The following is a 56767-nucleotide window of genomic DNA, read 5'->3' on the forward strand; positions in this document are numbered from 1 at the left end:
CCCGACCGGCCACACCATACGAATCAACGACCCGCGAAGTACGGGTCTAGGGTGACTCTTCCGTGGCCATGTGCTCCATGGATGCCAGGGCGGTCGCCGGGTCCTGAGCCGCCCGCCCGGCGGGCACCCAACGACCGCTCTGCTTCTGGAACGGCCACCAGCGGCCGTCACGCCCCAGGCGCAGCTGGCTGTCGGCGCCGACCACCGTCCACCGATTGCGCGCCGCCCGCAGTGCCGGACGCTCCTCCTCGTCCCAGGACGAGTCGAGCGCGGCACGCGCGCGTGCGAGCTGCTCGCCCCCGACCGTCCACTCCTCCTCCAGGACCGCCAACGCCGCCGTCCCACCGAACCGCCACGCGCGGACGGCCGACGCCAACTGCTCCCGGCTGCGGCCCGATCCCTCCGCGAGCCGGTCCGAAGCGGCCCCCGAGGGGCTGCTCACGGCCAGTCGGACCGCGTCCTGGGCGACCGTCGGCTCCGCCTCGACCGGACGCTGTTCATGACCGGACCCGAGCGCCTCGGCAAGCAGCCGATGCGTCTCCACGGCCGTACGCGCCGCCAGGAACTCCAGCGCGCCCGGGTCCACCCCGGGCGAGGGCGGGGTCTCGGTGTCCAGGGCCGGCGGTATTCCGGGCACTTCGGGCAGCGGGGGCAGGGCAGGCAGCGCCGGGAGGATGTCCCCGGCCGCGTACGCCTCGGCAGCGTCCACACCCTCCGGCTCGGCCGACTCGTCGGCGGGAACGGCGCCGCGGCTCTGTACGTCGTCCAGCAGGGCGCGTTCGCCGCGTCCCCGCATCAGCAGCAGGACGAACGGGTCCTGGTCCAGCAGCCGCGCCACCTGGTAGCAGAGGGCCGCCGTGTGACCGCAGTGGTCCCAGGCGCCGCAGTCGCACTCCGGCTCCAGATCGCCCATGCCGGGCAGCAGTTCGACTCCTGCGGCAGCGGAGTCCTCGACCAGGTGAGGGGGCATGTCCCGGTCGAGCAGGGCCGCGATGTGACCGGCCCGCTCGACGGCCATGTCCAGGAAGCGGTCCCACTGTTCGTCGGACAGCTCCTGCAGCAGGACGTCGGAGCGGTGCGTGGTGCGGTCGCGGTCCTGGACGACTGCGGTGATGCGTCCCGGGCGCACCGACACGGCTCCCACGGCTCCCGCGCGCGCGAGCCGGCGGCCCGACCGCACCTGCTCCGAGTCCAGCGCCGTGTCCTCCAGCGACTTGAGCCAGGCACGCCCCCACCACGTCTCCGCGAAACCCCGCCCCCGCGGAGGGGGCAGTGCGGCGAACGTGCGCTCCAGGTCCGCGCCGGACGCGTCACTCTCGTACGTGTCGCCGCCGTAATCGTCACCGTTGTACTCGTCAGCGTCGTGCTCGTCAGCGTTGTGCTGATTCATCGCGCGCCCCCTCGAAGCCGCACCAGGTCGGCCAGTTCGGCGTCCGTCAGTTCCGTGAGCGCGGCCTCGCCGGCGCCGAGCACGGCGTCGGCCAGTGCCCGCTTGCGGTTCAGCATCTCGGCGATGCGGTCCTCGATCGTTCCCTCGGCGATCAGCCGGTGCACCTGCACGGGCCGGTTCTGGCCGATGCGGTACGCGCGGTCCGTGGCCTGCGCCTCGACCGCGGGGTTCCACCAGCGGTCGTAGTGCACGACGTGTTCGGCCCTGGTCAGGTTCAGGCCTGTGCCGGCGGCCTTCAACGACAGCAGGAAGACGGGGGCCTCGCCTTCCTGGAAACGTTCCACCATCGCCTCGCGTTCCGCGACGGGCGTGCCGCCGTGGAGGAACTGCGAGGGCACTCCGCGTGCCGCCAGGTGCCGTTCCAGGAGCCTTGCCATCTGTACGTACTGGGTGAAGATGAGGACGCTCGCTCCCTCGGAAAGGATGGTGTCGAGCAGTTCGTCCAGCAGTTCCAGCTTCCCGGACCGTCCCGCGATCTTCGGTCTGTCTTCCTTGAGGAACTGCGCCGGATGGTTGCAGATCTGCTTGAGGCCGGTCAGCAGCTTCACGATCAGCCCGCGCCGAGCAATGCTGTCGGCGCCGGAGATCTCCGCCAGCGTCTCCCGCACCACGGCCTCGTACAGCCCTGTCTGCTCCTTGGTGAGCGAGACGGCACGGTCGGTCTCTGTCTTCGGCGGCAGCTCGGGAGCGATTCCCGGGTCCGACTTGCGCCGCCGCAGCAGGAACGGGCCTACGAGCCTGGACAGACGCTCGGCGGCGGCCGGGTCCTGGCCGCCCTCGACGGACTGGGCGTACCGTGAGCGGAAGGTGCCGAGCCGGCCCAGCAGCCCCGGGGTCGTCCAGTCGAGGATCGCCCAGAGCTCCGACAGGTTGTTCTCCACCGGAGTGCCGGTGAGCGCCACCCGCGCGCGTGCCCCGATGGACCTCAGCTCCCGGGCCGTCTCCGAGTACGGGTTCTTGACGTGCTGTGCCTCGTCCGCCACGACCATGCCCCACGGCACCCCGGCCAGCCGCCGCGCGTCCAGCCGCATCGTCCCGTACGTGGTGAGCACGAACTCGCCGTCGGCCAGGGCCTCCAGGCTGCGCCGCGACCCGTGGAAGCGGCGTACGGGTGTACCTGGCGCGAATCGCTCGATCTCACGCTGCCAGTTACCCATAAGGGACGTCGGACAGACGACGAGGGTGGGCCCCGCCGCCGACGCGTCGGTCTGCCGGTGCAGATGCAGCGAGATGAGGGTGATCGTCTTGCCGAGGCCCATGTCGTCGGCGAGACAGCAGCCGAGACCCAGGGACGTCATCCGGGCGAGCCAGTTCAGGCCCCGCAGCTGGTAGTCGCGCAGCGTGGCGGCGAGCGCCGCCGGCTGACCGACCGGGTCCTGGGCCTCCGGGTCCGAGATGCGGTCCCGCAGGGCCGCCAGCCACCCGGTGGGCCGCACCTCGACCGGGCTGCCGTCGACCTCCGTGGAACCCGTCAGAGCGGCGCTGAGTGCGTCCACCGGCGTGATCTTCCGGTCCTGCTGAGCGTGGGCGCGACGAACCTCCTGGGGATCGACGAGGACCCACTGGTCGCGCAGCCGCACCACGGGGCGGTTTGCCTCGGCGAGACGGTCCAGCTCCTCGTGCGTGAGCTGCTGGTCGCCCAGTCCGAACCACCAGTTGAAGGCGAGCAGCGTGTCGGCCGACATAAACGACGGCGTGTCCGACGGGACCTTCCCGGGACTGGTGTCCTCGTCGGGCGGGCCCACGATCGCGCGGGCCGTCAGCTTGCGGGCCAGCTCCTTGGGCCAGTGCACCTCGACCCCGGCGGCGGACAGGGCGCACATGCCTTCCCCGAGCAGCTCGGTGACCTCTTCGTCGGCCAGTTCGACGGCGTCCGGCACGGCCGCCGAGAGCAGGGGCGTGAGCGGCGGCCATGTCCGGGCCGCACGGCGCAGTGCGAGCAGGGCGTCCATCCGGGCGCGCGGGCCGAAGGCGCGGCCGGAGGCGCCGGACGCCGCCCACACCTCGGCCGCGTCCGCGACAAGCCCGGGCTCGCGCACGCTGTGCACCTGGAGCACGGCCCTGAACCGCACAGCCGTCTCGTCCGGTTCGGCCGACGCCAGCTCCGGAACCTCGATCCGCAGCGAGATCCGTACGCCCGCGTCGTGCCCGGCGGCGACCTCGGCGGCCCACGCGCGCTGCTCCGGCACGTGCTGCGGTTCGCGTACCGCGTAGGCGGCCCCGCCTGCGGCGAGAGAGGCGGCGGGGGAGCGGGGCAATGTGTCGGCCACCGCGTCCAGGAAGCCGCGCAGCAGCCGCTCCGGGTCGGGCAGCCGTGGCGGTTCCGTGCCCTCCAACGGTACGGCGTGCGCGTCCGGCGGCATCGCGGCGGCGAGTTCACGGACGCGCTCCACGTCCGGCTCGCCCAGCGGACCGGCCCGCCAGGCGTCGTGATCCCCTGTGGAGAGACCGGGCAGCAGCAGCCCGCGTGCGGCCAGTTGCAGGGCGAGAACGGCGGCCGTACCCCAGAACGCCGTCGCCCGATGGGCCTGCGCGGCGGCACGCGCCCGCGTGAGGACCGGCAATGCCGCACGCACCGGAAGCAGGACGGCTCTCACGCGTGTCCGCTCTACGCCGAGGTCACCTGCCAGGATCACGGTCAGGTCGTCGACGGTTCCGGCGGCGACGTCGGGCGGTGCGTCGCCGTCGGGCCGCCAGAACGCCACGCTGCCGGTGCGGGCCGGATCGCCGGGCACGAACACGGCACAGCAACGCGCCAGTTCGGAGATCTCGGAGGGCGTTGCCGCAGGAATCCTCTGAACAGCGATGGTCGCATTCCTCAAATTTGACTACTGGGGTCCGGGCGCCGAGGATACAGCAGGGCGACGGCATACCAAGCATGACTCGGGTATGGTTCAGGTCACTCTGTCGGAGATGCCCGCCCCTCACGGCAGGCGCTGGGGTCATCTGCCCCGCGGGTCTCCTCCCGAGCATGTCCCGCCCCCCGTTTGCGCCTCGCCCGGCCGACGACGAGCGCCTACCGCCCGTGAAGACGAGCGCCTACTGCCCGTGAAATGGGTATCCCCTCTACGGAGACGGGGCTTGTCGACTCGTACCGGCAGGCGCTGATGCACATGTACGAGGCAAGCGAGCCCCCTCAGGGGCGAGTAGGGGTCGCATCTCAGGGACGTATCAGGGTCGCGGTCCGGAACCGTGGGAAGCGCGAACCCGTTTTCACACCAGAGAGCGGCAGTGGCCGCGAAGGAGGCGAACTCATGTCGAGGAACGCGAAGATCGCCGCAGGGGGCGTGGCAGCCGGACTCATCCTGTTGATCTGGTTGCCGTGGTGGGCCGCGCTGCTGATAGTGCTGGGAGTGCCAGCGGCCGCCTATCTCACACTGGACCCCGCGCAGCGGCGCAGGTTGCGCCGCGTCACACGCAAGGAGATCGGCCGCTGAGGCGGCGCCGTCCGGTGCCGAGGCCTTGCCGCGGCTGACGCCGGTTGGCGCAGGGTGATCGGCGTGCCGAACGCCGCCCGGAAGCACAGGCGTCCGGGCGGCGCTCAGCTGGGGCGTACCGCCATCTTGTCGAGCGCTTCGAGGAGGCCGGGCAGCTCCGGGCCCCGGCCCACCGGCAGTACCTCTCCCGGCTCCTCGTCGAGCAGAACGAAGGCGATGTCGTCGGTCCTGGCCACCATCGACCAGCCCGGACCGTCGGCGCGCAGCGTCCGCGCGTCGCCCGGAGCGAAGGAGGAGCGGACGCGGCCGAGGGGCGGAGGCGTCTCCACGTACGCGCGTGCCTCCGCGAGGACCCGCCGGATGCCGGCAAGGGGCTGGCTCACGCTGTCTTCAGTGTGGTCCGGGGCGTCCTCGGCCCGGTTCGCGGTGCCTTCGGCAGGGTCGGTTGCGTCCGCGGCGGCCCGATCCCTGTCCGTCCCGGCCCGGTCCGGCTCGCTCGTCGGTGCCCCGGGCGCCGCGGACCGGCTGCTCGCAGGGGTGAAGTCCTCGTCGCTGAGCTGCTCCCGCCAGATCGCCCACTGGAGCGCGATCTCGTCGGCTCCGAGACGCCGCTGTGCCGGGCCCCACACAGCGGTGTCCGGCGGAGCGAGTGGCGGCCGGTCCGTGAATTCGGGACCCGGGTCGTGCGGGGCGGGTACATCGGGAGCCGCGACGGCGACCGCGAGAGGCCAGCCGGGCAGAGCGGCTACTACCGTGTGCTCCTCCGGTGACAGGTCGTACTCCATTCCGCAGTCCCACGACGCGATCGCGACGGCGACCAGGGAGACGTCGTCGATGACCACCGTCCACCGCGCGCCGTCGCCGTCCTGGCCGAGCACCAGCCCGTAGCCGTCGGCGAGAGGTGCGAGGCCGAGCGCCGCACAGGCTTCCGGATAGTCGTCGCCCAGCACGCTCGGGAACTGCGCGGGCGTCAGCAGGACCGCCGTGAGCACATAGAGCGCGTCGTCCGCGGCGGCGACGGCGTCCTCATCCGTCTCTGCCATCCCAGCCTCCCCATCGGTTCTTCCATCGGCGCGCACCCTAATCCGAGCGGAACGCCCTTGTCACGACTCCCACCCCACCCGGAGCTGCTGCTTTTCTGCCGGACAGGGGGGAATCGGCCAGATGTACCCGCTTCGGTCAGGCTGCCGGGAGCCCGAGGAGTTGCCGGGCCACCGTCCGCGGCGACTCGTCGCGCTCCCTGGCCAGCGCAATGACGGCCCGGCACGCCAGCTCGTTCACCCCGAACGACAGGGCCTCCGGGGACACCCAGGCCACGGCCTCGTCCATCTGGTCCTGGTCGTCCTCCGCGCACGCCGACACATACACCGCGGCGGCCTCGAAGAGATTGTGCGTGCGCTTCTGCTGTCCCGCGCGCGCTTCCGAACGCCAGGAATCGAGGAGTCTGTTGAACGATTTATGGATTCCGCCGAACATGCGGACCACCTTCCCCCCTGTGTGGTTGCCATGGCTGATCGTTCATCTGCTCCTACCAACGTAGAGTTGGAGTTCCGGCGGCAGAAGAGCGCATGTGCGGTAAGGCGCCCCGCACGCCGATGACCGCCCGGTTCAGGCCGACCGGACAGCCAGGGCCAGAAAGCGGGCGTCCTCGTCCATGTACGACGTCATGTGCCACCCGGAACCGGCCAGCAGCGGACCCAGGTTGCCCTCCGCGCGCAGGTCCGCCGGAGTGGTCTGTCTGCCCTGCCTGGCGGCCAGCGCGGCCCTGCCGATCGGGTGGAACAGCGCCAGGGTGCCGCCGGGGCGCACCACACGAGCGAGTTCCCGCAGATTCTCCGCAGGATGCGGCAGGTGCGCGATCAGGCCCGCCGCGAACACCGCGTCGAGAGACTCCGACCGCAGCGGAAGGGCGGCCACGTCGGCGAGCAGCAACCGCCCGTGGAGGCCCCGTCCGGCTCGCACCGCGGCCTCCACCATGGCCGGGGTCAGATCCACCCCCAGAACCACTCCCGAGGCCCCCACGGCGGCGCGCAGCGGCGTCAGGGCCCGCCCGGTGCCACAGCCCGCGTCCAGCACGCGGGCTCCCTCTCGCAGCCCGAGTCCGGCGACCGCGGCCGCGTAGGCGGGCCCGTCGTCGGGGAACCTGCTGTCCCAGTCGGCCGCGCGGGCGGTGAAGAACTCCTGGACATGTGTGTGGTCGTCGCTCATGTTCCGCATGATCCCGCACGGGCGCGAAGTACCCCACGGCGCACACGTTCGAGCTGGACGCGATCGTTCAGACGCCTTTCCCTGTCATATTTCACTACCTTTCGAAATGCGCTCCCTTTGTGCTCCCGTGCCCCCACTAGCGTCCCGTGGTCATGGGACACCTGGACCACGCAGCCTTCGGCTGGCTGACCCCCGTACTGTCGTACGTGATGGCCTGCATAGGCGCCGCCCTCGGGTTGCGCTGCACCGTCCGTGCGCTCGCCGCGACCGGGCGCTCGCGCCGCAACTGGCTCGTCACCGCGGCCTCCGCGATCGGCACCGGTATCTGGACCATGCACTTCGTGGCCATGCTCGGCTTCAGTGTCGGCGGCACCGACATCCGCTACAACGTGCCACTGACCATCCTCAGCCTCCTCGTCGCCATGGCCGTCGTCTCCACCGGGGTCTTCGCCGTCGGTTACGGGCACGACCGCGCCCGCGCGCTCGTCGTCGGCGGACTCACCACCGGGCTGGGCGTGGCGAGCATGCACTATCTCGGAATGGCCGCCGTACGGCTGCACGGTGACGTGAACTACGACCCGGCGCTCGTCGCGCTCTCGGTGGTGATCGCCGTCGCCGCGGCCACCGCGGCCCTGTGGGCGGCACTGAACATCAAGTCGCCGATCGCGGTCACCGTCGCCTCGCTCGTCATGGGGGCAGCGGTCAGCAGCATGCACTACACCGCGATGTTCGCGGTGCACGTGGACGTCACGCCTTCGGGCAAGGCGCTGCCCGGGGCCACGGCGATGCAGTTCATCTTCCCCCTCGCCGTCGGCCTCGGGTCCTATCTCTTCCTGACCTCGGCGTTCGTCGCGCTGTCGCCCACGGCCGGGGAACGCGAGGCATCCGCGTCCGCCCAGCGACCGGCCGAGAGTGTCACTGCCCGTTAGAGGCGCGCTCCGGACCGGCGACGGCCCGCGCGGCACGCCCCCGAACCACCATGAGCGAGGAGGCCATGCGCACACCCCGTAGGACCCTTACAGCCGGCGCCGTCCCGGCGCCCCCGCCCCCGGTGCGCGGACGCCGCGCGCATGCCGGTCCGCCGGCCGACGAAGGCTCCGAAGAGGCCGTCGGTGCCCCGCCCGACGAGATACCCACGCGCGCGGGGCGCCGGCGCCTGCGGCCGGGAACGGTCCGCGCCAAGATCGTCTGCCTGCTGATGGTGCCTGTCGTCTCCCTGCTCGCGCTCTGGGCGTACGCCACCGTCACCACGGCTCAGGACGTCGCCCGGCTGCGGCAGTTGCAACGAGTCGACTCCCAGATGCGCGCCCCGGTCGCCGCCGCTGTCGCCGCGCTCCAGGCCGAACGCGTGGCCGCCGTACGCCAGGCCACCGATCCGTCCGCCGTCCCGGACACCGACCTCAGGACGCTCGGCGAGCGCACCGACCGGGCCGTGGCGAAGCTGCGCCTCGGCGACCGCAACACCGTCGCCGACGGCGAGGAACTGCCCGCCGGGGTCGCCGAGCGCCTGGAGACCTTCGTCGCCGGTGTGGAACAACTGCGCACGCTGCGGGCCTCGCTAGGCGACCGCCGGACAGGATGGGCCGAGACGTACGCGCAGTACACGAGGACCATTTCGGCGGCCTTCGCCGTGGGCGGCTCGCTCACCGGCATCCAGGACGCCGAACTCGGCTCCGACGCGCGCGTACTGCTCGAGTTCTCCCGCGCGGGAGAGGCGCTGGCCCAGGAGGACGCCGTCCTCGCCGGGGCGCGGCTCGGCGGACGTCTCGACGGGCTGCGGCTGCGGCTGTTCACCGGAGCCGTCGACACCCGCCGCACTCTTGTCGAGGCGACCGCCTCCGACCTGCGCGGCCCGGAACGGGCCACCTGGCAGGAACTTGAGGACGGCAGCGAGTACGCCGCTCTGACCGTGGTCGAGGACAAGGTGCTCGGCGCCCGCCCGGGCGTCAGGGCGATCGCCGCCGCACCCGAAGCGACCTGGGCCAAGGCACACGCACGTGTGCAGGGCGGCATGCGGGCCATCGAGGCGGACGCGGGCCATGACGTCGCGGACCGGGCCGACCCCCTCACCCGGGGTCTGCTCACCCCGGCCGGCGCCGCGGTGCTCCTCGGCCTCGCCGCCGTCGCCGCGTCCCTGGTGATCTCCGTACGCATCGGACGCGGCCTCGTCGTCGAGCTGGTGAGCCTGCGCAACGGCGCCCTGGAGATCGCCCGCCACAAACTCCCGCAGGCCATGGAGAAGCTGCGTGCGGGAGAGGAGATCGACATCCGGGCCGAGGCACCCCCCGGTCCACCCGCCGAGGACGAGACCGAACAGGTCGCGGAGGCCCTCGCCACCGTGCACCGCGCCGCCCTGCGCGCCGCCGTGGAACGCGCGGAACTGGCCAGCGGCATCTCCGGGGTCTTCGTCAACCTCGCGCGCCGCAGTCAGGTCCTCGTACACCGCCAACTGAATCTCCTCGACAGCATGGAGCGCAGGTCCGACGACCCGAACGAACTCAGCGACCTGTTCCGGCTCGACCACCTCACCACCCGTATGCGACGCCACGCGGAGAGTCTGATCATCCTCTCCGGAGCGGCACCCGGCCGGGCCTGGCGCATGCCTGTCTCCCTCACGAACGTGGTCCGCGCCGCCGTATCCGAAGTCGAGGACTACGCGCGCGTGGAGGTACGCCAGTTCCCCGAGGCGTCCGTCGCAGGCGCCGCCGTCGCCGACCTCACGCACCTCCTGGCGGAGATCGTCGAGAACGCCGCACAGTTCTCGCCCCCGCACACCAGGGTGCGGATCACAGGCGAACCGGTCGGCAACGGTTACGCCGTGGAGGTCGAGGACCGGGGACTCGGGATGGGCAAGGAGACTCTCGCCGAGGCGAACCGCCGCATCGAACAGTCCGAGGCACTCGACCTGTTCGACAGCGACCGGCTCGGCCTCTTCGTGGTCAGCAGGCTCGCCGCGCGGCACGGCATCAAGGTGCACCTGCGGACATCGCCCTACGGCGGTACCACCGCGGTCGTGCTGCTGCCCACCGCACTGCTGCACGGCGGCGCCGCGGAACCTTCTCCCCGCGCCGCGGTGGACCGGGAGCGAGCCGTCGAGCGCGAATACGCGCGCGTGCCCGCTGTCTCCGTCCCGCCCCAGGAACCGGTACGGGCATCGGCGGACCGCCCCGCACTGGTGGCTCCCGCACAGGCCAAGACCGTGCCCGAAACCCCACCGTCAGGAGTCACCGCCTTGCGGCTGCACCGTCCGCCCGAGGACCCCGGCGACTCGGAGGAGTCCGACGACCTCCCGCGGCGCGTCCGGCAGGCGAACCTCGCCCCCCAACTGCGCGACCAGCGACCCGAAGAGCCGGCCAGCACGTCGGGCTCCCGCAGCGAGGACAAGCGCACCCCCGAGGCCGTACGGGACCGCATGGCGGCCTACCGCGAGGGATGGGTGCGTGGCGGCGGGTCACCCGGCCGCGGGGCCGCCACAGGCCCAGAAACGGGCAGAGACAGCAGCGAAGGAGACCGCGCATGATCAAGGACCCGAGCACGAGGGCAGACCGGCGGTCCGGTGAACTCGACTGGCTGCTGGACGACCTGGTACTGCGCGTCGGCGAGGTCCGGCACGCGGTGGTGCTGTCCAACGACGGACTCGCGGTGGGCGCCTCCACCGATCTCAGGCGTGAGGACGCGGAACACCTCGCCGCGGTCGCCTCCGGTTTTCACAGCCTGGCGAAGGGTGCCGGCCGGCACTTCGGCGCTGGTGGCGTGCGTCAGACGATGGTGGAGATGGACGACGGTTTCCTGTTCGTCGCGGCCGCGGGCGACGGCTCCTGCCTCGCCCTCCTCACCGCCGTGACCGCCGACATAGGCCTCGTCGCGTACGAGATGGCGCGGCTGGTGAAACGCGTGGGCGAGCACCTCCACACGGCGCCGCGGGCAGCGGCGCGCCCGACCGCCGCCGGATGAGGCGAGAGGGCGGTCCGCACAGATGACCGAGCACACGACAGGCCCCCTGCAGGAGCAGGGCAGCCAGTGGTACGACAACGAGGCAGGGCCCCTCGTCCGCCCCTACGCCATGACGGGCGGGCGCACCAAACCCGGCCCCACAGGGGTGCGCTTCGACCTGATCGCGCTTGTCACGCTCGACACGGGCGCACCCAACATGGACGACGACACAGCGCTCGGCCCCGAGCACCGGGCCCTCATCGACCTGTGCCGTGCGGAGACACAGTCCGTCGCCGAACTCGCCGCGGGCGCCAACCTCCTCGTAGGGGTGGTGAGGGTGTTGCTCGGCGACCTTCTGGAACTGGGCTGTGTCACCGTCAGCCGTCCGGTACCGCCCGCGCAGCTGCCCGATGAACGCATCCTGCGCGAGGTGATCGAAGGGCTGAGGGCGCTGTAGATGAGAGACGCGGAACCACGCGCACCACGCCGAGTTGTGCACTCTTCCGGACACCGAAGGGGCGCGAGCCGGTCAGATCGGGCTGATAGTGGTCCAATCACCCGGCGGGGACCAGCAGTTGTCATGATGCTGACCTCGTACACACACAGCGGTGCCGCGCGGACCCACCGAAGGGGCGCGGCGCACACCTACGGACGTCGACCGTTTCCCGCCCTCCCGAGAGAAGTGATCGATGGTCTCCGAGCACTCCGACGCCACGGACGACGAGATGTCCACCCTGGCGTTGAAGATACTGGTCGCCGGCGGGTTCGGCGTGGGCAAGACCACCCTGGTGGGCGCGGTCAGCGAGATCAGGCCGCTGCGCACCGAGGAACTGCTGAGCGAGGCGGGCCAGTTGGTGGACGACACCGACGGCGTGGACCAGAAGGTCACGACGACCGTAGCCATGGACTTCGGCCGCATCACCATCCGCTCAGGTCTCTCCCTGTACCTGTTCGGTACGCCGGGACAGGACCGTTTCTGGTTCCTGTGGGACGAACTGTCGCAGGGCGCCCTCGGCGCCGTCGTCCTCGCGGACACCCGCCGGCTGGAGGACTGCTTCCCCGCGGTGGACTACTTCGAGCACCGGCACATCCCGTTCGTGGTGGCAGTCAACTGCTTCGCGGGCGCGCGCGCCTACGGAGCCCAGGGAGTGTCCCGTGCCCTCGACCTCGACGAGGGCACGCCCGTGGTGCTGTGCGACGCCCGTGACCGCGAGTCGGGCAAGGAAGTTCTGATCCGGCTGGTCGAGTACGCCGGGCGGATGCACACCGCCCGGCTGCTCGACTCCGTGAGCTGACGCGCGAACCACGCGTCTTCTGTGCCACGCGCCCGTCCTGCTTGCTCGCGGGGCGGTCGTGGGGAAGGCTGGCTGACCGGATCCTTCGGCTTGGGGGACCTGCCGCACGGGGAGATCGAAAACATGGCACAGAAGCAAGGACTTGGCTGGCTGCTGGACGATCTGACCGAGCGTGTCGAGCACATACGACATGCGCTGGTCCTGTCGAACGACGGGCTGGTGACGGGCGCGAGCACAGGACTCCGACGTGAGGACGCCGAGCATCTAGCCGCAGTGTCTTCGGGCCTCCACAGCCTGGCGAAGGGCTCGGGACGCCACTTCGGCGCCGGCCGGGTACGCCAGACGATGATCGAGTTCGATGACGCGGTGCTGTTCGTCACGGCGGCCGGCACCGGCAGCTGTCTGTGCGTACTCGGCGCCGCGGAGGCCGACATCGGCCAGATCGCCTACGAGATGACACTGCTCGTCAACCGAGTCGGCGAACACCTCGACGTGGATGCCAGACAACCCGAGCACATTCCCTCAAACGAAGCCTGACCTGCGCATATGGCATTCCGGAGAGAGTTATCCACAGGCTCGTCCGGCCGGAAGCCGAAGCGGCTACGGTTTTTCCCGAGGCCGGCGCACACGGCGCGGGCCATCCACTCCACGGGGGAGACCGACCATGTCCGCCACCGGCATCACGCAACCCACCGAGACCACCGTCGCAGCGGCCACCGGCCCACTCCGAACCGCCGGCGCGCCCTTCGCGCCGAGCCGTGCCGCACGTGAACTCGGACTGAAACGGCGCGAGTTCGATCTCGCGGTCCATCTCGGCTGTGTCCGGACCGTTCCCGACGAAGGGGGCGGCGGCCGACGCGTCGACCGTGACGAGATCGACCGGCTCCGCAACGAGGAACACTTCCCCGAAAGGCTGCGCGAACGCGTCCGGGCGGTGGGTACGGCGGACGGCGCGAAGCTCATGGATGTGACGCCCACCCGGTTCACCCGCCTCGCGCGACTGGGCCTGGTGACGCCGGTGACCTTCTATCTCAACCGGTACCGGGCCGTGGTCTGGCTGTATCTCGCCGACGAACTACGGCAGTTCGCCGCAGGCAGGGACACCGCCCCGCTGCTGACCGGCCGAACCTCCCAGGAGCGGCGGGACCGACTCGAAGCAGGCCTCGACCTTCGGCCCCGAAACTGGCGGGGACGACAACTGGGCTTCCTGCTCCGAGCTGCCGACGACCCGTGGGCGCGGGCTGCGGTCGTGGCGTCCCTCCTCGACCCCACCCAGGTCGCGGAAATCGTCAACGACCCTTACGAACGAGCTTACTTGAACCGCTTCCGGCCGGATCGGCCGACCCATGGCGTACCGGGTTCGCCCGCCACCCTGCTCGCCGAGCGGATCATGACGGCGGACGACCCGGACGAGATCGGCTGGCTCCGCGCAGACCTGAGCCGAACCCTGGCCGAGGCCCGCGACCACCGTCCCGCACCGCGCCCCAAAGTCGAACAGGCCCTGCCCCCGTGCGAAGAGTTTGAACCGGAGCCCCGGCCTCTGCCGTCGGAGCAGGTCGGCCCACCCAAGGCACCCGAGCAACCCGGAACACCCGAGCGAGCACGCGGACTGCTGGGGCGTCTGCGAGGCAGAAACCCACGACCCGCCCGGGACCGCAAGCGCCCCGCGCGAGTCTGACCGGAGGAGACCCCTCAGCCCAGCTTCCGGAACAGCCCCTCCTGGACGACGGAGACGAGCAACCTGCCCTCGACGTCGTAGATCCGGCCGCGGGCCAGCCCGCGCCCGCCCGTGGCGATGGGGGACTCCTGGTCGTACAGGAACCACTCGTCCGCGCGGAACGGCCGGTGGAACCACATGGCATGGTCCAGCGACGCCATGTCGAAGGTCCGCGGGCCGAACAGGGGCTCCACCGGAAGACGGACGGCGTCCAGCAGCGTCATGTCGCTGGCGTACGTCAGCGCGCACGTGTGGACGAGCGGGTCGTCCCCCAGCGGGCCGACCGCGCGCATCCACACCGCGCTGCGCGGCTCCAACTGCTGGACCTCCTCGGTGGTCCAGAGCATGCGGTCCACATAGCGGATGTCGAAGGGCTGACGGCGCGCCATACGCTCGAACTGCTCGGGCAGCGCGCCGAGATGCTCCTTGATCTCCTGGGTGACGTTCGGCAGGGACTCCGGATCGGGGACCTTCCGGGCCGGCGGCAGCTGATGTTCGAAGCTGCCTTCCTCGGGCTTGTGAAAGGAGGCGGTGAGATTGAAGATCGTGCGGCCCTGCTGCACGGCCGTGACCCGACGGGTCGTGAACGACCTGCCGTCACGGACCCGTTCGACCTGGTACACGATCGGTACGCCCGGCCGGCCCGGGCGCAGGAAGTACGCGTGCAGCGAGTGCACCGGACGCTCGCCGTCCGTGGTGCGCCCGGCGGCGACCATCGCCTGGCCCGCCACCTGGCCGCCGAAGACCCGCTGGAGGGATTCGTCGGGACTGCGGCCACGGAAGATGTTGACCTCGATCTGCTCCAGGTTCAGCAGGTCGACGAGTCTCTCGGCTGCGTTCGTCATGGGTGCGATTCTCCTGTGCTCACAGCTGACCGACGTCGGTGATCTTGACGACAGCACGGCCCTCCGCGTCGGAGGCCACGAGGTCGACCTCCGCGCTGATGCCCCAGTCATGGTCGCCGTTCGGGTCGGCGAAGGCCTGCCGGACGCGCCACAGCCTGTTCTGCGGCTCCTCCTCGATCATCAGCAGCCGGGGACCGCGGGCGTCGGGGCCGGTACCGAGGTCCTCGTACTCGTCCCAGTACTTGTCCATAGCCTCGCCCCACGCGTCGGCGTCCCAGCCGGCCTCGGCGTCCAGCTCACCCAGCACCTCCACCTGGTCGAGCGCGGCCAGTTCGACACGGCGGAACATGGCGTTGCGCACGAGGACACGGAAAGCCCGCGCGTTGGCCGTGACCGGCTTGACCTGGTCGGCCTTCTCCTGGGCCTCCTCGGCGGTCATCACCTCCGGGTTGGCGAGCTGCTCCCACTCGTCCAGGAGGCTGGAGTCGACCTGGCGCACCATCTCGCCCAGCCAGGCGATCAGATCCTCCAGGTCCTCCGACTTGAGGTCGTCCGGGACGGTGTGGTCGAGGGCCTTGAAGGCGCCGGCGAGGTATCGCAGCACGATGCCTTCGGTGCGCGCCAGCTCGTAGTGGGACACCAGCTCGGTGAACGACATGGCCCGTTCGTACATGTCACGGATGACGGACTTGGGGGAGAGCGGATGGTCACCGACCCACGGGTGGCTCTTGCGGTACGTGTCGTAGGCGTGGAAGAGCAGCTCCTCCAGCGGCTTCGGGTACGAGACGTCCTGGAGGCGCTCCATGCGCTCCTCGTACTCGACGCCGTCCGCCTTCATCGCCGCGACGGCCTCACCGCGCGCCTTGTTCTGCTGGGCCGCGAGGATCTGGCGCGGATCGTCCAGCGTGGACTCGACCACCGACACCATGTCCAGTGCGTACGACGGCGACTCCGGGTCCAGGAGCTCGAACGCGGCCAGCGCGAAGGTGGACAGCGGCTGGTTGAGCGCGAAGTCCTGCTGGAGATCGACGGTCAGGCGCACGATGCGGCCGGTCGCGTCCGGCTCGTCGAGCTTCTCGACGACGCCGCCGTCCAGCAGCGAGCGGTAGATGGCGATCGCGCGCCGGATGTGCCGCAGCTGCTGCTTGCGCGGCTCGTGGTTGTCCTCCAGAAGGTGACGCATAGCGTCGAAGGCGTTGCCGGGGCGGGCGATCACCGACAGCAGCATCGTGTGGGTCACCCGGAAGCGGGACGTCAGCGGTTCCGGATCGGAGGTGATCAGCTTGTCGAAGGTGTTTTCCGTCCAGCCGACGAACCCCTCGGGTGCCTTCTTGCGGACCACCTTGCGGCGTTTCTTGGGGTCGTCGCCGGCCTTGGCGAGCGACTTCTCGTTCTCGATGACGTGCTCGGGCGCCTGCGCGACGACGAAGCCCGCCGTGTCGAAGCCCGCACGGCCCGCCCGGCCGGCGATCTGGTGGAACTCACGCGCGCGCAGGGTCCTTACACGATTGCCGTCGTACTTCGTCAGCGCTGTGAACAGCACCGTGCGGATGGGCACGTTGACGCCGACGCCAAGTGTGTCCGTGCCGCAGATGACCTTCAACAGGCCTGCCTGGGCCAGCTTCTCCACCAGACGGCGGTACTTGGGGAGCATGCCGGCGTGATGGACGCCGATGCCGTGGCGGACGTAACGGGACAGGTTCTGGCCGAACTTGGTGGTGAAGCGGAAGTTGCCGATCAGCTCGGCGATCCTGTCCTTCTCCTCGCGCGTGCACATGTTGATGCTCATCAGCGCCTGTGCCCGCTCCACCGCCTGCGCCTGCGTGAAGTGCACGATGTAGACGGGCGCCTGCCTGGTCTCCAGCAGCTCCGTCAGCGTCTCGGTCATCGGTGTCAGCTTGTACTCGTACGACAGCGGGACCGGGCGGGTCGCCGAGCGGACCACCGAGGTCGGGCGGCCGGTGCGGCGGGTGAGGTCCTTCTCGAACATCGAGACGTCGCCCAGCGTCGCCGACATCAGGATGAACTGTGCCTGCGGCAGCTCCAGGATCGGGATCTGCCAGGCCCAGCCGCGGTCGCCCTCGGCGTAGAAGTGGAACTCGTCCATCACGACCTGGCCGACATCCGCCTGCTTGCCGTCGCGCAGCGCGATGGACGCCAGCACCTCGGCCGTGCAGCAGATGACGGGAGCGTCGGAGTTGACGGACGCATCGCCGGTCAGCATGCCGACGTTCTCCGTGCCGAAGATCTTGCACAGCTCGAAGAACTTCTCCGAGACCAGCGCCTTGATCGGCGCCGTGTAGAAGGTGACCTCGTCCCGGGCCAGCGCGGCGAAGTGCGCACCCGCCGCGATCATGCTCTTGCCGGACCCGGTTGGCGTCGACACGATCACGTTCGCACCCGACACCACCTCGATCAGCGCCTCCTCCTGATGCGGATAGAGCGTGAGACCGCGCTCCTGGGCCCACGACTCGAAGGCTTCGTAGAGGGCGTCGGGGTCTGCGGTCTGCGGCAGCTGATCGATGAGTGTCACGCCCCCATCTTGCCTGTGATCCCAGGTGATGGGGGAATCGGATGCCCGCGCGAAGATCACGGCAGCTACGCTGTGTCGCCGACGGAGGGTCAGCGAACCCGGTCAACTGGACAGCGGCGTACGAGGAATAGGGCGGGACACGGCCATGATGGGACCAGCACACTCACTCTCGGGGGCCGCTGCCTGGCTCGGTGTCGGAGCCGCCGCGGCGGCGGCCGGCAAGCCGATGCCCTGGCCGGTCGTCCTGGTCGGTGCCCTGATCTGCGCCGGTGCCGCACTCGCCCCGGACCTCGACCACAAGGCGGCGACCATCTCGCGCGCCTTCGGACCGATCTCGCGCGGGCTGTGCGAGATCGTCGACAAGCTCTCGTACGCCGTCTACAAGGCGACGAAGAAGCAGGGCGACCCGCGCCGCTCGGGTGGGCACCGGACGCTGACGCACACCTGGCTGTGGGCCGTCCTGATCGGTGCGGGCGCCTCCGTCGCGGCGATCACCGGCGGGCGCTGGGCGGTCCTGGCCATCCTCTTCGTGCACATCGTGCTCGCCATCGAAGGCCTGCTGTGGCGGGCGACGCGCGGGTCCAGCGCCGACATCCTGGTCTGGCTGCTGGCAGCGACCAGCGCCTGGATCCTGGCCGGCGTCCTGGACAAGCCGGGCAACGGCGCCGACTGGCTGTTCACCGACCCGGGGCAGACGTACCTGTGGCTCGGGCTGCCGGTCGTGCTCGGCGCGCTGGTGCACGACATCGGGGACGCGCTGACGGTGTCCGGCTGCCCCGTCCTGTGGCCGATCCCGATCGGCCGCAAGCGCTGGTACCCGATCGGCCCGCCGAAGGCGCTGCGGTTCCGGGCGGGCAGCTGGGTCGAGTTGAAGGTGCTCATGCCGGCGTTCATGCTGCTCGGGGGAGTGGGCTGCGCGGCGGCGCTCAACTTCATCTGATCCGCCCGGCGCTCTCTGCTGAGACAGCCGTCTCAGTTCTCACCCTGCCCGCCGCCGTAGCGCCGTTCGAAGGCGGCGACGCGGCCCTCGGTGTCCACCGTCCGGGCCTTGCCCGTGTAGAAGGGGTGGCTCTCCGAGGAGATCTCCACGTCCACGACCGGGTACGTCTCGCCGTCGTCCCATTCGATGGTCTGCTCGCTCGTCGCGGTGGACCTGGTCAGGAAGGCGTATCCGGCGGCCCGGTCGCGGAACACGACCGGGTGGTAGGCGGGCTGCTTGTCCTGCTGCATGAGTGTGCTCCTCGCTCGCACGGTCGGCCCTGCCGGGCCTTTGCGTCAGGGGGAAGGTCAGCCGGACAGGGCGTCCTCGTCGACGATGTGCATCGCGGCCTCCTCGGCCGAGGCCGCGGCGCCGTCGATGCCCACATCGGTGGCGATCAGCCCGCTCTCCCCGTCCTCGTGCGCGCCTTCGTTGGGAGCCACCAGGCGACCGGAGCGGGCGGCGCCCACCTCGTTGTCCAGCGGCTCACCGTCCGTGCCCGCGCAGTCGCCGATGCCGTCGCCGTCCGGTGCCGCGATGTCCGGCAGCTCCTCGGCGAGGCGCTGGTCCAGGGTCTCGCCCTGCCGGCGCTCCGCCGCCGTCACACCGGTGCGCTCCACCGCCCAGGGCCGGTCCGGAGGAGACCAGCCACGGTCGAGGGGGTCACTGACCCCGTCGGTGACCAGGGTGTCCTCGCCGTCCAGCAGACCCGCGTCGTCCTGTACCTCGGATCCGTCGGGCTGGTAGACGTCGTCTCCCCATCCCTCGTCACTGTCCACGGGTACCTCCAGGTGCGTGGGGACCGGCCCCGGCGCCGCCCACAGGGACGGGCAGCCGCTTCCAGCGTTCCACCCACCATCGGGACCGCGCAACGGGACGAAGCCGACCCGGCCCCGCCCCGCCGCCCGGTCACCGGTGTGTCACCCGTGCCACGACCGCCACAGGGCGGCGTACGCCCCGTCCGCCGCGACCAGCTCGTCGTGGTTTCCCAGCTCGCTGATCCGGCCGTTCTCCACGACGGCGATGACGTCCGCGTCATGGGCCGTGTGCAGCCGGTGGGCGATGGCGACGACCGTACGGCCGTCCAGGACCCTGGCCAGGGACCGTTCCAGATGGCGCGCCGCGCGTGGGTCGAGGAGCGAGGTCGCCTCGTCGAGGACCAGCGTGTGCGGGTCGGCCAGAACCAGCCGGGCCAGCGCGATCTGCTGGGCCTGCGCCGGGGTGAGCGCGCATCCGCCCGAGCCGACCTCGGTGTCCAGGCCCTCGTCCAGTGCCCGGGCCCAGCCGTCCGCGTCGACAGCGCCCAGGGCTGCCCACAGCTCGGCGTCCGCCGCTTCCGTCCGGGCGAGGAGCAGGTTGTCGCGCAGGGAACCGACGAAGACGTGGTGTTCCTGGTTGACCAGCGCGACGTGCGAGCGGACCTCCTCGGCGGGCATTTTCGACAGCTCGGCACCGCCGAGGGTGACGTTGCCGGTCCGGGGCGCGTAGATCCCCGCGAGCAGCCTGCCCAGCGTGGACTTGCCCGCGCCCGAGGGCCCCACCAGGGCCAGCCGGGTGCCGGGCGCGACCTCCAGGGACACCTTGCGCAGAACATCCACGCCTTCCCGGTACCCGAAGTGCACCTGGTCCGCGTGCACGTCCCGCCCGTCCGGGGCCAGCGAGGGGTCACCGGCGTCCGGCTCGATGTCCCGGACCCCGACCAGCCGGGCCAGCGACACCTGGGCGACCTGGAGCTCGTCGTACCAGCGCAGGATGATCCCCACCGGGTCGACGAGCATCTGGGCGAGCAGCGCGCTCGTGGTCAGCTGACCCACGCCGATCCAGCCCTGGAGCACGAAGACCCCGCCGATCATCAGCACCGAGCACAGCACGGTCACATGGGTGGCGTTGATCACCGGGAAGAGCGCACACCGCAGCCAGAGCGTGTAGCGCTCCCAGGCCGTCCACTCCCTGACCCGCCGGTCCGACAGTTCGATCCGGCGTTCGCTCAGGCGGTGGGCCTCGATGGTCCGCCCGGCGTCCACGGTCTCCGCCAGCACAGCGGCGACAGCGGCGTACCCGGCGGCCTCCGAGCGGTAGGCGGACGGTGCGCGCCGGAAGTACCAGCGGCAGCCGACCACCAGCAGCGGTACGGCGAGGAGCACGGCCGGCGCCAGCGGCGGCGCCGTGACGACGAGGCCGCCGAGCAGCAGAGCCGCCCACACCACGCCGATCGCGAGCTGCGGCACGGCCTCGCGCATCGCGTTGGCGAGCCGGTCGATGTCGGTCGTGATACGGGAGAGCAGGTCGCCCGTGCCCGCCCGCTCCAGCACGCCGGGCGGCAGCCCGACGGACCGGACGAGGAAGTCCTCGCGCAGATCGGCCAGCATCCGCTCGCCGAGCATCGCGCCCCGCAGCCGCACCTGCCGCACGAACACGGCCTGTACGAGCAGCGCGACGGCGAACAGGCCGACGGTGAGCTCCAGACGGAGTTCGCGGGCGTCGTGCGAGACCCGCTCGACGAGGTCGCCCAGCAGGTACGGGCCGGCCATGGAGGCCACCACGGAAACCGTGTTGACGGCGACCAGCAGCAGGAAGGCACGGCGGTGCCTGCGGAACAGTTCGGCCACGTAGGCGCGTACGGTGGCGGGGGCGCCGACCGGCAGGGTGCTCGCCGTGGTCGGGGCCGCCGGGTCGTACGCCGGTGGCGCCACGCCGATCATGCTGTCTCTCCGATTTCCTTGAGCTCTTCCAGCTCTTCCAGCTCTTCCAGGTCGTCGCCGATGGCCGTCTCGTCCTCGGTCTCCCGGGTCACCACGGCCCGGTACCGCGGTTCCTTGTGGACCAGCTCGCGGTGCACGCCGACCGCTGCGACCTCGCCCTCGTGGACCAGCACGACGCGGTCCGCGTGGTCCAGGAGCAGCGGCGAGGAGGTGAACACGACGGTCGTCCGGCCGGTCCGCAACTCCCGTACCCCGTCCGCGATCCGTGCCTCGGTATGCGAGTCGACGGCCGACGTCGGTTCGTCGAGGACGAGCACCTCGGGGTCAGTGATCAGCGACCGCGCCAGCGCCAGCCTCTGCCGCTGCCCGCCCGACAACGACCGCCCGCGCTCGGTGATCCGCGCGTCCAACGGGTCGTCGGCATCCAGCGACCCCTGCACGAGCGCCTCCAGCACGTCCCCGCACTGCGCGGCGGCCAGCGCCTCGGCGGCGCTCACCGCACCCGAGGCGGGCACGTCGAGCAGTTCGCGCAGCGAACCGGAGAGCAGCACCGGGTCCTTGTCCTGGACGAGGACGGCCGTGCGGGTGCTGGAGAGCGGCAGCTCGTCGAGCGGTACACCCCCGAGGAGCGCCGACGTGCCCTTCTCGGACGGATGCCCGCCCAGCCGCTCCGCCAGCAGACCAGCGGCGTCCGGATCGCCGCACACCACGGCGGTCAGACACCCGGCGGGTGCCAGCAGCCCGGTCGAGGGGTCGTACAGATCCCCGGCCGGTACCACCGCCTCGCGCGAGCCCGTCGTGTCCGTGGCGCGCTCCAGGGACAACACCCGTGCGGCCCGTTTGGCGGAGGGCCGAGAGAAGGAGTACGCCATGGCGATCTCCTCGAAGTGCCGCAGCGGATAGGTGAGGAGCATGACGGCGCTGTACACGGTGACCAGTTCGCCGACGGTGATCCGGCCCTGTCTGGCCAGATGCACGCCGTGCCAGACGACCACGATCATCAGCAGACCCGGCAGCAGCACCTGGATCGCCGAGATCAGCGCCCACATTCGGGCGCTGCGCACAGCCGCGTGGCGGACCTCCTGCGATGCCGTGCGATAGCGGTCGAGGAACAGTTCCTCGCCGCCGATGCCGCGCAGCACCCGCAGTCCCGCGACGGTGTCCGAGGCGAGTTCGGTCGCGCGGCCCGCCTTCTCGCGCTGGAAGTCGGCCCGTCGGGTCGCCCGCGGCAGCAGCGGCAGTACGGCGATGGCGAGGAGCGGGACTCCCACGGCGACAATGATGCCGAGGGCCGGCTGGTACACGTACAGGCCGACGCAGACCAGTACGACGGTCAGCGCGGCGGCGGTGAACCGCGAGACGGCCTCCACGAACCAGCCGATCTTCTCCACGTCCCCCGTGGAGACCGCGACGATCTCACCGGCCGCGACCCGCCGCGTCAAAGCGGAGCCCAGCTGGGCGGTCCTGCGGGCCAGCAGCTGCTGGACGCGGGCCGCCGCCGTGATCCAGTTGGTGACCGCGGCCCGGTGCAGCATGCTGTCGCCGAGTGCGATGGCGATGCCGCACAGCACCATCAGCCCGCCCGCGAGGGCCAGCCGCCCGCCGGAGCGGTCGACGACGGCCTGGACGGCGAACCCGACGCCGAACGGCAGCCCGGCGACGGCGACGAAGTGCACCAGTCCCCAGGCGAGTGCGGTGAACTGCCCGCCGAGCTGGTTGCGGAAGAGCCACCACAGAAATCTGGGGCCCGAGCGCGCGTCCGGCACACCCGGGTCGGGATAAGGAAGGTCCTGGATCTTCATGACGTCCCAGTGGCTCGCATCTCGCATGAGGGGGTGAAGTGGGGTGGACGGGGTTGATGTGGGGGTCGGAAGGGCCGGGCAGGCCGACAACGGGCCGTGAAAGGTTCGCGTCATTGCGTGGCAGGAGGCAAACGGTTTTCCGGCAAGAGGCGTGGATTCGGTCCGATTGGCGGTTGTTCGCCTTATTGCCGCGCGGGGCCGACTGCCCGTAGAACACCGGCCATGAGAAGCCGGATCGTCATGTCCATGCCTGCCGGAGCGACCCTCCTGGGGAGCACCCTCGCAGGAGTGAACCCCGCTCAGTCCGCCGAGGCGGCGGCCCGGCCCGTCGACGTGCCGGCCGAGTTCGGCACCGACTGGCACGACCCGGTCACCGCTGCGCCCCCGGTCGCCAGGCCCATCGGTTCCACTTCCTGCGAAGTCACCGTCGCCGAGCCCAGTTCAAGGACTTGACGCCCTAGGAGGGCACGTACAGGCCGCCGAGCGGATGCGGCACGAGTTGGGGAAAGGTCGTGCCGCGGATGGACGGCGAGATCAAGGGCCGTCAGTACGACCGCCTCGGCTACCTCCACATCGGCGGCGCCGAACTCCTCCGTACCTCCACTCCGCAGCCCTCGCCCGACGGCATCTCCTGGTCCGTCGAGAAGGACGTCACGCGCTACAGCGACACCCTGAGCACGGCCCAGCCCGTGGAGTTGCTCATCGGAAACGTTGTCAACGACACCTACACCGGCATCCTCGACGTCAGGGTCACACTGACGTTCTACCCGGGGACACCCGCCGCGCAGGCGACGCCCGACCGCCTCCTCACCCTCCAGAACGGCACCTCACCACCCCGCGCAACAGCGAACGCATCGTCGACGAGGTGTACGCGACCGGCTCCGGAGGCGGCTGCGAGGAGTACTGGTATCTCACGGTCCCCGATACCGCCCCCTACTCCTGCAGGGCAACGGACGGCCCGTACCGCGAGGTGCAGATCAAGGTCGACGGCAGACTGGCCGGAATCGCCGCCCCCTTTCCGGCCGTGTGGACCGGCGGCTGGTCCCATCCCTTTCTCTGGTACGTGATTCCGGGACCGCGTGCCTTCGGCATCAAACCCATCGCATACGATCCGACTCCCTTTGCCGGGCTCCTCAACGACGGCCGCCCGCATGACGTGGAGGTCTCCGTCGTCGGCGTCCCGGAAGGACAGTCGGGCAGGAGCACTCCCGTGAACGTCCTCGTCTGGCAGGACGCGGAGCGCGCGCGGGTCACCGGTGGACTCACCGCCCACCATGCGGGCGCCCTTGCCAACTCCTCGACGTACACGCCCGGTTCGGCCGACGAACAGCACCGCCTCGACACCGACTGCGCACCGGCTGACCGTCGCCGGATACGTCGCACCTCGCACGGCCGGGTCGCCACCACCGTCAGCCGCGCTCTCGCCAACACCTCCGTGCACCGCTGGACCGACGGCGAGAACAACGACGGGCTGACCGCCACCTGGACGGACGCCGAGATCGTCACCACCGACGGGCGCGCGCCGGCCAGGACGACCCGCACACACCGGACGTACATCATGGACGGCACAACAACCCTCGGGGCGGGCGACCGGCTGCGGACCGTGCTGACACTCGGCGACCGGGAGGCCGTCACCGAGACCTCCGGTGGCCGGCGTACGGCGTGGTCGTGGCTCGACGACGCGTACGCGGGCGACGCGACGTATACGGCGAACGTGCCGCGAGACCGGCGCCACGCCGTCGGGACACGGGTGAGCGCTACCAGCTGTACGGCTCGGCCGGATGCCACGACCGTTCGCTGGTGACCGTGCAGGGGGTGGCCACGGAGGACCGGAACCGCTGCTGACGGTGCTGTGTGCGTGCTGTGGGGGCGGCCGATGATTTACCTGGCCGTTATACGCAGGTTGCAGACGAGGCGAACAGCTCCTCAATAGTGAGTGCGAAGCGGAAGTACTTTTCCGCATCCCAGAAATCCTTGGAGGAGTGCTCGTGCCGCAGTCCGTACCGTCCCTGCCGCGACGCGTCGCACGCATACTGCGTACCTCACTGTTCGCGCAGGTTGCCTGCGCGCTGGTGCTCGGAATCGTCGTCGGAAAACTGTGGCCCGACGTGGCCACGGATCTTCAGCCGCTCGGCGACGGTTTCACCCGGCTCATCAAGACGATCATCTCGCCGCTCGTGTTCTGCGTGGTCGTCGTCGGCATCGCCAAGGCCGGAGATCTCAAGGCGTTCGGCCGGATCGGGCTCAAGGCCCTGATCTGGTTCGAGGTGGCCAGCACGCTCGCCCTGATCATCGGGCTCCTCGCTGCCAACGTTGTCCAGCCCGGCTCGGGCATGAACGTGGACCCGTCCACGCTCAACACCTCGGCGGTCGACGCGAAGACGGGTGGCGGCTCGCTGCCCACGACGACCCAGTTCATCGTCAACGCGATTCCGACCAGTTTCATCGGCGCCTTCGCCGAGAACGAGCTGCTCCAGGTGCTGATCCTGGCCTGCCTGGTGGGCGCCGCGCTGCTGCACCTCGGTCACACCAGGGTGCCGAAGGTCCTGCCCGCCATCGAGCAGGCCCAGGAGATCATCTTCGCGGTCGTCGGCTTCATCATGCGGCTCGCCCCGATCGCGGTCTTCGGCGCGATGGCCGTCCTGATCGGCCAGTACGGCCTCGGCGTGATCGAGACGTACGCCAAGCTGATCGTCCTCTGCTACGCGGCTGCCGCGCTCTTCATCGCGCTGCTCGCCGTCGCTCTCAAGATGGTCACCGGGCTCAGCCTCTGGAAGTTCCTCCGCTACATCCGCGAGGAGATGCTCCTCGCGCTCGGCACCGCCTCCACCGAGTCCGTCATGCCGCGCGTGATGCTCAAGCTGCGCAAGGCCGGTGCCCGTGATGACGCGGTGGGGCTGGTGCTGCCGACGGGGTACTCCTTCAACCTCGACGGCGCGTCGCTCTATCTCTCCATCGGAACCCTGTTCATCGCCCAGGCCGTGGGCGTGGACCTCACCGTCGGCCAGCAGATCACCGTGATCCTGGTGCTCATGCTCACCAGCAAGGGCATGGCCGGCATCCCCGGTTCGGCCTTCCTCGCCCTGTCCGCGACCGCTTCCTCGCTCGGGGCCATCCCGGCCGGCGCCGTCGCCCTGCTGCTCGGCGTCGACCGCATCATGGACTCGATGCGCGTCGTCACGAACCTGCTCGGCAACTGCGTCGCCGTCTTCGCGGTCTCCCGCTGGGAGGGCGCGCTGGACCTGGAGCGCGCCAAGAAGGTGCTGGACCGCGAGATCGTGATCTCCGAAGAGGACGATGCGGCCGACGGGGCCGACGTGAAGGAACCTGTGAAGGCGATGGTCCCGGCCCGGATGTCCGAAGCCAAGGAGCCCGCGAGCTGACCTGCGGCAGTGGTATGTGAACGGGCCGTGGGTCCGTCTCCAGCAGTCCTGGAGGCGGACCCACGGCCCGTTTTCCGTGGGTGACCGTGCCACCCCGGTCTCAGCAGCGCCGCTCGGGCGGCGCGCCGGTCCCGTCCATGAGCGTGTCCAGCAGCCCGCCCAGCACCGCGCGCTGCTCGTCCGTCAGCGGCGCGAGGATCTCCTCCGCCGCCGCCCGGCGCGCCCCGCGCAGCTCGCTCAGCGCCTTGTGTCCGTCGTCCGTGAGTTCGATTCGGATCACCCTGCGGCTGTCCGCATCGGGCACCCGGCGCACCTTCCCGCTCACCTCCAGCGCGTCCACCAGCGTCGTCACCGCCCGGGGAACCACCTCCAGGCGCTCCGCCAGATCGGCCATCCGTGGCGGAGAACCGTGGTGCTGGAGATGATGCGAGAGGGTACGCAGTAGCCGCGACTGGGCCGGGGTGATACCGACTCCGCGCTGTTCCAGCTGGTGCTTGTGGATGCGGTGCAGACGGCGGGTCAGGCTCAGCAGCTGGTCGGCGAGTGGACCGTCGGCGTCGGGGGAACTCATGCGGGAACAATATCAGGACGCAGTTCATTGTGAGCTTAGGTAACAATGAGCTATGCTCCGCCAGTCGTCATCACCAAACCTCCCGAAGGAGCCCATGAAACCCGACCGCCCCGCCTGGACCCCGTCCGCCGACTCGGCGGACCAGCCGCGCCAGGTCCGCCGCATCCTGAAACTCTTCCGCCCCTACCGCGGCCGGCTCGCCGTCGTCGGACTGCTCGTCGCCGCGGCGTCCCTCGTCTCCGTCGCCACCCCCTTCCTCCTGAAGGAGATCCTCGACGTCGCGATCCCCGAGGGTCGCACCGGACTGCTCAGCCTGCTCGCCCTCGGCATGATCCTCAGCGCCGTCCTCGGCGGCGTTCTCGGTGTGCTGCAGACCCTGATCTCCACGACCGTCGGTCAGCGCGTCATGCACGACCTGCGCACCGCCGTCTACAGCCGCCTGCAGAGCATGTCGCTGGCCTTCTTCACCCGCACCCGCACGGGCGAGGTCCAGTCCCGCATCGCCAACGACATCGGCGGTATGCAGGCCACCGTCACCTCCACCGCGACCTCCCTGGTCTCCAACTTCACCAGCGTCGTCGCCACGATCGTCGCGATGGTCGCTCTCGACTGGCGCCTGACCGTCGTCTCGCTGCTCCTGCTGCCGGTGTTCGTCTGGATCAGCCGCCGCGTCGGCAACGAACGCAAGCGGATCACCACCCAGCGTCAGAAGCAGATGGCCGCGATGGCCGCCACGGTCACCGAGTCGCTGTCGGTCAGCGGTATCCTGCTCGGCCGCACGATGGGCCGCTCCGACTCGCTCACACGGTCCTTCGCCGAGGAGTCCGAAATCCTGGTCGGCCTCGAAGTGCGCTCCAGCATGGCCGGCCGCTGGCGGATGGCCGTCATCGGAATCGTCATGTCCGCCATGCCCGCCGTCATCTACTGGGCCGCGGGCCTCGCCCTCCAGTTCGGCGGCCCGTCCGTCTCGATCGGCACACTCGTCGCCTTCGTCTCGCTCCAACAGGGCTTGTTCCGGCCGACCGTCAGCCTGCTGAGCACCGGCGTCCAGATCCAGGCCTCGCTCGCGCTCTTCCAGCGCATCTTCGAGTACCTCGACCTGCCCATCGACATCACCGAGCCCAAGAACCCGGTCCACCTCGACACCGTCAAGGGCGAAGTCCGGCTGGAGAGCGTCGAGTTCCGCTACGACGACAAGAGCCGGCCGATCCTCGACGGCGTCGACATCACCGTCCCGGCGGGCGGCAGTCTGGCCGTCGTCGGCCCGACCGGCGCCGGCAAGTCCACGCTGGGCCACCTCGTGCCGCGGCTGTACGACGTGACGGGCGGCCGCGTCACCATCGACGGCGTCGACGTCCGCGACCTCGACTTCGACACGCTCGCCCGGGCTGTCGGCGTCGTCTCCCAGGAGACGTACCTCTTCCACGCCACGGTCGCCGACAACCTGCGCTTCGCAAAACCGGACGCCACCGACGAGGAACTGCACGCGGCGGCGCGGGCGGCCCAGATCCACGACCACATCTCCGGCCTGCCCAACGGGTACGAAACGGTCGTCGGCGAGCGCGGCCACCGCTTCTCGGGCGGTGAGAAACAACGCCTCGCCATCGCCCGTACGATCCTGCGCGACCCGCCCGTCCTCATCCTCGACGAGGCGACCAGCGCCCTGGACACCCGTACGGAGCACGCCGTCCAGGAGGCCATCGACGCCCTGTCGGCCGACCGCACCACGCTCACCATCGCGCACCGCCTGTCCACCATCAGAGGTGCCGACCAGATCGTGGTCCTGGACTCCGGGCGCGCGGTCGAACGGGGCACGCACGAGGAGCTGCTGCGCCAGGACGGGCGGTATGCGGCCCTGGTGCGCCGGGACGCCCAACTGGAGCCGACCGGGTGACGTGCACGGTCGGACAAGATGAAGATATGTCGGGTTTATAGGGTTTTGCGGGTTACCGTGCCCGCATGCAGATGAACACTCCGTCACGGAGCACGATTCGACTGACGCGCCGTGGCCGGGCCGTCCTCATCGCGACCGGGGCAGTCGTCGCGGCCACCGCCGTGGCGGTGCCACTGCTGAGCGTCGAGAGTGAAGGGGACACCCGGCCGACCTCCCTCCTCATCCCGGAGGGCTGGCGTTCGATCCAGGTGTACGAGGCGGTCGACAAGGCCCTCGCCCTGCCGGCCGGGAGCACGAAGAAGTCGCTCGGCAAGGCCCGGCTGAATCTTCCGAACGATGCCGAGGGCAATCCCGAGGGGTATCTCTTCCCGGCGACCTATCCGCTGAAGGAGAAGGCCACCCCGGAGTCCCTGCTGTCGTTCATGGTCGAAACCGCGAACCAGAAGTTCGGCGGGGCGCCGGTCACCGCCGGGGCTCAGCGCAACTCCATGAACGTCTACCAGGCGGTCACCATCGCGAGCATCGTCCAGGCGGAGGCCGCCGGCAAGCAGGACATGGGGAAGGTGGCCCGAGTCATCTTCAACCGCCTTGAGCGCGGGATGCCGCTCCAGATGGACTCGACCATCAACTACGCGCTGAACAGGGCCACGCTCACGACGACGGCGGCCGACACCCGTCTGAACAGCCCGTACAACTCCTTTCAGCGCATGGGTCTGCCGCCCACGCCGATCGCCAACCCCGGTGAGGAGGCGATGCGCGCCGCCATCAACCCGACCCAGGGTGACTGGCTGTACTTCGTCACCGTCAAGCCCGGCGACACCCGCTTCACCGCCGACTACGCCGAACACCAGCGCAACGTCGCCGAGTTCAACCAGAACCAGAAGAACCAGAAGAAACCGGAGAGCGGGCAGCCCGCCAGGTGACCTGACGGGCCAGCGGACCGTACGGGACGTCAGACAGCGGCCGGCTCTTGGTCGAGCAGCCGCCGGATGTCCCGTACGGCCGAACGCCCGGCCCGGTTGGCGCCGATCGTGCTCGCGGAGGGACCGTATCCGACCAGATGGACGCGCGGATCGGCGACCGCGCGCGTCCCCTCGACACGGATGCCGCCGCCGGGCTCGCGCAGCCGGAGCGGCGCAAGATGGTCGATCGCGGCCCGGAATCCCGTCGCCCAGAGGATCACGTCCGCATCGACACGCCGGCCGTCGGCCCACGCGACCCCGTCCGGGGTGATCCGGTCGAACATGGGACGCCGGTCGAGGACGCCGTCGGCGAGGGCCGTCCGGATCGCGTCGTCGAGGGGGAGTCCGGTGACCGACACGACGCTCTTCGGCGGCAGGCCCTGGCGTACCCGCTCCTCGACGAGGGCGACGGCCTCCCGCCCGAACTCCTCGGTGAAGGGCCCCTCTCGGAAGACCGGCGGACGCCGGGTCACCCATGTGGTCTCGGCGGCGTACGGAGCGATCTCCATCAGATGCTGGGTACCGGACGCACCCCCGCCCACCACGACCACCCGCAGCCCGGCGAACTCCTTGGGCCCCGGGTACTGCGCGGTGTGCAACTGCCGCCCCCGGAAGACCTCCTGTCCCGGATAGCGCGGCCAGAACGGCCGGTCCCACGTGCCGGTGGCATTGATCAGCGCCCGCGCGGACCAGACACCGCCCGAGGTCTCGACGAGCAGCCGCCCGTCTCCGTCCCCCTCACGCACCGCCCGTACCTCCACCGGCCGGCGCACCTTCAGGTCGAAGGTGCGCTCGTAGCTGTCGAAGTACGCGCCGATGACCTCGGCGGACGGCCGCGCCGGATCGGCGTCCGTCAGCTCCATGCCGGGCAGCGCGTGCATCCCGTGCACCTTGCCGTAGGTGAGGGACGGCCAGCGGAACTGCCAGGCGCCACCGGGATGCGGGGCATGGTCGAGCACCACGAAGCCGCGCTCCGGCGCGGAACCCGTGCGCTGCAGGTGATAGGCGCTGGACAGACCGGCCTGACCGGCGCCTATGACGACGACATCGACTTCTTGTACACCCTCGCGTACCCCGGCATTGTTCACGCTTCCACTAACCAGGGGAGGAGCAGGGATCTTCCCGAACACCTGTCCGCGACGTCGTCGGAACGATCAGCACCCGCTCGCCACCAGAAGCGGCAAACCCCCGGCCGCCCTCGGTGCGCGTTCCAGCAGACCGCGTGCCGCCGGCTCGGGGATCACGCCCTCGCCGAACCGGTACGCCTCCTCCAGACGCGGATACCCGGAGAGCACGAAGTGCTCCACGCCCAGCGCGTGGTACTCCTCGATCCGTTCCGCGACCTCGGCATGCCGGCTGACGAGCGCGGTGCCCGCACCGCCCCGGACGAGACCGACGCCCGCCCACAGGTTCGGACAGATCTTCAGCTTGTCGCGCGAGCCGCCGTGCAGGGCGAGTATCTGCTGCTGCTCCGCCGACGCACTGCTGCCGAGTGCCCCCGCGCCGCCTCGATCGTCGCCGCGTCGAGGTCGTCGAGCAGGTGGTAAGCGGTGGACCAGGCTATGGCTGAACGCGACATGCCGCCGAAAGCGGCGAGGTGACGTGACCAGGGGCAATGGCGCCACGCGGAATGGACCACCAGTATCGAGGGGTGGGAACGGCGGGAGTCCGGCGGGGCGTGGTACGTGGCGGCCGGGTAATGATGGGCGTATGTCCGATGCCTTCACCACCCGTGTCCTGAACATCGTCTCCGGCAGCAAGGAGACGGTCGTCGACCTCACCCATGACTGCGAGACCTTCCTGCGGGAGGTGGCGGGTGGCCGGGACGGCCTGCTCAACGTCTTCGTCCCGCACGCCACCGCCGGCATCGCGGTCATCGAAACGGGCGCGGGCAGCGACAGCGACCTCCTTGCCGCCCTGCACACCCTGCTCCCCTCCGACGACCGCTGGCAGCACCGCCACGGCACCCCCGGCCACGGCCGCGACCACGTACTCCCGGCCCTCGTCCCACCGCACGCCACGCTGCCGGTGCTGGGCGGGCAACTGGAGCTGGGGACATGGCAGTCGGTGTGTCTGGTGGACACGAACATCTCTAATGTCAACCGTCAGGTTCGACTGAGCTTCCTGGGCTGAGCATGATCGTCCGGGGGTGGCCGCGAAACCTCCGTACCTTGCGTGTTCGAAACGGAGAAGCTTCGCGCGGTACGGACCTGAACATGATCGAACGTCCCTGCGACGGCTGTGGCAAGTGCCTGCTCGGCGTACGGCGACTTGAGCTTGTTCCGCTTTCCGTCCTTGCCGATGACGGGCCTGCCTGCGTGCATGAGGTAGCCCAGGGTTGCCTCGGAGAGAAGGATGTTCTTCAGGCTCGTAGGCTGCCAAGGGTGGCCTCCCGCCGGCTTGCCGTACATGACCGCCAAGTGGTCAGCGGGTGAGAGCTCTCCCGCACGGGACAGACGGGCGGCCTTGCTGCTCGGCGTCACGCGCTCAGGATCGGCGAGGATGCGGCGAGCGACGGTACGAATCACATGTATGGGACGGCTCCCTTTCCACCCTCTCCTCGTTCGAGGCAGCTGGGGGCGACCAGGCAGAAGACGGTGTGTCGTCGGCCAGAAGTGCGCGGTCGAACGCATGGTGGTACCACCGACATCGCATTCCCGAAGGAGGGAGGCGTCATGGGAGCTCTCAGGAAACCGCGGCAGCCGGTCGTTGCAGGAGGCACGGCTTTCCTGCCCGGCCCCGTGGTCTGCGTGATCGCGCGAGAAGCCGGCACAGGCCCGGATGCCACCGGGCCTCGCCCCGTCCGTGGCCAGGCCCGAGTACGGACACCGCACGTATGGTCTGGGGCCGTGCGGCCCTCCCCGTCCGTAGCGGCCGTGCGCCCTGCCCCGTCCGCCGATGGGTGACACGGTCCGCGCGCAGTTGTGGCCGCTGCCGACGCTGGGCGTCGTACTCGCCGTCACCGCGGGTGTGGGGCTGCCCCGTCTGGACGCGCGGATCCAGCACGACATTCCGCCCTGGCTGACGGACTACCTGTTCGGAGGCGGCGCGGACGCCGCGCGAACGGTGCTGGAGGCGATCGCCGGCTCCCTGATCAGTGTCACGGCACTGACCTTCTCGCTCACGGTGGTGACGCTTCAACTGGCGAGCAGCCAGTTCTCCCCGCGTCTGCTGCGCACGTTCACCGCGGACCGGTACGTCCAGACGACCCTGGCGTTGTTCCTCGCGACGTTCACCTACGCCCTGACCGTCCTGCGCACCGTGCGGACCGGCGACGACGAGAAGGTCATGTTCGTCCCCCAGGTGTCGGTCACCGTGGCGTTCCTCCTCACTCTGGCCAGCGTGCTCGGCCTGGTGTTGTTCCTGTCCCACCTGACACGCGAGATCCGGGTGGAGACGATGATGCAGAGCGTCCACTCGGCCGCCAACCACACCATCCACCGGCTTCTACCCGAACGGGCCCCCGCCGCCGGGGGCCCGGGCGCGCCACCGGAACCGTCCGCCGACGCACTGCCCCTGCCCGTCAGAAAGCCCGGCTTCCTGACCGCCGTGGACGAGGAAGCCCTCCTGGAGGCAGCCGTCGAGGCCGGTGCCGTCCTGCTCATCGACCGCCACCCCGGCAGCTCCCTGATCACCGGCACACCCATGGGAGCCGCCTGGCCCCTGTCAGGAGAGCCCTTCTCTCCCGAGACCCGGACAGATCTGGTCCGCAAAGCCGCAGAGGCGGTTTCCACCGGCGCCGAACGCACCGAGGCCCAGGACGTCGCCTTCGGACTCCGCCAGCTCACCGACATCACCGCCAAAGCGCTCTCACCCGGGGTCAACGACCCCACCACCGCTGTCCACGCCCTCTCTCACTCCTCAGCCTTGCTGTGCGAGCTGGCACACCGCGACCTCGGCCCCCGGGTACTGCACGACGACCACCACCGGGTGAGAGTCGTGCTGCAACGCCCGGACCTGGGTAATCTCCTCGATCTCGCTGTGGCACAGCCCCTGCGCTACGGCGCCGGCGAGCCCGCAGTCCTGAACCGCATCGCGATGCTGCTGCGCGAACTGGCGTGGAACACCACACCCGATCAGCACCCGCCCATCGTGGCCGCACTCGACCGACTGCGAACCACCGCCGCCGACCAGGACCTCCACGCCGCTGAACACGTCCGGCTCACCGAACTGGCCCAGCAGGTCGAGAAGGCCCTGGTCGGGCACTGGACGTTCGACCGGGTGCCCTGACCTCGCTGTCCCGCCCAGGGCGCCTGCAGCGCCCGGACCCGTACCGGCCGACGGAGCGATCCCGTGATCGGCGCTCCGGAGGCTCGGACGACATCTCTGATGCCGGCACTGGCACCGTCGCCGGTGACAATCCCGTCCGCGGCGTGCGAGCAGCCGGGGAGGAGGCAATGTCCTGCGCCCCGGACGGCCTGTCCCGTTCGCTGCTCGCCGACACTGGGCCCCCAGGGCTCACGCCACCCTCGCCTCGAAGAAGAGGCGAATGCCCGAGCTCGAACCGTAGATGCCCGACGGGCGCCACCATCGCCGGGAAACAAGGCCGCGAGTTGCGGCCCCTACGAGGAGATGCAGGCCGCAGTCGACCGGCTTTCCGACGAGGGGTTTCCGGTGGAGTATCTCGACATCATCGGATCGGACCTCAGGCTCGTCGAACACGTCACCGGGAGGCTGACCAAGGGCCGTGCAGCGACAGCCGGCGTGGCGGGCGGAGCATGGTTCGGGTTGCTGATCGGTTTGCTGGTGGCGCTCTTCACTACGGGGCCTGTACGGCTGGGCCTGATCCTGGGCGGGGTGGCCTTGGGCGCCCTGTGGGGCGCCGTCCTGGGCTGGGCCGGTCATGCCGCCACCGGGGCCGGAGGGACTCCTCCTCCCGGGCGCTGGCCGCGTCACGCTACGACCTCATCGCGCGCGGCGGTCACGCCGAGCAAGGGCGGAACATCCGCAGCGCGAGAAGATGGGCGGCACCCCATAGGCTCTGCGCAACTCCCTCGGGGCCGCTCGTTGCGGCGTTTGTGGCGCCCGCGACGGGGAACCCCTGGTCTGGATGATCCTTTTGTCTGCCCGGCCGAAAGGGAGGCCGATGCGCGCATTGACCGTCCGTCCGCATGTCAGGAATTCACTGGAAGTCCGTGACCTTCCCGAGCCGGTCCCCGAGGAGGGGCAGCTGCTCGTGGACGGTCTCGCGGTCGGGATCTGCGGCACGGACAGGGAGATCGCCGAGGGCTCTTACGGTTGGGCGCCTCCGGGCCGTGAGCGGTTGGTGCTGGGACACGAGTCACTCGGACGTGTGCGTCAGGCGCCGCCCGGCAGCGGGTTCTCGGCTGGTGATCTGGTCGTCGGTGTGGTCCGCCGCCCCGACCCCCTGCCCTGCGGCGCGTGCGCGCGTGGGGAGTTCGACATGTGCCGCAACGGCCGGTACACCGAGCGGGGCATCAAGGAGATCGATGGTTACGGGTCTCAGGTGTGGTGTGTGGAGCCGGAGTACGCGGTCAAACTCGACGCGCGCCTGGAGCGCGTCGGGATGCTGCTGGAGCCGGCCTCCGTCGTGGCCAAGGCGTGGGAGCAGGTGGAACGGATCGGCAGCAGGTCGTGGTTCGAGCCGGAGCGGGTGCTGGTGACGGGGGCCGGTCCGATCGGGACGCTGGCCGCTCTGCTCGGTGTGCAGCGCGGCCTGGAGGTGCACGTACTGGACCGCGTCACCGAGGGCCCGAAGCCGTCGCTGATCGCAGCCCTCGGCGCCACCTACCACTCGGAGGACGCCGAGGTGGTGATGCGATCGGTCGCCCCGGACGTCGTCATCGAAGCCACGGGGGCGGCGGAAGTGGTGTTCGAGGCGATGTCCGGCAACGCGCGGTACGGCATCGTCTGCCTGACCGGTGTCTCACCCGCGGGCCGGAAGCTGAACGTGGAGGCCGGCACCATCAACCGGGAGATCGTGCTGGAGAACGACGCGGTGGTGGGCTCCGTCAACGCCAACCTGCGGCACTACCGGCAGGCCGCGGCGGCGCTGTCGAGGGCAGACCTCACATGGCTGGAGAGCCTCATCACGCGCAGAGTGCCACTGGACCGGGCCGGCGAGGCGTTCACGGCGCGGGACGACGACATGAAAGTGGTCCTCACGCTCGACTCGGCGGGTGGCCCGACGTGAGCGGCACGTCGTCGGCGCAGGGCCCGCGGCCACCGCTGGTCGTCGTCATGGGCGTCTCCGGATCGGGGAAGACCACCATCGGCCAGAAACTCGCCCGGCGCCTGTCCACGCCGTACGCCGAGGCCGACAACTTCCATGCGCCGCAGAACGTGGCGAAGATGCGGGCCGGCCTCCCCCTGGACGACGCGGACCGGCGCCCGTGGCTTGATGCGATCGCCGCATGGTTTGCCGAGCACGTCGAACGCGGCGGTGTGGTCACCTGTTCGGCCCTCAAGCGCGGGTACCGCGACCGGCTCGCCGCCGTGTCACCCGACGTCTTCTTCCTCCACCTCGACGGTTCGGCAGAGCTCATCGCAAGCCGGCTCACGGCCCGTGAAGACCACTTCATGCCGGCAAGCCTTCTGCAGTCGCAGATCGCCGATCTGGAACCACTGACGGCCGACGAGCCAGGAACGGCCATCTCCATCGACGGCACCCCGGAACAGACGGCCGCTCTGGCCCACGCCGCTGTTGAACAGCGCACGCGCGTTCAGGAGAGGTGAGCCAAGGACACACAGGGAGCTGAGCGTCATTCGCGCCCGCGCCCGCGCCCGCGCCCGCGCCCGCGCCCGCGCCCCGAGCAGCGCTGCGCCCGACCGTGGCGGCCGGCCAGGCTGAAGGCCTTGTGACCACCAGAATGGGGAAAGAGCCTGTGGGTATTGACCGATGAGCCGCTTGGCGTCCGGCTCGTACTCTTCGGACAGCACCCCGGCGGAGTGCAGGGCGTCGGGCCTGCTCTGAGCACCCGGCGACCGGCGGCGGGCATCCATCCCGCGACAGCAGCTGGTCGTGGAGGTCGGCGTACGACTCGCGCACCCTGCGGATGTCATGCGGGCGGTCGACCACGAGCGGCTCCACGGCTGCTCGGGACTGCTCAACTCCCACGGACAGCAGGCCTTTTACGGGCGGGTCGGCGGACGCCTCATCACCGGCAACGAGGACGGTGTGAAGCGCAGAATGATTTCACCAACCGCAACACCACCTGCATGACCAGGCACCCGACTCGGACAATACCGACCACCGCTGAACCCGAGGCAGACGGCGGCGGGTCACCAGCCGGTCAGCAGGAGATGGTTGAGGAGCAGGGCGAGGAGGGCCTGGGCGGTGAGCCAGGCCCGCGGTCGGGGGAGAAGAGCGCAGGCCGGGAGGAGCCACAGCGCGAACGGCAGCCAGATCCGCTCGGTCTCCGCCTTGCTCATCCCCGACAGGTCGGCGACCAGCAGAGCGAGCGCGGCGGCCGCCACGAGCAGGGTGAGGCGGAGCTCGGCATCGGGGCCGCCCGGTTCGCCCAGGCGGGGCAGGATGCCGTCGCGCCGCCGGGGTGCGAGGCGGTGGCGCCGCCGGACGAGCGTGGCGCCTGCCCGCCGCAGACCCGCCACGGTCGCCACGCCCACGACGACCACCGTGCACGCGAGGTTCGCCCACACCCAGTAGCCGTATGGGCGGAAGCCGCCGGCGCCCTGGTAGTAGCGCCGGACCAGCAGGTGGTACGCCTCCCACCAGTCGAATCCGGCGAGGGTGAACAGCAGCGGGACGACGGCGACTCCGGCGAGCAGGAAGAACAGCCCCCGGGTGAGATGCCGGAGCTGCTGCCGGCCCAGAACCAGCACGCCCGCCGCGATCAGGACGAACAGTGTGAGTCCGTACGAGAGGTAACAGGTCAGGCCGAAGAGCAGCCCCGAGCCGAACGCCGCGGCCCGGCGTCGGCGTTCCGTACGCCCGGTCAGGGCGAGCGCGAGCAGGGCCACGGACCAGGCGGCCACCGCCGCGAAGTACCCGTCGGCGGAGGTGCCCATCCACACCGCGGCCGGCGCGAGGACCAGGAACGGCGCCGCCCGCCGGGCCAGTTCCTCCCCGGCCAGGACCCGTACCGTGACGAGCACGGCCGCGCACGCCGTGGCGCCGACGGTGATGCACCAGATGCCGGCCCATGCCCCGCCGCCCAGGCCGATCCGGTCGAGGAGGACGAAGGTGAGGGTGGCCGCCGGAGGATGCCCGGCCACATGTGGGGGCCACTGGTCCGGGGAACCCCACAGGATGTGTTCGGTGAACGTGCGCAGGGTCCCGGGGATGTCCTCGAAACGGTCGATCACCTGGAGATACTCGTACTTGGTCGTCAGCCGCCGGGCGATCCCGCGGTGCCAGCCGTCGACGAGGGCGAGAGACCAGGTCCAGGCCATGGCGGTGGCCCATGAGGTCCACAGCAGCGGGCGCCAGGGCAGCCGTACGGCGAGGAGAGGGCCGTACGCCACGACGGCGACCGCGACGACGAGTGCGGCCGGGGTGCCGGGGCCGGTGTGCGGTGCCCAGTGGGCGTACAGGGGTGGCCAGCCCACGTGGAGGACGTCCTTCGCGCTCTTGATGGCGACGCCGACCAGCGCGGCGGCCACGACGAGCAGCACGGCTGCCACGGCGGCGAACAGGTCGCGGCGGAGGTCGCGGTCGCGGAGGCGGCCGTCGTCAGGGAGGTCCTCGTCATGAGGAATGTCGTGGTTGCGGAGATCGCGGGTCACGCGGGAACGCTAGGCCGGACGGCCGCCTCCAGCCCCCTGACAGGCGCAGACGTCAGCGTTTCGTCATGGGTTTTGGCCCCTCCCGCCGGGTGTTCCGGACCTACGGTCGGATCATGGCACGGACTCCTTCCTCTCCCGGCTTCTGGCGCAGCCCGCTGCGCGGCCCCTGGTTCACCTCCGTTCTCGGGGTGGTCCTGCTCGCCGGCATCACGGTGCTCTTCGTGACGGGGCTGCTGTCGTACGCGGCATACAATCCGGGGCTGTCGCCGGTGAACGACAAAACCCCCGACAAGGGGATCCTCGGCCTCTACCTCTTCGCCTGGCCGACCGACCCGCCCTGGCTGTACCGCCTCAACCAGGGCGTGCACGTCACGCTCGGCATCACGCTGATCCCCGTCCTGCTGGCCAAGCTGTGGTCGGTGGTGCCGAGACTGTTCCAGCTCCCGCCCGCCCGATCGCTCGCCCACGCGCTGGAGCGCCTCTCGCTGCTCCTGCTGGTCGGAGGCGCCCTCTTCGAGTTCGTCACCGGCGTACTCAACGTCCAGCTCGACTACCTCTTCCCCGGCTCCTTCTACCCGCTGCACTTCTACGGCGCCTGGGTGTTCTTCGCCGCGTTCGTCGCACACGTGGCGCTGAGGGCGCCGACGGCCGTACGCAACCTGCGCCGGCTCCGCGAGGACGGCGGGGACTCGGCTCGTCCGCCCAGCTCGACGCCGACGCCGACGCCGGCTCCGGGGCCGGTCCCCCCGCCGGTGTCCGAGGCGGAGCCCTCGCTGGTGTCCCCGGACCCCGCCGAGCCCACCGTCTCCCGGCGTGGGGCGCTGGGGCTGGTCGGGGGCGGCTCGCTGCTGCTGTTCGTCACCACGGCAGGGCAGAACTTCGACGGGCCGCTGCGCGCCACCGCCCTCCTCGCCCCGCACGGCGGTGCCGAGCCGGGCAGCGGCCCCGGTGGATTCCAGATCAACAAGACGGCCGAGTCCAGAGGGATCACCGCGGCGGAGACGAGTGAGGAGGCATGGCGGCTGACGGTGACCGGGCCCGGCGGCACCGTCCGGCTCAGCCGGGCAGAGCTGCTCCAACTGCCGCTGCACAGCGCGGCGTTGCCCATCGCCTGTGTGGAAGGATGGTCGACCTCCGACCAGTGGTGGCGGGGCGTACGGCTGCGCGACCTCGCCGCCCTCGTGGGATACGGGACCGACGCCGCGCCCGATGTCATGGTGGAGTCCCTCCAGCGGCGCGGTGCCTTCCGCCGGGCGGCCCTGCGCGCCAACCAGGTGCGCGACGCGCGCTCCCTGCTCGCCCTGGATGTCAACGGTGAGCCGCTGACCCCCGACCACGGCTACCCGGCGCGCATCATCGTGCCCGCCGCGCCCGGTGTCCTCAACACCAAGTGGGTGGCCCGTATGACGTTTGGAGCCCTGTGATGGGGAAGCTTCGCCTGCCGTTGGGCAGCCCGTTCCCTCTGCTGCTCCTGGCGTGCTCGTTCGCGCTCGCCGGGTACGCCGGGGTCCGGCTGTTCGCGGACGACTGGTTCGGGGTCGCGTTGTGGTTCGTGGGCGCGGCGGTGGTGCACGATCTGGTCCTGCTGCCGTTGTACGCGACGGTGGACCGAGTGGTCGTACGGGCGTCGGGGGCGGCCGGTCACCGCGAGTGGGCCATGTACGTTCGGGTGCCAGCCGCCCTGTCCGCACTCCTCCTGCTGGTGTGGTTCCCGCTGATCAGCGGCAGGGTGGCGGATCGCTACGAGTCCGCCACCACGCTGTCTGCGGACGGCTTTCTGCCTCGATGGCTGCTGATCACGGCCCTGCTGTTCGGCGGCTCGGCGCTGCTGCTGGCCGTGCGGCTGCGCAGGGCGACGAAGGACCGGCCGCCCGCCGTCCACTGAGCGGCGGCGCGCCAGCCGAGCGGGCGGGCGCACCGCAGCAGCGCCGGGGTGCCGAGCCGGGCCCAGGGGAACGGGGCATCACCGGCAGCGCTGCCGTCGGTGGCCCCCACGAGGCGGACGTCGACACGTTCGTCGATGTCCGCCGGGACCGTCTCCGCGATCAACAGGCCACCGGGGAGCAGCAGTTCGCCGAGCCGGCGGAGCAGGGCGTGTGGGTCGCCGCCGATGCCGAGGTTCCCGTCGAGGAGCAGGGCCGTGCCCCAGCGGCCCTCGCCGGGCAGCGGTGCGAAGACCGAGCGCCGCAGGGCCTGCCCGCCGAGCCGTACGGTGTGGGCGACGGCCGCCTCACTGACGTCGATACCGAGTACGGGCCGGCCCAGGGCAGCGAGTTCCACGACCAGGCGACCCGGCCCGCAGCCCACGTCGAGCACGGCTCCCTCGCACCGCTGGAGGACCTCCCGGTCCACGGCGTCGGCGCGGGCGCACCACCGCTCCACCTCCAGGGGCAGCAGCCAGCCGTCGTGGCGGCGCAGAAAGAGCGGGCCACGGCCGGCATGCAGGGCGTCGGAGTAGGGATCCCCGGACCAGGACCTCCCCACGGTCTTCTGCTGCGCGGTGCTCATCGGGGGGTGACCGCCCGCAGCCGGGTCAGCTCCGCCGTGAACCGGCCGTACGGCGCTGTCGCGGCGACCGCGTCGGCGTCGGCGGCCGTGTCGACGTCCCGCAGCCGTGGCAGGTCGCGGACGCGCAGTCCGGCGGCGACGAGCCGGGCACGCTGGACGGCGCCGGTGGCGGGCGTCGACATGGGTACTCCGCGCAGGAGAGCGGGGTCCGGCTCGGCCAGGCCCAGGGCCCAGAAGCCGCCGTCCTCGGCGGGGCCGAAGTACGCGTCGCACTCGGTGAAGTCCACGGTCAGCAGGTCCGGGGTGACCTGCGGGGTGTCCATGCCGATGAGCAGGGCCGGGCCGTCGCAGCCGGCGAACGCCGCGGCGAGCCGTTCGTCCAGTCCGCCCGCGCACTGCGGTGCGACGTCGAAGCCGGTCGGCAGCCAGGGGCCGGGCTCCCCGGCCAGCACCAGTACGCGGCGGCGCGCGGGAGTCGCTGCGACGGTGCGCAGGGTGTCGACCAGGGCCGCTTCGGCGAGCGCCGCCGCCTCGGTGGGAGTGAACGGCGGGGTGAGCCGGGTCTTCACCCGTCCCGGCCTGGGCTCCTTGGCGATGACGAGGAGCGTGGTCATCGGTGGATTCCTCCCGCGGTGACGGACGCGGGCGGTTCGTTCAGCACGCGGCTCATGTCCCGTACCGCCTGCCAGGTGCCCCGCCAGGTGCCGGTCACCTTGGAGACGCCGGCGCGCGGCAGGTACGGCACGTCGTGCTCGGTGACGCGCCAGCCCGCGTCCGCGGCGCGCACGACCATCTGCAGCGGGTAGCCGCTGCGCCGGTCGGTGAGACCGAGGGCGAGGAGCGGCTCGCGGCGGGCGGCGCGCAGCGGGCCGAGATCGTGCAGGCGCAGTCCGGTGCGGTGACGCAGCATCCGGGCGAGCGCCAGGTTGCCGGCCCGGGCGTGCGCGGGCCAGGCGCCCCGGCTCTGCGGGCGGCGCCTGCCGAGCACCAAATCGGCCTGCCCGTCCGCCACTTCGCGCACGAAGGGGGCGAGGAGCGACGGGTCGAGGGAGGCGTCGCAGTCACAGAAGCAGACGATGTCGGCCGTTGCGGCGGTCAGGCCCGCGTGGCAGGCGGCGCCGAAGCCGCGGCGCGGCTCGTGGACCACGGTCGCCCCCAGTTCGCGGGCGAGGTCGGCCGAGCCGTCGGTGGAGCCGTTGTCCACGACGAGGGCACGCCAGCCGGCAGGGATACGGGCCAGGACCCAGGGGAGAGCCTGGGCCTCGTCGAGGCAGGGGAGCACGACGTCGACGTCTGGTGATGTGGGAGAGGTCGTCACGACTTTCACCCTACGAGTAAGAAACGGGCATATCGGACTTCGCCTCCTTACGAAACGCGGACGTCGGAGGCCGTACGTGCCCGTGGGGCCCCACCGGCGGTGGCGCGGTGCGAGGCTGGACGCATGGAGCAACAACCACATGAGCGGAGGGCGGCCGGTGTCGCCAGGGCGCCGGTCGCCGGCGCGGCCGGCCCGGCCCGCGTCCTCGTCGTCGACGACGACCCCACCGTCGCCGAGGTCGTCGTCGGCTACCTCACCCGGGCCGGATACACCGTGGACCGCGCCGAGGACGGCCCGGCCGCGCTCGCCCGTGCCACCGCGCACTGGCCGGACCTGGTGGTGCTGGACCTGATGCTGCCCGGCATGGACGGCCTGGAGGTGTGCCGCCGGCTGCGGGCACGCGGCCCGGTTCCGGTCATCATGCTCACCGCCCGGGGCGACGAGGACGACCGCGTCCTGGGTCTGGAGGTCGGCGCCGACGACTACGTCACCAAGCCTTTCAGCCCCCGGGAGCTGGTCCTGCGGGTGGAGTCCGTTTTGCGGCGCACGCGCCCCGTCGACGGCGCCGGGCCCCTGAGCTCGGCCGGCCTCGTCCTCGACCCCGCTGCCCGCCGTGCCATCAAGAACGGCACCGAACTCGCCCTCACTCTCCGGGAGTTCGACCTTCTCGCCTTCTTCCTGCGGCACCCGGAGCGGGCGTACAGCCGCGAGGACCTGATGCGCGAAGTGTGGGGCTGGGACTTCGGCGACCTGTCCACGGTCACCGTCCATGTCCGCCGGCTGCGCGGCAAGGTCGAGGACGACCCGGCACGACCACGGCTCATCCAGACGGTGTGGGGCGTCGGTTACCGCTTCGAGCCCTTCGGCACCTCTGCCGAGGGCGCATCCGCCGGTGCGCTCGCAGAAACCGAGGAGAGCTGACCATGCGTGACACCCTGCTCATCGCCCTGTTCGCCTTCCTCGGCGCCGGCGCCGCCGGACTGCTCGGCGCGGCCGCGCTGTGGCTGCTGCGCCGCCGCTCGTTCACCACGTCGCTCACCGTCGTGGCCGCAGTGGCGGTGACCGCCATGCTCGCGGGCACTCTGGCCGTGGCGTGGGCGATGTTCCTGTCCCCGCACGACCTGACCGTGGTGACGACGGTCGTGGCGATGGCCGCCGTGGTCTCCCTGGCGACCGCCCTGCTCCTCGGCCGCTGGGTCGTCGCCCGCAGCCGGGCTCTCCAACTCGCCGCCCGCTCCTTCGGTGACGGCGGCGACTTCGCGGCCCCCGACGGCCCGGCCACTGCCGAACTCACCGCGCTCAGCGCCGAGTTGGCGATCACCAGCGCGAAGCTCGCTGCGTCACGGGAACGTGAACGCGCGCTGGAGTCCTCCCGGCGTGAACTCGTCGCCTGGATCTCGCACGATCTGCGCACCCCGCTCGCGGGCCTGCGCGCGATGTCCGAGGCGCTGGAGGACGGGGTCGCCGCCGATCCGGGCCGCTATCTGCGCCAGATCCGCACCGAGGTCGAACGTCTCAACGACATGGTCGGCGACCTCTTCGAGCTCTCCCGCATCCACGCGGGCGCCCTCGCCCTCACCCGTTCCCGGATCTCCCTGTACGACCTGGTCGGCGACGCTCTCGCAGGCGCCGACCCGCTCGCCCGTGAACAGGGGGTGCGGCTTGTCGGCAGCCGCGTCGAACCCGTGCCGGTCGAGGTGGACGGCAAGGAGATGAGCCGCGTCCTGGGCAACCTGCTGGTCAACGCGATCCGCCGGACCCCGGCCGACGGCACGGTCGCGGTGGCGGCCGAGCGGTCCCCGGACGGCGTGGTGCTCTCCGTGACGGACGGCTGCGGCGGCATCGCCGAGGAGGATCTGCCCCGGGTCTTCGACACCGGCTGGCGCGGTACCCACGCACGGACGCCCCCGGCCGGCGCGGGCCTTGGCCTCGCCATCGTCCGGGGGATCGTGGAGGCGCACCAGGGCCACGCCACCGTACGCAACATCCCCGGTGGCTGCCGCTTCGAGGTGGTGCTGCCCGCGGCCGCTTCCTGAACACGGGCAGCACCACCGGTCCGAGGAGCCCTACGAGCCACGCATCCCGGCCCGCGCGAACTCCCGCATGCCCTCCGCGAAGCCGACCTCCGCCTTCCACCCCAGTTCGGCCCGCAGCCGTGACGAGTCGGCGGTGATGTGCCGGACGTCCCCCAGCCGGTACTCCCCGGTGACCACCGGCTCGGGCCCGCCGTGTGCGGCGGCCAGCGCCCGTGCCATCTCCCCGACGGTGTGCGGCTCACCGCTGCCGGTGTTGTACGCGGTCAGCGTCCCCTCGGCCGAACCCGCCTCCAGCGCCGTCACATTGGCCGCCGCCACATCCCGTACGTGTACGAAGTCCCGCCGCTGGCGCCCGTCCTCGAACACCCGGGGAGCTTCCCCGCGCGCAAGCGCCGAACGGAAGAAGGAGGCCACACCGGCGTACGGGGTGTCGCGGGGCATCCGGGGCCCGTACACGTTGTGGTAGCGCAGGGCGACGGTCGTCCCGCCCGTCGACCGGGCCCACGCCGCCGCCAGATGTTCCTGGGTCAGCTTGGTCGTCGCGTACACGTTCCGCGGATCGGCCGGCGCGTCCTCGTCCACCAGCCCCGGCGCCAGTTCCTCGCCGCACACCGGGCACAGCGGCTCGAAGCGTCCGGCCGCGAGACCGGCGATGGTGCGTGGCCCCGGCCGCACCACCCCGTGGCGCCCGCACTCGTACCGCCCCTCCCCGTACACCACCATCGACCCCGCCAGCACGAGCCGCCGCACACCCGCCTCCGCCATGGCGGCGAGCAGGACGGCCGTGCCCAGGTCGTTGCGGGAGACGTACTCCGGCGCGTCGGCGAAACCCGTGCCGAGGCCGACCATGGCCGCCTGATGGCACACGGCGTCCACACCGCCCAGCGCGTGGGCGACCGCCTCCCTGTTCCGCACATCCGCGCCGAGATCCGACGCCACGTCGAACACGACGGGATCGTGCCCGCGCTCCGCCAGCACGTCGACGACATGGGACCCGATGAACCCGGCACCGCCGGTGACCAGTACACGCATAGGGCTCACGCTAGGGCCGGTCAACCGCCGTACCGGCGGCCACGCCCGACACGTCACCCTTCCGTAAGGGGACGGCCCGGCAGCGTACCGGGCGCCGGGACGTAAGGAACTCGTCATCGGCCGACCCGGGTCAGGGTGACTCCTCCGCCCGTTGAATGTGGTGACGACACGGATGCGCGGAACGAGGAGCGGGACGGGCATGGGCATGGGGAGCGTGCGAAGGGGGTCGCTGATCACCGGGCTGCTGGTGGCGGTGGTCGTGGGAGTGGGGGCCGGGGTGTACTGGTTCCAGCCGTGGAAGCTCTGGCAGGACGAGACGGTGACGGAGTCCCTGCCCGCTGTCGCGGAGCCCTCCCGGAACCCTGCAGCGGAATCCGTGGCGTCGTCCTCCCCCTCTGCCTCTGCACCGACCGGACCCGTGACGCTGGCGAGCGGCGAGCTGATCAGCCACGAGCACACGACATCGGGAACGGTGAAGCTCGTACGGCTCGCCGACGGCACCCATGTGATCAGGCTGGAGCGGCTCGACACCAGCAATGGCCCGGACCTGCGCGTATGGCTGACCGACGCCCCGGTGAAGGAGGGGCGTGCCGGCTGGCATCTCTTCGACGACGGCGAGTACGTCAGCCTCGGCGAGCTCAAGGGCAACAAGGGAAGCCAGAACTACCCCCTGCCCGAGGGCGTCGACCCGTCCCGGTACACCAGTCTCAGCATCTGGTGCGACCGCTTCGACGTCTCGTTCGGCGCCGCCGAACTCGCCGACGCCTGACCGCTCCCCTCCTCGCTGTCTACAGCGGCGCCGGGGAGGAGGCCCCCGCGATCAGCAGGCGGGGGCTGCCCCTGCCGTTCGCGGGCACGCTCCACAGGTCGCTGCTGCCGACCTCGCCCTCGGTGGGGAGGGCGTAGGCGAGGGTGTTGTTGTCGAGCCAGGTGGCCTGGTCGTCGACGCTGTGGCGTTCGGCGAGCGCCGTCTCCTTCAGGGTGCTCAGGTCGAGGACGTACTCGTGCCAGAGCGCGGTACGGGACAGGACCCGCTTCTTGAAGGCGACGCGGGTCCCGTCGGGGGAGAGCGAGGGGCACTCCACGTTCTCGATCAGGGTGGTGACCTTGCCCTCGGAGACGGAGCCGCGCACCAGGTAGGTCTTGCTGGCGGTGTTGAGGGTGGCGTAGAAGGTGTCGTCGTCGGAGGCGAAGGTGACGCCCCAGAAGTTGACGTCCGATGCGCGGTAGGGCTTGCCGTCCAGGACGATGGAGAACGTCTCCAGACTGGGCGTCAGCCGCATGGTGCGGGTGTCCAGGACCGACGTCCGGGTCGAGAAGAAGGCCGACGCGTAGGACTCGCCGGAGACGAAGACGGTCCAGGCGGCGAAGCGGCCGCTGGGTGAGACCCGGGCCCGGCTGGGGGTGCCCGCGAGCGGAAAGGTGCGCACGGTACGGAGGCCGACGTCCAGAAGCAGGGCGCGGTTGCTCTGCTTGAGGACACCGGGGACGGACTGGAGGCAGACACCTGTGCCGGCCGCCGCGTAGAAGCGTGCGCACTTCAGGTCCGAGGCGGTCCGGCCACCCCCGGGGTCGGTGGACGGGACCGAGGCGACCGCGGTGCGGTGCGGGCCGGCGGCCGCGTTGACGAACGTCAGGCGGCTCTTCTGGTCGAGCGTCAGCCTGCCCGTGCTGACGGCGGGACCGCCCGGCTGCGGCTGCTTCCCCTGCTCCGCGCGGTCGGCGGCGTTCAGGACCACTCCGGTGCCCAGGCCCGCGAGGAGCAGCACCCCCGTGAGGAGTATGAACAGGCGGCCGCGCAGCGATGTCATCTTGATCCTCGGGGCTTTGTGACGGTGGTGGTCATCGGGTCCCGCCGGTCGGCCGCAGGACCACGGCCGCGACGGCCGCGCAGCACAGCAGACCGACCGCCGAGCCGGCCAGCGCGGGGCCGTCGCCCCACACCGTCCAGGCGGCGCCGAAGGCCAGCGAGCAGCAGAACCGGGCCAGCGCCTGACTGGTGCCGACGATGGCGAGGCCGCTGGCGCGCAGTTGCTCGGGCACGATGTCGGCGAGGGCGGCCGGAAGTACGCCGTCGGTGGCCGCGTAGAAGACGCCGTGCAGGGCGAGCACGAGGAAGGGAAGGGCCGGCGTGGCCGGGGCCCACAGCAGGAGGGCGTAGCCGGTGAGCAGACCCACGTGCCCGGTGAGGAACACGGTGCGCCGCCCGATCCGGTCGGCCAGCGCGCCGACGGGCACCGCCAGCAGCAGGAACACCGCGGCCGTGCCCAGCGGCAGCAGCGGAAACCACTCGTCGGCGATGCCCGCGCGCCGTTGCAGAAGCAGATACACGAAGGCGTCGCTGACCGTGGTCAGTCCGAGGAGCCCGGCACAGCCGGCCAGCGCCCGCAGCCGCGGCAGACGCAGCAGCCCCAGCGCTTCCCGCACCCGGACGGGCGGCCTGGCGTCCGCCACACCTGCTTCCTCCTCCTGCTGCGCGCCCTGCCGTCTGCCTGGTACGAACAGCACCAGCACGAGTACGCCGAGCACGGCGACGCACGCGCTCACACCGAACACGGCGTCGTAGCCGTCGGCTGCCGCGCGCAGGATGAAGAAGGCCGCCAGCGGGCCGAGCATCGCGCCCGTGGTGTCCATCGCCCGGTGTACCCCGAAGGCGCGCCCCTGCCTCTCGGACGGCGTGGACAGGGAGATCATCGCGTCGCGCGGGGCGGTGCGCAGGCCCTTGCCGGTCCGGTCCAGGGCGAGGACCGTGCCGAGCGCGCCGATGCTGCTCGTGAGCAGGAGCAACGGCTTGCAGAGGGCGGACAGGCCGTACCCGAGCCCGGCCATCAGCTTGTGGTTGCGCACCCGGTCGGCGAGATGGCCGCCGGTGAGCTGGACCAGCGCGCTGACGCCGTTGTAGACGCCGTCGAGGGTGCCGAACACCAGCGGGGTGAAACCGAGCGTGGTGACGAGGTAGAGCGGCAGAACGGCGGTGACCATCTCCGAGGAGATGTCGGTGATCAGGCTGACCGTGCCCAGCACGAGTACGACCGGGGCGACCTTGGGCCCCGCGCCGCGTCTTCGGCCCTGTTCGGTGTCCGCCTGCCGAGGGGCGGAGCGGTCGGTGAGATACATGATCGAGGAGAACTCCAGGTGCGGTGCGATCAGTTCTGCCGGCTGCTCTCGTCCCGGAGCCAGGTGCCGAAGTCCTGTGCCCGGATGGCCTTTCTGGCCTCCCGCCGGGCGGCGACCGCCGCCGCGACGAAGACTACGACACTCGTGAAGAGCTTCGGATCCCTGCGGAGCAGGGCTTTCAGGTCCGCCGTGCTCGTGCGCGCCGAGGCTTCTTCCGGTCCCTGATGCTGTTCGACCTGGGCGGTGGAGACCGCGGCGCGGACCCGCCGTCTCATCAAGTCGGGCCAGGTGCGCGGCGGGTGGACCACGACACTGGCCTCGCCGACCACCAGCCGCTCCTGCGGGGCGAACGCCAGGGACGCGGCCAGATCGTCCGCCATCAGCGGTGGCAGCGCGGCGATGCGGGCGTGCCCGGCCTTGGAGACCGCGATGACCCCCCGACCGAACAACCCCGCGCGCACAGCGGGCAGTTGCTGCCACACCCGGTAGTAGGCACGCACCCGCCATGCGCAGGCGGCCAGCGGGATCCGCCGCTCGGGGGCGGTGGCGAGGATGTCCGAGGCGTCGTCGAGCAGGGGTGCGGTCAGCGCCCGTACGTCGGCGCCGGCGAGCACGACGTCCGCGTCCACGTAGAGGCGGGGGAAGCCGCGCGCGTGGTCGTCTCCCGCCCGCAGGGCGGCGTGCTTGGAGGGGGTGGGTATCTCGACCACCCGCACACGCGGCCCGCGGGCGGCCGCGATCCGCGCGGTGTCGTCCGTGCAGCCGTTGCACACGACCACGATGTCGGTGCCGTTCTCGGAGGGGTCGTCCTCGGAAAGGTCGGCCAGCAGCGAGTCGAGGAGTCGGCCGATGACTCGCGCCTCGTTGTGGGCCGGGATCACGATGCTCGTCACGTGGGCAGTATGCCGTCAGTGTCACTAATGCGATGTGTGTTTCGTTCAACCGTTCCCGTGGCTGCGTTCAGTGGTCTAGATTGAGTGCCGCCGGACCGTTTTGGGTGGGGAACTTGTCCTTGACTGCATGTCACGGTGCGGCTTTTTGAACGGATTTGAACTTGCAGTGAGAAGCATGCTGGGGGGCATGAGGCGGTTGGGGAACCGCTGACGCTCCCTCGCTTTCCAGTGCCGCTGTGTGGAGGGCACTTCGGTCGGGGGGTAGCCGCGCATGTTGTGGGGGGAGCATGGCCATCGAGGTCACGCATGAGCAACTGGTTGTGGAACGCAGAAGTCCGGAAGCTCGCCGAAGACACGGGGAACAGAAGTATCGATTCGCCCTGTTGATCGCGGACGGCTTCGCCGCCGTGGTCGCGGCCTTCCTGATCCACGCGGCCTACGGCCGCTGGGCGGTGGCCCTGGTGCTGCCCCCGGCGTGGATCGTGGCCATGCTCGCCCATCGCTCCTACGACCGCACCGCCCTGGGGCTGGGAACCGAGGAATACCGGCGGGTGCTCCGAGGCGCTTTCGCGCTGCCGGCGCTGGCCGTGGTCGGGCACTATCTGGTCGCGCACGATGAGGCCCTCCTTCATGACATGGTCATGGCTACGTTGTCGACTGTCGCGATCGCCCTGCCGTGCCGGTACGCGCTCCGCCGTCGGCTCCACCGAAGATGGGCGCGGGGCCTGGACCGGAGCGCGACGCTCCTCGTCGGGCCGTCACGCGGTGTCCTGGAACTGATCGCCGTGCTGCGGCGCGGCGGCGAACAGGAACTGCAGGTCGCCGGAGTGTGCCTGAGCGATCCGAAGAACCGGGCGGAGATCCACAAGCTGGGGCTCCCCGTACTCGGCGGCGTCGGCGACATGGACGACGTGGTCCGGGCCATGGGCATCAGCACCGTGGTGGTACTGCCGGTACCCGAGTCCGACGCCTCCGTCCTGCGCCGGATGTCCTGGACAGCGGCGGTACAGGGTGTCGACTTCCTGCTGGCCCCCGTACTGACCGACGTCTCCGCCTCCCGGCTTACGGTACGGCCCACCAACGGGGTGCCGCTGGTGCGGATACAGGCGCCGAACCTCACCCGGATCTCCCGGTTGCCCAAGGAACTCCTCGACCGGTCGCTCGCGGCGGTGCTCCTGGCGGTCCTCGCGCTGCCCATGCTGCTGATCGCCCTGATCGTCCGGCTGGACAGCTCCGGGCCGACGCTCTTCAGGCAGCAGAGGGTGGGCCGCTACGGCGACCACTTCACCATGCTGAAGTTCCGCACCATGCGCCCGGACTCGGAAGCCCTCCGGGCGGGACTGGCGCACCTCAACGAGAACAGCGACGGCCTGCTGTTCAAGATGAAGGAAGACCCACGGATCACCCGGGTCGGCTCGGTGCTGCGCCGCACCTCACTCGACGAACTGCCCCAGCTGATCAATGTGATCAGCGGCCACATGTCGCTCGTCGGCCCCCGGCCCCCGCTGCCCGAAGAGGTGGAGGAGTACACGCCGGAGGTCAAGCGCCGACTGCTCGTCAAGCCCGGCCTCACCGGGCTGTGGCAGGTCAGCGGCCGTTCCGACCTGCCCTGGGACGAGGCGGTCCGGCTCGATCTCGGATACGTGGACAACTGGTCGATGGGACTCGACCTGGAGATCCTGGCGCGCACCGGGTCCGCGGTGGTGCGGGGAACGGGGGCCTACTGATGGACCGAAGGAAGAGGAAGCAAGTGACGCAGACCACGGAGCCGTTGGGAGTCGCGGTCGTCGGGGCCGGCTACTGGGGTCCCAACCTCGTACGCAACTTCCAGGCCGGCGAGCGGTTCCGGCTGCGCTGGCTGTGCGACCTCGACGTCGACCGGGCCCAGCGGGTCCTCGGCGGCTACTCGACGGTCCAGGCCACCTCGGACTACGCGGCTGTCCTCGCCGACCCGTCGGTCCACGCGATCGCCGTGGCCACGCCCGCCGGGACGCACCTCGACATCGCCCTGGCCGCCCTGCGCGCCGGCAAGCACGTCCTCGTGGAGAAGCCCCTCGCGGCGACCTACGCCGACGGGATGCGGCTGGTGACCGAGGCGGAGGAGCGCGGACTCACCCTGATGTGCGACCACACCTACTGCTACACACCTGCCGTGGGCCGTATCCGGGAGTTGGTCCGCTCCGGTGAACTCGGCGACATCCACTTCGTCGACTCCGTCCGGATCAACCTCGGGCTGGTCCAGAAGGACGTCGACGTCATGTGGGACCTGGCCCCGCACGACCTGTCGATCCTGGACTTCATCCTCCCCGACAACGTCGAACCGGTCGCCGTCGCCGCCCACGGGGCCGACCCGATCGGCGCGGGACAGGCCTGCGTCGCCTATCTGACGCTCCAGCTCAACACGGGGGCCATCGCCCACGTGCACGTCAACTGGCTGTCGCCGACCAAGGTACGGACCACCATGGTGGGCGGCTCCAAGCGCACCCTGATCTGGGACGACCTCAACCCCGCCCAGCGCGTGGCGATCTTCGACCGGGGTGTGGACCTGGCCGCGCCCCAGGAGATCGGCGCGGACGAGCGCCGGGACATGCTCATCTCGTACCGCTCCGGAGACATGGTCGCGCCCGCCATCGGCGAGAAGGAGGCGCTGCGCAGCATGGTCGACGAGTTCGGCGACGCGATCGGACAGCGCCGGGCGCCGCTGACCGACGGCCGGGCGGGCCTGAGAGTGCTGGACATCCTTGAGGCGGCGTCCCGGAGCCTGGAATTCAAGGGCGCGGTCGTCGGCCTGCGTGCCGGGCACTGACGATGTGCCTCCCGATGTCCACACAGGCCAAGACGCAGTAATTCACCGAGAGGGCAGCGCAGTTGAGCAGCGTACGAGGCAAGAAGATCCTGGTCACCGGGGGAGCCGGCACCATCGGCTCCAACCTGGTCGACCTCCTGGCCGAGGGCGGCGCCCGAGAGATCGTGGTGCTGGACAACTTCGTGCGCGGGCGGCGCGCCAACCTCGCCCGGGCCCTGCCCAGCGGTGTCGTCGAGGTCGTCGAGGGTGACATCCGGGACGCCGCCACGGTACGGAAGGTCACCGAGGGCGCCGACCTGGTGTTCCATCTCGCCGCGATACGCATCACCCAGTGCGCGCAGGAACCCCGGCTGGCCAACGAGGTCATGGTCGACGGCACCTTCAACGTGCTGGAGGCGGCGGCCGAGGCCGGCGTGAGCAAGGTGGTCGCCTCGTCCTCGGCGTCCGTCTACGGCATGGCCGAGACCTTTCCGACGACCGAGCGCCACCACGCGTACAACAACGACACCTTCTACGGCGCGGCGAAGGCATTCAACGAGGGCATGCTGCGCAGCTTCCACGCCATGTACGGGCTGGACTACGTGGCGCTGCGCTACTTCAACGTCTACGGCCCCCGGATGGACATCCACGGCCTCTACACCGAGGTGCTCATCCGCTGGATGGAGCGCATCGAGGCGGGCGAACCTCCGCTGATCCTCGGCGACGGCACACAGACCATGGACTTCGTCGACGTCCGGGACATCGCCAGGGCCAATGTGCTGGCCGCCGAGTCGGATCTGACCGACGAGGTGTTCAACGTCGCGAGCGGCACGGAGACTTCGCTGCGCGAACTCGCCGACGGCCTGCTGGAGGCGATGGGCGCGTCGGGCCTGGAGCCGGAGCACGGGCCCGCCCGCGCGGTGAACGGGGTGGTCCGGCGGCTCGCGGACACCACCCAGGCCGCCGGGCGGCTCGGCTTCACGGCGCGGATCGACCTGCGTACAGGCCTCAAGGACCTGGTGGAGTGGTGGCGTGCCGAGCGCGCCGCCGCGGGGGAGGCGGCCAAGTGACCACCGACCGCATCCCGGTGATGATCCCCTGGCTCGGCGAGGAAGAGGCCAGAGCCGCCTCCGACGCGGTGCTGTCCGGGTGGGTCGCCCAGGGACCCCGGGTCGCCGCCTTCGAACGGGCCTTCGCGGAGCGGGTGGGCGCCGAGCACGGCATCGCCGTCAGTTCGTGCACCACCGCCCTGCACCTGTCGCTCGTCGCGCTCGGACTCGGGCCGGGCGACGAGGTCGTGGTGCCCTCGCTGTCGTTCATCGCCACCGCCAACGCCGTACGTTACGTCGGCGCCGAGCCCGTGTTCGCCGACGTCGACCCAGCCACCGGCAACCTGACCACGGCCACCGTGGACGAGGTCCGCACCCCCCGTACCAAGGCAGTCCTCGCCGTCCACCAGGGTGGCGTACCGGCCGATGTGCACAGCCTGCGCGCCGCCTGCGCAGACTGGGACCTTCCCCTCGTCGAGGACGCGGCCTGCGCCATCGGCTCCACCGTCGGCGGCAAGCCCGTGGGGCAGGGCGCGCTGCTCGCCGCCTGGTCCTTCCATCCCCGCAAGCTCGTCACCACCGGCGAGGGCGGCATGATCACCACCGACGACGCCGAGTGGGCGGCACGCCTGCGCCGGCTGCGCGAGCACGGGATGAACGCCTCGGCGGCACAGCGGCACGCGAGCAGCAAGCCGGTCCTGGAGAGCTATCTGGAGGTCGGCTACAACTACCGGATGACGGATGTCCAGGCAGCAATCGGCCTGGTCCAGCTCGGCAGACTCGACGCGATGATCGCCCGCCGCCGCGAACTGGCGGCCCGTTACGACACGCTGCTGCGAGACGTCCCGGGCCTCGTCCCCGTACGCGACCCCGCGCACGGGCAGAGCAACTTCCAGTCCTACTGGGTGCTGTTGGACGAGGACTTCCCCGTCGGCCGGGACGACCTGCTCGCCGCGCTCGCCGAAGCCGGTGTCTCCGCCCGGCGCGGGATCATGGCTGCGCACCTCGAACCCGCCTACGAGGGGCACCCCGGTGTGCCGCTGCCGGTCACCGAGCGGATCAGCGCCGACTCGCTCATCCTGCCCCTGTTCCACACGATGACCGAGGCACAGCAGGACCGCGTCGTGGCGGCGCTGCGCGAACAGGCCCGAAGATGAGCGGACTGCTGATCATCGGCGCGGGCGGCTTCGCCCGGGAGACCGCACAGGCCGTAGGGGACGCGGGTGACATCGAGCTGCTCGGGCACCTCGACGACAACGGCGAACTGCACGGCAAGGAAGTCGACGGTGTGCCCGTACTCGGCGGCTGCGACCTGGTCCACGAACTGCCCGCAGCTCAAGTCGTGATCTGCGTGGGCAATCCCGGGGACTATGCGGCCCGCGCCCGTCTGGTCCGCAGACTCGGCCTGCCCGAGGACCGCTACGCCACCGTGATCCATCCGACGGCCGCGGTGTCGGCGACCTCGGAGGTCGGCCCCGGCTCGGTGCTGCTCGCGCACTGTGCCCTGACCGCCGCCGTGCGGGTGGGCGCTCATGTCGCGGTGATGCCGCAGGCCGTCCTCACCCACGACGACGTGGTCGAGGACTACGCCACGATCACCTCCGGCGTCCGCCTGGGCGGCGGCGTCCGGCTGGGGCGCGGAGCCTATGTGGGCTCCGGGGCCCTGGTCAGGGAGGGCACGACGGTCGGCGCCTGGTCGCAGATCGGGATGGGGAGCAGCGTGCTCGGCGATGTCCCGCCGGGCGAGGTCTGGGTGGGGAGCCCGGCCCGGCGGCTGCGGGAGGCGGCACCGCCCGCGCTCGACGAACTGTTGACGGAGCAACTGGGGGGACCAGTCGCATGAACCAGATTCCGCTGGTGGACCTCAAGGCGGCACACGCCGAGGTCGCCGACGACGTACGGGCCGGATTCGAACGGGTCCTGGCCGACACCGCGTTCATCGGCGGCGACGAGGTCGGGGCGTTCGAGCGCGAGTACGCCGGCTTCGGCGCTGTCGCGCACTGCGTGGGCGTCGCCAACGGCACCGACGCCGTCGAACTCGCCCTGCGCGCAAGCGGAGTCGGGCCCGGCGACGAAATCGTGATACCCGCCAACACCTTCATCGCCACCGCGGGCGCGGTGGCCCGGATCGGCGCGCGGCCGGTCCTGGCGGACTGTCTGCCCGACACCCATCTGCTCGACCCGCAGGCCGCGCTGGACGCGGTCGGCCCGGCCACCCGCGCGGTGGTACCGGTGCACCTGTACGGCCAGCTGGCCGAAGTGACGGGCCTGGCCGGCCAACTGCCCGACTGCGTACGGGTCGTCGAGGACGCCGCCCAGTGCCAGGGCGCGACCCGTGACGGCCGGTCGCCCGGCAGTGGCGGGATCGCCGCGACCAGCTTCTACCCCGGGAAGAACCTGGGCGCCTACGGGGACGCGGGCGCGGTGCTGACCGACGACGAGGAGCTGGCCGGTCTGGTGCGCGCGATCGCGAACCACGGCGGCGTCGCCAAGTACCGGCACGACGTGCCCGGTTTCAACAGTCGTCTGGACGGGCTGCAGGCCGTCGTCCTGCGGGCGAAACTGGCGCGGCTGGCGGACGGCAACGCGGCCCGGCGGGCGGCGGCGGCCCGCTACGACACGCTGCTCGCCGACCTGGCCGCGGCGGGCCGGGTGGTCCTCCCGACGACGGCTGCCGGCAACGTCCATGTCTGGCACCTGTACGTCGTCCAGGTCGCCGGCACGGACCGCGACGACATCGTCGGCAAGCTCAACGCCGAGGGCATCGGCGCGGGCGTGCACTATCCCGCCCCCGTCCACCTCACAGAGGCGTACCGGCATCTCGGCCACTCCCGTGGCGACTTCCCCCACGCGGAGAAGGCGGCGGCCCGGATCCTGTCGCTGCCGCTCTTCCCCCAGATAAGCCCCGAACAGCAGCAACGCGTCGTGGACACGCTCGCCAAGGCGCTCGAAAGCTGATCGGCCCCCACATTCACGCTCCACCCCGACTCCACGGGTCGGCCCCTGCACAGTGCACAGCACCGCTGAGAGGTACACATGAACAGATGGAGCAGACGGATCCGGGGCGGGCGCCTCGCCGTCGTAGCGGCATTGATATGGGCGGTGCTCCCGCAGGCACTGCCTGCCCAGGCGGCATCCGATCCGTGCGGCACGGCCTCGAACGAGATCGTGTGCGAGAACTCCAAGTCGGGCAGCCCGATGTCCGACTGGTACGCGCCCAACTCCTACGGTGACATCAAGGGCTTCACCACCAAGGAGAGCGTCCAGGCCGGTGACACCGTCCAGTTCAAGATCCAGTCACCGGTCTCGTACCGTGTGGAGATCTACCGCCTGGGGTGGTACGGCGGCAACGGTGCACGCCTGATCTCGACCGCGGCCCAGGCGGCCGTGACGTACCCGGCCAACTACACGACCAGCCCGGCCAGTTGCACCACCAAGAGCAGCACCGGGCTGGTCGACTGCGGTAACTGGCCCGTGACCGTGAGCTGGGACGTGCCCAGCGACGCCGTGTCCGGCCTGTACATCGCGAACCTGGCACAGACGGACGGCGACGGCCTGATGCCGTACCCGTTCGTCGTCCGCAAGGACTCCAGCACCTCCGACATCGTCGTA

General features: G+C 70.8%; 50 protein-coding genes and 2 pseudogenes (1 of these 52 cut by a window edge). 29 read left to right on the forward strand and 23 right to left on the reverse strand.

The window, feature by feature from the left end; all coding sequences use genetic code 11:
* Positions 1 to 46: 46 nt before the first annotated feature.
* Both RB628_RS14365 and RB628_RS14370 read right to left on the reverse strand, forming a co-directional pair.
* Entirely contained in the window at positions 47 to 1390 is a 1344-nt protein-coding gene (locus RB628_RS14365) for an SWF or SNF family helicase (RefSeq protein ID WP_318320786.1), read from the reverse strand.
* A complete protein-coding gene (locus RB628_RS14370; RefSeq protein ID WP_412180654.1) occupies positions 1387 to 4191 on the reverse strand; it encodes a DEAD/DEAH box helicase in 2805 nt (934 codons plus the stop codon). The genes RB628_RS14365 and RB628_RS14370 overlap by 4 nt, the downstream gene beginning before the upstream one ends.
* Before the next feature lie 513 nt (positions 4192 to 4704).
* Here RB628_RS14370 and RB628_RS14375 point away from each other — a divergent pair.
* A complete protein-coding gene (locus RB628_RS14375) occupies positions 4705 to 4887 on the forward strand; it encodes a hypothetical protein (protein ID WP_318320787.1) in 183 nt (60 codons plus the stop codon).
* A gap of 104 nt (positions 4888 to 4991) precedes the next feature.
* Here the strand turns inward: RB628_RS14375 and RB628_RS14380 are convergent, their stop codons facing one another.
* The 3 genes from RB628_RS14380 to RB628_RS14390 form a co-directional block, all read right to left on the reverse strand.
* On the reverse strand, positions 4992 to 5930 hold the full coding sequence (locus tag RB628_RS14380; RefSeq protein WP_318320788.1) for a hypothetical protein: 939 nt from the start codon (positions 5928 to 5930) through the stop codon (positions 4992 to 4994).
* A gap of 136 nt (positions 5931 to 6066) precedes the next feature.
* A complete protein-coding gene (locus tag RB628_RS14385; protein ID WP_318320789.1) occupies positions 6067 to 6363 on the reverse strand; it encodes a hypothetical protein in 297 nt (98 codons plus the stop codon).
* A gap of 132 nt (positions 6364 to 6495) precedes the next feature.
* Positions 6496 to 7104 (reverse strand): class I SAM-dependent methyltransferase, encoded by a 609-nt coding sequence (locus RB628_RS14390; protein WP_318320790.1) that lies wholly within the window; start codon positions 7102 to 7104, stop codon positions 6496 to 6498.
* 143 nt (positions 7105 to 7247) lie between these two features.
* On the opposite strand from RB628_RS14390, the gene RB628_RS14395 reads away from it, so the two are divergent.
* The 7 genes from RB628_RS14395 (at position 7248) to RB628_RS14425 (ending at position 14001) form a co-directional block, all read left to right on the forward strand.
* On the forward strand, positions 7248 to 8024 hold the full coding sequence (locus RB628_RS14395) for an MHYT domain-containing protein (RefSeq protein ID WP_318320791.1): 777 nt from the start codon (positions 7248 to 7250) through the stop codon (positions 8022 to 8024).
* Positions 8025 to 8089: 65 nt separating this feature from the next.
* Positions 8090 to 10615 (forward strand): nitrate- and nitrite sensing domain-containing protein, encoded by a 2526-nt coding sequence (locus RB628_RS14400; RefSeq protein WP_318320792.1) that lies wholly within the window; start codon positions 8090 to 8092, stop codon positions 10613 to 10615.
* Positions 10612 to 11049 (forward strand): roadblock/LC7 domain-containing protein, encoded by a 438-nt coding sequence (locus RB628_RS14405; protein ID WP_318320793.1) that lies wholly within the window; start codon positions 10612 to 10614, stop codon positions 11047 to 11049. The genes RB628_RS14400 and RB628_RS14405 overlap by 4 nt, the downstream gene beginning before the upstream one ends.
* 22 nt (positions 11050 to 11071) lie before the next feature.
* Positions 11072 to 11485, forward strand: a complete 414-nt coding sequence (locus RB628_RS14410) for a DUF742 domain-containing protein (protein ID WP_318320794.1) — start codon at positions 11072 to 11074, stop codon at positions 11483 to 11485.
* Between the two features lie 232 nt (positions 11486 to 11717).
* Complete coding sequence (locus RB628_RS14415; protein ID WP_318320795.1) at positions 11718 to 12323, forward strand: ATP/GTP-binding protein; 606 nt, start codon at positions 11718 to 11720, stop codon at positions 12321 to 12323.
* A 123-nt stretch (positions 12324 to 12446) separates the two neighbouring features.
* Positions 12447 to 12860, forward strand: a complete 414-nt coding sequence (locus RB628_RS14420) for a roadblock/LC7 domain-containing protein (RefSeq protein ID WP_318320796.1) — start codon at positions 12447 to 12449, stop codon at positions 12858 to 12860.
* Between the two features lie 127 nt (positions 12861 to 12987).
* A complete protein-coding gene (locus RB628_RS14425) occupies positions 12988 to 14001 on the forward strand; it encodes a DUF6397 family protein (protein ID WP_318320797.1) in 1014 nt (337 codons plus the stop codon).
* Between the two features lie 14 nt (positions 14002 to 14015).
* Here the strand turns inward: RB628_RS14425 and RB628_RS14430 are convergent, their stop codons facing one another.
* Positions 14016 to 14885: an acyl-CoA thioesterase II gene (locus tag RB628_RS14430; protein WP_318320798.1), complete on the reverse strand. Its 870-nt coding sequence runs from the start codon at positions 14883 to 14885 to the stop codon at positions 14016 to 14018.
* Between the two features lie 19 nt (positions 14886 to 14904).
* Positions 14905 to 17418, reverse strand: coding sequence for a DEAD/DEAH box helicase (locus RB628_RS14435; protein ID WP_318320799.1), 2514 nt, complete (start codon positions 17416 to 17418; stop codon positions 14905 to 14907).
* Positions 17419 to 17563: 145 nt separating this feature from the next.
* Here RB628_RS14435 and RB628_RS14440 point away from each other — a divergent pair, with 145 nt between their 5' ends.
* Positions 17564 to 18358, forward strand: coding sequence for a metal-dependent hydrolase (locus RB628_RS14440; RefSeq protein WP_318320800.1), 795 nt, complete (start codon positions 17564 to 17566; stop codon positions 18356 to 18358).
* A 32-nt stretch (positions 18359 to 18390) separates the two neighbouring features.
* Here the strand turns inward: RB628_RS14440 and RB628_RS14445 are convergent, their stop codons facing one another.
* The 4 genes from RB628_RS14445 to RB628_RS14460 form a co-directional block, all read right to left on the reverse strand.
* On the reverse strand, positions 18391 to 18648 hold the full coding sequence (locus tag RB628_RS14445) for a type B 50S ribosomal protein L31 (protein WP_318320801.1): 258 nt from the start codon (positions 18646 to 18648) through the stop codon (positions 18391 to 18393).
* A 57-nt stretch (positions 18649 to 18705) separates the two neighbouring features.
* On the reverse strand, positions 18706 to 19176 hold the full coding sequence (locus tag RB628_RS14450) for a DUF5709 domain-containing protein (protein WP_318320802.1): 471 nt from the start codon (positions 19174 to 19176) through the stop codon (positions 18706 to 18708).
* 141 nt (positions 19177 to 19317) lie between these two features.
* Positions 19318 to 21099, reverse strand: a complete 1782-nt coding sequence (locus RB628_RS14455; RefSeq protein WP_318320803.1) for an ABC transporter ATP-binding protein — start codon at positions 21097 to 21099, stop codon at positions 19318 to 19320.
* A complete protein-coding gene (locus RB628_RS14460; protein WP_318320849.1) occupies positions 21096 to 22901 on the reverse strand; it encodes an ABC transporter ATP-binding protein in 1806 nt (601 codons plus the stop codon). Before RB628_RS14460 ends, RB628_RS14455 begins: the two co-directional genes overlap by 4 nt.
* 222 nt (positions 22902 to 23123) lie before the next feature.
* On the opposite strand from RB628_RS14460, the pseudogene RB628_RS14465 reads away from it, so the two are divergent.
* Positions 23124 to 24746, forward strand: a pseudogene (locus RB628_RS14465) (peptide-N4-asparagine amidase).
* 143 nt (positions 24747 to 24889) lie between these two features.
* Positions 24890 to 26284: a cation:dicarboxylate symporter family transporter gene (locus tag RB628_RS14470; RefSeq protein WP_318320804.1), complete on the forward strand. Its 1395-nt coding sequence runs from the start codon at positions 24890 to 24892 to the stop codon at positions 26282 to 26284.
* A 100-nt stretch (positions 26285 to 26384) separates the two neighbouring features.
* On the opposite strand, the gene RB628_RS14475 is transcribed toward RB628_RS14470, so the two are convergent.
* Complete coding sequence (locus RB628_RS14475; protein ID WP_318320805.1) at positions 26385 to 26855, reverse strand: MarR family winged helix-turn-helix transcriptional regulator; 471 nt, start codon at positions 26853 to 26855, stop codon at positions 26385 to 26387.
* Positions 26856 to 26949: 94 nt separating this feature from the next.
* On the opposite strand from RB628_RS14475, the gene RB628_RS14480 reads away from it, so the two are divergent.
* On the forward strand, positions 26950 to 28749 hold the full coding sequence (locus RB628_RS14480; protein WP_318320806.1) for an ABC transporter ATP-binding protein: 1800 nt from the start codon (positions 26950 to 26952) through the stop codon (positions 28747 to 28749).
* Between the two features lie 65 nt (positions 28750 to 28814).
* Positions 28815 to 29672: an endolytic transglycosylase MltG gene (gene mltG / locus RB628_RS14485; RefSeq protein ID WP_318320807.1), complete on the forward strand. Its 858-nt coding sequence runs from the start codon at positions 28815 to 28817 to the stop codon at positions 29670 to 29672.
* Between the two features lie 29 nt (positions 29673 to 29701).
* On the opposite strand, the gene RB628_RS14490 is transcribed toward mltG, so the two are convergent.
* Together RB628_RS14490 and RB628_RS14495 are read right to left on the reverse strand one after the other, a co-directional pair.
* Entirely contained in the window at positions 29702 to 30799 is a 1098-nt protein-coding gene (locus RB628_RS14490) for an NAD(P)-binding domain-containing protein (RefSeq protein WP_318320808.1), read from the reverse strand.
* Between the two features lie 66 nt (positions 30800 to 30865).
* Positions 30866 to 31281 (reverse strand): annotated as a pseudogene (locus RB628_RS14495) (alkanesulfonate monooxygenase); the annotation flags it as partial.
* 140 nt (positions 31282 to 31421) lie between these two features.
* On the opposite strand from RB628_RS14495, the gene RB628_RS14500 reads away from it, so the two are divergent.
* Positions 31422 to 31844, forward strand: coding sequence for a YjbQ family protein (locus RB628_RS14500; RefSeq protein WP_318320809.1), 423 nt, complete (start codon positions 31422 to 31424; stop codon positions 31842 to 31844).
* On the opposite strand, the gene RB628_RS14505 is transcribed toward RB628_RS14500, so the two are convergent.
* Complete coding sequence (locus RB628_RS14505; RefSeq protein WP_318320810.1) at positions 31817 to 32239, reverse strand: hypothetical protein; 423 nt, start codon at positions 32237 to 32239, stop codon at positions 31817 to 31819. The genes RB628_RS14500 and RB628_RS14505 overlap by 28 nt on opposite strands.
* Positions 32240 to 32609: 370 nt before the next feature.
* On the opposite strand from RB628_RS14505, the gene RB628_RS14510 reads away from it, so the two are divergent.
* The 4 genes from RB628_RS14510 to RB628_RS14525 all read left to right on the forward strand — a co-directional run bounded on the left by RB628_RS14510 (position 32610) and on the right by RB628_RS14525 (position 36407).
* A complete protein-coding gene (locus RB628_RS14510; RefSeq protein ID WP_318320811.1) occupies positions 32610 to 33941 on the forward strand; it encodes a DUF2254 domain-containing protein in 1332 nt (443 codons plus the stop codon).
* A 342-nt stretch (positions 33942 to 34283) separates the two neighbouring features.
* Complete coding sequence (locus RB628_RS14515) at positions 34284 to 34850, forward strand: general stress protein (protein ID WP_318320812.1); 567 nt, start codon at positions 34284 to 34286, stop codon at positions 34848 to 34850.
* Complete coding sequence (locus RB628_RS14520) at positions 34798 to 35865, forward strand: glucose 1-dehydrogenase (RefSeq protein ID WP_318320813.1); 1068 nt, start codon at positions 34798 to 34800, stop codon at positions 35863 to 35865. The genes RB628_RS14515 and RB628_RS14520 overlap by 53 nt, the downstream gene beginning before the upstream one ends.
* Positions 35866 to 35912: 47 nt before the next feature.
* Positions 35913 to 36407 (forward strand): gluconokinase, encoded by a 495-nt coding sequence (locus tag RB628_RS14525; RefSeq protein ID WP_318320850.1) that lies wholly within the window; start codon positions 35913 to 35915, stop codon positions 36405 to 36407.
* Positions 36408 to 36953: 546 nt separating this feature from the next.
* Here the strand turns inward: RB628_RS14525 and RB628_RS14530 are convergent.
* On the reverse strand, positions 36954 to 38390 hold the full coding sequence (locus tag RB628_RS14530) for a hypothetical protein (protein ID WP_412180655.1): 1437 nt from the start codon (positions 38388 to 38390) through the stop codon (positions 36954 to 36956).
* 140 nt (positions 38391 to 38530) lie between these two features.
* Here RB628_RS14530 and RB628_RS14535 point away from each other — a divergent pair, with 140 nt between their 5' ends.
* The gene (locus tag RB628_RS14535) at positions 38531 to 39841 is read left to right on the forward strand and encodes a molybdopterin-dependent oxidoreductase (protein WP_318320814.1); all 1311 of its coding nucleotides are present in this window, start codon (positions 38531 to 38533) and stop codon (positions 39839 to 39841) included.
* A 316-nt stretch (positions 39842 to 40157) separates the two neighbouring features.
* Here the strand turns inward: RB628_RS14535 and RB628_RS14540 are convergent, their stop codons facing one another.
* The 3 genes from RB628_RS14540 to RB628_RS14550 are packed head-to-tail and all read right to left on the reverse strand — an operon-like array spanning position 40158 to position 42252.
* Positions 40158 to 40925 carry a class I SAM-dependent methyltransferase gene (locus tag RB628_RS14540; protein ID WP_318320815.1) on the reverse strand — a complete coding sequence of 256 codons (768 nt, stop codon included), beginning with the start codon at positions 40923 to 40925 and terminating at the stop codon, positions 40158 to 40160.
* Positions 40922 to 41539, reverse strand: coding sequence for a DUF2064 domain-containing protein (locus RB628_RS14545; protein WP_318320816.1), 618 nt, complete (start codon positions 41537 to 41539; stop codon positions 40922 to 40924). The genes RB628_RS14540 and RB628_RS14545 overlap by 4 nt, the downstream gene beginning before the upstream one ends.
* Positions 41536 to 42252 (reverse strand): glycosyltransferase family 2 protein, encoded by a 717-nt coding sequence (locus RB628_RS14550; protein WP_318320817.1) that lies wholly within the window; start codon positions 42250 to 42252, stop codon positions 41536 to 41538. Before RB628_RS14550 ends, RB628_RS14545 begins: the two co-directional genes overlap by 4 nt.
* 114 nt (positions 42253 to 42366) lie before the next feature.
* On the opposite strand from RB628_RS14550, the gene RB628_RS14555 reads away from it, so the two are divergent.
* Positions 42367 to 43164, forward strand: coding sequence for a response regulator transcription factor (locus tag RB628_RS14555; RefSeq protein WP_318320818.1), 798 nt, complete (start codon positions 42367 to 42369; stop codon positions 43162 to 43164).
* Positions 43165 to 43166: 2 nt separating this feature from the next.
* Positions 43167 to 44279 carry a HAMP domain-containing sensor histidine kinase gene (locus RB628_RS14560; protein ID WP_318320819.1) on the forward strand — a complete coding sequence of 371 codons (1113 nt, stop codon included), beginning with the start codon at positions 43167 to 43169 and terminating at the stop codon, positions 44277 to 44279.
* 30 nt (positions 44280 to 44309) lie between these two features.
* On the opposite strand, the gene RB628_RS14565 is transcribed toward RB628_RS14560, so the two are convergent.
* On the reverse strand, positions 44310 to 45311 hold the full coding sequence (locus RB628_RS14565; protein ID WP_318320820.1) for an NAD-dependent epimerase/dehydratase family protein: 1002 nt from the start codon (positions 45309 to 45311) through the stop codon (positions 44310 to 44312).
* Between the two features lie 205 nt (positions 45312 to 45516).
* On the opposite strand from RB628_RS14565, the gene RB628_RS14570 reads away from it, so the two are divergent.
* Entirely contained in the window at positions 45517 to 46080 is a 564-nt protein-coding gene (locus RB628_RS14570) for a DM13 domain-containing protein (protein WP_318320852.1), read from the forward strand.
* Between the two features lie 19 nt (positions 46081 to 46099).
* On the opposite strand, the gene RB628_RS14575 is transcribed toward RB628_RS14570, so the two are convergent.
* From RB628_RS14575 to RB628_RS14585, 3 genes are read right to left on the reverse strand one after another with little or no spacing between them, the layout of a single operon-like run.
* On the reverse strand, positions 46100 to 47122 hold the full coding sequence (locus tag RB628_RS14575) for a TolB-like translocation protein (protein WP_318320821.1): 1023 nt from the start codon (positions 47120 to 47122) through the stop codon (positions 46100 to 46102).
* Between the two features lie 31 nt (positions 47123 to 47153).
* Positions 47154 to 48428, reverse strand: a complete 1275-nt coding sequence (locus RB628_RS14580; protein ID WP_318320822.1) for an MFS transporter — start codon at positions 48426 to 48428, stop codon at positions 47154 to 47156.
* Positions 48429 to 48457: 29 nt separating this feature from the next.
* Positions 48458 to 49321: a glycosyltransferase family 2 protein gene (locus tag RB628_RS14585; RefSeq protein ID WP_318320823.1), complete on the reverse strand. Its 864-nt coding sequence runs from the start codon at positions 49319 to 49321 to the stop codon at positions 48458 to 48460.
* A 287-nt stretch (positions 49322 to 49608) separates the two neighbouring features.
* Between RB628_RS14585 and RB628_RS14590 the strand changes: the two genes are divergently transcribed.
* The 7 genes from RB628_RS14590 to RB628_RS14620 form a co-directional block, all read left to right on the forward strand.
* Complete coding sequence (locus tag RB628_RS14590) at positions 49609 to 51048, forward strand: sugar transferase (RefSeq protein WP_318320824.1); 1440 nt, start codon at positions 49609 to 49611, stop codon at positions 51046 to 51048.
* Positions 51049 to 51071: 23 nt separating this feature from the next.
* Entirely contained in the window at positions 51072 to 52127 is a 1056-nt protein-coding gene (locus RB628_RS14595) for a Gfo/Idh/MocA family oxidoreductase (protein ID WP_318320825.1), read from the forward strand.
* A gap of 62 nt (positions 52128 to 52189) precedes the next feature.
* Positions 52190 to 53176, forward strand: coding sequence for an NAD-dependent epimerase/dehydratase family protein (locus tag RB628_RS14600; protein ID WP_318320826.1), 987 nt, complete (start codon positions 52190 to 52192; stop codon positions 53174 to 53176).
* The gene (locus RB628_RS14605; RefSeq protein ID WP_318320827.1) at positions 53173 to 54312 is read left to right on the forward strand and encodes a DegT/DnrJ/EryC1/StrS family aminotransferase; all 1140 of its coding nucleotides are present in this window, start codon (positions 53173 to 53175) and stop codon (positions 54310 to 54312) included. Before RB628_RS14600 ends, RB628_RS14605 begins: the two co-directional genes overlap by 4 nt.
* A complete protein-coding gene (locus tag RB628_RS14610) occupies positions 54309 to 54998 on the forward strand; it encodes a NeuD/PglB/VioB family sugar acetyltransferase (protein ID WP_318320828.1) in 690 nt (229 codons plus the stop codon). Before RB628_RS14605 ends, RB628_RS14610 begins: the two co-directional genes overlap by 4 nt.
* Positions 54995 to 56113 carry a DegT/DnrJ/EryC1/StrS family aminotransferase gene (locus tag RB628_RS14615; protein ID WP_318320829.1) on the forward strand — a complete coding sequence of 373 codons (1119 nt, stop codon included), beginning with the start codon at positions 54995 to 54997 and terminating at the stop codon, positions 56111 to 56113. The genes RB628_RS14610 and RB628_RS14615 overlap by 4 nt, the downstream gene beginning before the upstream one ends.
* A gap of 78 nt (positions 56114 to 56191) precedes the next feature.
* Positions 56192 to 56767 carry the 5' end (the start) of a DUF4082 domain-containing protein gene (locus RB628_RS14620; protein WP_318320830.1) on the forward strand. It continues 3024 nt past the right edge of the window, so only the first 576 of its 3600 coding nucleotides appear in the window; it begins with the start codon at positions 56192 to 56194; its stop codon lies beyond the right edge, outside the window.

Origin of the sequence: Streptomyces sp. ADMS (genome assembly GCF_033441795.1) — a bacterium.
In the GTDB taxonomy this organism is placed as follows: domain Bacteria; phylum Actinomycetota; class Actinomycetes; order Streptomycetales; family Streptomycetaceae; genus Streptomyces.

What these genes read in the sequence shown, in the direction of transcription:
- RB628_RS14405 (WP_318320793.1), top strand. Translation starts at nt 10,612, where the DNA reads ATGATCAAGGACCCGAGCACGAGGGCAGACCGGCGGTCCGGTGAACTC.
- RB628_RS14420 (WP_318320796.1), top strand. Translation starts at nt 12,447, where the DNA reads ATGGCACAGAAGCAAGGACTTGGCTGGCTGCTGGACGATCTGACCGAG.
- RB628_RS14500 (WP_318320809.1), top strand. Translation starts at nt 31,422, where the DNA reads ATGTCCGATGCCTTCACCACCCGTGTCCTGAACATCGTCTCCGGCAGC.
- mltG (WP_318320807.1), top strand. Translation starts at nt 28,815, where the DNA reads ATGCAGATGAACACTCCGTCACGGAGCACGATTCGACTGACGCGCCGT.
- RB628_RS14385 (WP_318320789.1), bottom strand. Translation starts at nt 6,363, where the DNA reads ATGTTCGGCGGAATCCATAAATCGTTCAACAGACTCCTCGATTCCTGG.
- RB628_RS14440 (WP_318320800.1), top strand. Translation starts at nt 17,564, where the DNA reads ATGATGGGACCAGCACACTCACTCTCGGGGGCCGCTGCCTGGCTCGGT.
- RB628_RS14415 (WP_318320795.1), top strand. Translation starts at nt 11,718, where the DNA reads ATGGTCTCCGAGCACTCCGACGCCACGGACGACGAGATGTCCACCCTG.
- RB628_RS14555 (WP_318320818.1), top strand. Translation starts at nt 42,367, where the DNA reads ATGGAGCAACAACCACATGAGCGGAGGGCGGCCGGTGTCGCCAGGGCG.
- RB628_RS14365 (WP_318320786.1), bottom strand. Translation starts at nt 1,390, where the DNA reads ATGAATCAGCACAACGCTGACGAGCACGACGCTGACGAGTACAACGGT.
- RB628_RS14455 (WP_318320803.1), bottom strand. Translation starts at nt 21,099, where the DNA reads ATGATCGGCGTGGCGCCACCGGCGTACGACCCGGCGGCCCCGACCACG.
- RB628_RS14535 (WP_318320814.1), top strand. Translation starts at nt 38,531, where the DNA reads ATGGCACGGACTCCTTCCTCTCCCGGCTTCTGGCGCAGCCCGCTGCGC.
- RB628_RS14615 (WP_318320829.1), top strand. Translation starts at nt 54,995, where the DNA reads ATGAACCAGATTCCGCTGGTGGACCTCAAGGCGGCACACGCCGAGGTC.
- RB628_RS14590 (WP_318320824.1), top strand. Translation starts at nt 49,609, where the DNA reads ATGGCCATCGAGGTCACGCATGAGCAACTGGTTGTGGAACGCAGAAGT.
- RB628_RS14610 (WP_318320828.1), top strand. Translation starts at nt 54,309, where the DNA reads ATGAGCGGACTGCTGATCATCGGCGCGGGCGGCTTCGCCCGGGAGACC.
- RB628_RS14400 (WP_318320792.1), top strand. Translation starts at nt 8,090, where the DNA reads ATGCGCACACCCCGTAGGACCCTTACAGCCGGCGCCGTCCCGGCGCCC.
- RB628_RS14380 (WP_318320788.1), bottom strand. Translation starts at nt 5,930, where the DNA reads ATGGCAGAGACGGATGAGGACGCCGTCGCCGCCGCGGACGACGCGCTC.
- RB628_RS14580 (WP_318320822.1), bottom strand. Translation starts at nt 48,428, where the DNA reads ATGTATCTCACCGACCGCTCCGCCCCTCGGCAGGCGGACACCGAACAG.
- RB628_RS14510 (WP_318320811.1), top strand. Translation starts at nt 32,610, where the DNA reads ATGGGTGACACGGTCCGCGCGCAGTTGTGGCCGCTGCCGACGCTGGGC.
- RB628_RS14480 (WP_318320806.1), top strand. Translation starts at nt 26,950, where the DNA reads ATGAAACCCGACCGCCCCGCCTGGACCCCGTCCGCCGACTCGGCGGAC.
- RB628_RS14460 (WP_318320849.1), bottom strand. Translation starts at nt 22,901, where the DNA reads ATGAAGATCCAGGACCTTCCTTATCCCGACCCGGGTGTGCCGGACGCG.
- RB628_RS14570 (WP_318320852.1), top strand. Translation starts at nt 45,517, where the DNA reads ATGGGGAGCGTGCGAAGGGGGTCGCTGATCACCGGGCTGCTGGTGGCG.
- RB628_RS14565 (WP_318320820.1), bottom strand. Translation starts at nt 45,311, where the DNA reads ATGCGTGTACTGGTCACCGGCGGTGCCGGGTTCATCGGGTCCCATGTC.
- RB628_RS14545 (WP_318320816.1), bottom strand. Translation starts at nt 41,539, where the DNA reads ATGACCACGCTCCTCGTCATCGCCAAGGAGCCCAGGCCGGGACGGGTG.
- RB628_RS14575 (WP_318320821.1), bottom strand. Translation starts at nt 47,122, where the DNA reads ATGACATCGCTGCGCGGCCGCCTGTTCATACTCCTCACGGGGGTGCTG.
- RB628_RS14390 (WP_318320790.1), bottom strand. Translation starts at nt 7,104, where the DNA reads ATGCGGAACATGAGCGACGACCACACACATGTCCAGGAGTTCTTCACC.
- RB628_RS14520 (WP_318320813.1), top strand. Translation starts at nt 34,798, where the DNA reads ATGCGCGCATTGACCGTCCGTCCGCATGTCAGGAATTCACTGGAAGTC.
- RB628_RS14425 (WP_318320797.1), top strand. Translation starts at nt 12,988, where the DNA reads ATGTCCGCCACCGGCATCACGCAACCCACCGAGACCACCGTCGCAGCG.
- RB628_RS14540 (WP_318320815.1), bottom strand. Translation starts at nt 40,925, where the DNA reads ATGAGCACCGCGCAGCAGAAGACCGTGGGGAGGTCCTGGTCCGGGGAT.
- RB628_RS14430 (WP_318320798.1), bottom strand. Translation starts at nt 14,885, where the DNA reads ATGACGAACGCAGCCGAGAGACTCGTCGACCTGCTGAACCTGGAGCAG.
- RB628_RS14515 (WP_318320812.1), top strand. Translation starts at nt 34,284, where the DNA reads ATGCAGGCCGCAGTCGACCGGCTTTCCGACGAGGGGTTTCCGGTGGAG.
- RB628_RS14560 (WP_318320819.1), top strand. Translation starts at nt 43,167, where the DNA reads ATGCGTGACACCCTGCTCATCGCCCTGTTCGCCTTCCTCGGCGCCGGC.
- RB628_RS14410 (WP_318320794.1), top strand. Translation starts at nt 11,072, where the DNA reads ATGACCGAGCACACGACAGGCCCCCTGCAGGAGCAGGGCAGCCAGTGG.
- RB628_RS14475 (WP_318320805.1), bottom strand. Translation starts at nt 26,855, where the DNA reads ATGAGTTCCCCCGACGCCGACGGTCCACTCGCCGACCAGCTGCTGAGC.
- RB628_RS14445 (WP_318320801.1), bottom strand. Translation starts at nt 18,648, where the DNA reads ATGCAGCAGGACAAGCAGCCCGCCTACCACCCGGTCGTGTTCCGCGAC.
- RB628_RS14525 (WP_318320850.1), top strand. Translation starts at nt 35,913, where the DNA reads ATGGGCGTCTCCGGATCGGGGAAGACCACCATCGGCCAGAAACTCGCC.
- RB628_RS14395 (WP_318320791.1), top strand. Translation starts at nt 7,248, where the DNA reads ATGGGACACCTGGACCACGCAGCCTTCGGCTGGCTGACCCCCGTACTG.
- RB628_RS14375 (WP_318320787.1), top strand. Translation starts at nt 4,705, where the DNA reads ATGTCGAGGAACGCGAAGATCGCCGCAGGGGGCGTGGCAGCCGGACTC.